Below are 57,671 nucleotides of genomic sequence, written 5' to 3'. Positions count from 1 at the left end.
GTGGAGGTTCATCGCTCAATGCGACGAACGACCCTTTGATCGTTATCGACGGTGTTCCTGTCGATAATTCAGGAGTGACCGGAATGTCCAATTCGCTATCCATGATTTCTCCCGATAATATCGAGTCGTTCACGATATTGAAAGATGCTTCGGCAACGGCCATTTATGGGTCGAGGGCATCGAACGGAGTTATCATTATTACGACGAAACGGGGACAGTCGGGAAAACCGCAAATCAATTTTACGGCCAATATGTATGTGAATACACCTCGTAATAAAGTGGGGGTACTCGACGGAGACCAATTCCGTCAGGTGATAACCGATTATTACGGAGAAGGGAGCCCGGCTTATAATTTATTGGGGACGGCCAATACGAATTGGCAGGACGAAATTTTGCGGACGTCGGTCAGTAGCGATTATAATCTGAGTGTAGGTGGAACGTATAAAATTCTGCCGTATCGGGTTGCGGTGAGCTATACCAATCAGAATGGTATTTTGAAAACCTCTGCTATGGATAGGGTGACGGCTTCGATAACGTTGAATCCCAAATTTTTCGACAATACGTTGAGTGTGACGGCCAATGTGAAGGGCTTTTATATGCACAACCGTTTTGCCGACGAAGGTGCTATCGGTGGCGCGGTATCCTTCGACCCGTCGCAATCGGTACGGGTCGATAACCTGCCCATCGGTAACGGATATTTTACATGGTTGAAACCCGGAACCGACGAATTTATAGGTATCGCACCCGTAAATCCGGTATCGCTTATCGACGAACGGTCCATGAAAGCCGATGTCTATCGCAGCGTGGGTAACTTGCAGCTCGATTATGTAATGCCTTTTTTGCCGGCGTTACATGCCAACTTGAATTTAGGATACGATGTCTCTCATAGTATTCAACATAATCTCATGACTCCCGACTCCCCTCTTACTTACAAGGAGAATAAAAAAACAGGGCTGGGACAAGACGAACGGTTGAGGCAACTCAAACGGAATTTGTTGCTCGACTTCTATCTCAATTATAAACAGGATTTCGAGTCGATACATAGTAGGCTCGACGCTATGGCTGGATATTCGTGGCAACGTTTTTATAAAGATGGAGGAACCCGCACTACATTGATGCCCGATAAGGAACAATGGTTCGTCTCGTCCTATACCGACCATTTACAGTTGATTTCCTTCTTTGGGCGTGTGAATTATACCTATAAGGACACCTATCTGTTTACAGTCACATTACGTGGCGATGCGACATCTCGCTTTTCGAAAGATAACCGTTGGGGCGCATTCCCGGCCGTTGCGTTGGGGTGGAAAATTATCAACGAGCCTTTTATGGAACGGGCGACTTCGTTTATGAGCGAATTGAAGTTGAGGTTGGGCTATGGTATTACGGGACAGCAGGACATTAGCGACAGTTATTTCCCGTATATGCCGTTGTTTACGATCGGTTATCCTACGGCATCCTATCCGTTCGGCGACCAATATTATTATACGATACGTCCTAACGGCTATGACCCCAATATTAAATGGGAGGAGACTACGACGTGGAATGCCGGTATCGATTTCGGATTTTTGAATAATCGCATTACGGGATCGTTGGATTACTATTATCGCGAGACGAACGATTTGATTAGTCGTATTCCTGTTCCGGCAGGGTCCAACCTTACGAACGAGATATACACCAATGTGGGACGTTTGCGCAACGAGGGTATCGAATTCAATATTCAAGCAAAAGTTATCGATAATAAAGATTTTACTTGGGATTTGGGTATGAACGTCGCTTGGAACTCCAATAAAATAACCAAACTGAATAAAAGCGAGAGTGCCGATTATTACATTCCGGTAGGAGGTATAGGCGGAGGTACGGGCAATACCGTACAGGCTCATAAAGTAGGGTATCCGGCATACAGTTATTTATTGTATGAACAAGTATATGATGCCGATGGTAATCCCATCGAGGGATTGTATGCCGACCGTAACGGCGACGGGGTCATAGACGAATCGGACAAATATATTCACCACAGCCGTGACCCGAAAGTCGTTATCGGTATCAACTCGACCATGAATTGGAAAAATTTCGATTTCGGAATCTCTTTGCGGGCCAACTTGGGCAATTATGTTTATGACAACGTATTATCTCAAAATTCGATATATAGCGCGATGTACAACAGCGCAGGTTTCCTGAGCAATATCATGCGGCGTGGGGCGAAATTCGAAACCCAGCAATACATGAGCGATTATTATTTGAAGAATGCCGGATTTCTGCGTTGCGACAACATTTCGCTGGGATATACTTGGAAACACCTGTTGGACGATGCGTTGCGGCTGAGAGTTTACGGTGCGGTACAAAATCCTTTTGTCATTACCAAATACAAGGGGCTCGACCCGGAAGTTTTTTCGGGTATAGACAATAATGTTTATCCTCGGCCCACGACCTATACGTTGGGTGTCGTTTTGACCTATTAACCTCTAAAAATACAAAAATATGAAGTCTTTTATATATAAATGTTTTATAGGCGGGAGCGTCGCTCTTTCGATGACTTTGTCTTCCTGTTTGGGCGATCTCGATTTGAAACCTATCGACGATAACGTGATACAGTTGTCCGACTTTAAGGACAATCCGCAATATTACACGCAGTTGTTAGCCAAAGTATATGCCGGTTTGGCCGTGTCGGGGCAAGAGGGCCCTGCCGGTAATCCCGATATACAAGGGTTCGACGAGGGACAGGCGCAATACCTGCGGGCCTATTGGAATTTGCAGGAACTGCCTACCGACGAAGCCGTGTTAGGTTGGAACGATGCTGGACTACCCGAACTGAGTATGTCCACATGGTCGGCAGCCAACGGTTTTGTATATGTCATGTATAGCCGCGTGTTTTTTCAGATAGCTTTATGTAACGACTTTTTACGCAATACGACCCCGACAGCGCTGGCTGCCAATGATGTCCCCGAAGATGTCGCTGCTCAGATACAGACCTATCGGGCCGAGGCTCGGGTGTTGCGGGCTCTTTCCTATTGGCATGCTATCGATCTGTTCGGTGCGGTCTCTTTTGTGACTGAGGAGAATAAAATCATGGAGGCTCCCAAGCAGAAGTCGAGAGCCGAGATATATCAATTTATATTGGACGAGTTGAATGCCGTAGAAGAGTCTATTCCTTTACAACCTCAGTATGGGAGGGTAGGACGCGATGCCGTCAATATGATTCGGGCGAAACTCTATCTCAATGCTGCGGTTTATACCGGTACGCCGCAATACGGATTGTGTGCCGCCGAGTGTGAAAAAATAATCGCTCGGCACAATACCGGGACGAATCATGGATTGGCCGAAACGTATAAATACTTGTTCGGCGGCGATAACGACCGTTATGCGAGGGGCGGCAATGAAAGCGAAATACTTATGACTGTTCCTTTCGATAGCGATTCGATTCGTTCGTACGGGGGTACGATGTATCTCACCGTAGGCTCGTATGGAGGTAAAATCTCGGCGAGAAATTATGGGGTAAACGATGCTTGGGCCGGCCCCCGTTCTACCTCTACGCTGGTACTCTCATTCTCTCCGCAAGACGAGCGTTATGCCTTTTTCAGCGAAGGAGCGAGTATTAACAATACCAACCTTTCTACCTATCAGGACGGTTATTCGGTCGTGAAGTTTACCAATCTGCTCTCTACCGATTGGGACAATGCAGCAGGCCGTGCCGAATCTTATCCCGATACCGATTTCCCTTTGTTCCGGCTGGCCGATGTCTATCTGATGTATGCCGAATGCGCATATCGGGGAGCTGCCGATCGGGAAACGGGAAGAACCTACATGAACTATTTGAGGGATAGGGCAGGCATGCCGCAATACGATTCGGTAGACGATATCACACTCGACGAAATTTTGCAGGAACGTATGAGAGAGCTTTATTGGGAAGGGCATCGTCGTACCGATTTGATTCGGTTCGAAAAATTCACCTCCGGTAATTATTTGTGGCCGTGGAAAGGAGGCGTATATGCCGGTAAATCGCTGGATACCAAATATAATCTATATCCTATTCCGGCAAAGGAAATCGCTGCCAACCCCGGCATACAACAAAACTATGGCTACTAACGGTAAAAACGACAGAATTATGAAATCTTCTTTTATTAAATTATCCGTTTGGATAGGCTTGTCGGCACTTGTCGCCTGTAACGATGTGGATACTCCCAAATATGACTTGCAGGCTACACCCGAACTGGCGCCTCTTGCACAACCGGCTTTGGTTTTGAACGAAGCCTCGTCGGGGTTTATAGCCGAGACATTCTCATGGTCGTCGGGAGACTATGGTTTCCCCGCTGCTCCCGTTTACACATTGGAGATAGATAACCGGAAAGATTTTCCCGATCCTATACAATTAGCCGAATCGAATGCCGATTATGTATCAGTGACTGTCGCCCGATTGAATATGGCGACTCTTATTCTGGACGGTCAACCGGGAGAGCCTTGTGATTTGTTCGTCAGGGTAGTAGCCAAGTTGACAGCCGACCATACCGTCGCTTCTTCTCCTCGCGACATTACGGTGACGGCCTATGACGAACCTATCGTGTATCCCAAACTGTATGTCCCCGGTAATTATCAAAACTGGGATATTGCGGCAGCACCCGTGCTGCAATCCTATCGAATGAATAATCGGTATGAGGGATATGTCGATTTTGTGGTCGCTGGAAATCCCGATGCTGCGGTAGAATTTAAAATAACCACTCTGCCCGATTGGGCGCAGGGCGACCAGTATGGCGATGGAGGTCCCGGACGATTGAAACTCGATGGGGAAAATATCTCATATACTCCGCAGGGTTATTATCTCATGCAGGTAGATTTGGATAAATTAACCTACAAATTGACTCCGTCCGAACCGGTCCCGTGAACCATTTGCACCGTGAGGTGTTTTCTATATATACTGTGTTATGTGTGTGATGGCGGAGGAAACGTAGCTTTGAACGGCTGCGCTTCCCCCGCTTTTTTGGTGAAGTGAAGATACCCACCCATGACGCAAAGGAAAAGCAAGGGCATGAAGCTATGACTGTTTTATCTCGTTAAAAGCAACTTATCTGTAAAGAGATTTTTCAATATTGTTTTTTGCTCGTTGTAAGAGTGTCGTGCAAATTAAAATATGAAACGGTTTGATTATGGCAAAATAACATTTCCCTAAATTATTATGGAATCTGACTTTTGTGCTGACAGATATGCGTTGATTATCACGTTCCATGCTCTCGGTCATAAACACAATTTCCAAATCAAGATGTTTATCATTTTTGCATACCGTCGCCATATTCTCGGATTCGATATGCACCAAATCCGATAACTTTCTTTCTTTTTTCAATCCGAAAGGTCTCATCACGACATTACGGAACTTCATCAAAAGGGTTATCCATTTGGGGGCAGAAAAGAACAGTTCAGACAGCTCTACCGCACTTATAAATCTTTCAGTATGAATTATATCGCTGAATTCATCTGTATAATCGTAATTCTTATCGCCTTTCATGATTCTTTATTTCAATAACTTACGGCTGTAATTATTACCACTTTCCAATATGCTCATCTGATGAATGGCTATTTGGTTTAGTCTAACAAGACGTTTGCTCTGTGGCATACCTTGTTCGATGAATACAGCATTGAGATTCTCCATATTCGACAAGCAGATAAGTTCATTGATAGTAGCATAATCACGAATATTGCCCGTCAGTTCGGGGTTGGCTTCCCTCCATTGTTTTGCTGTCATACCAAACATCGCCACATTCAGTACGTCAGCTTCGTTTGCATAAATAATATTTGCTTGTACCGGTGTAACTTTCTGCGGGATAAGGTTTTGCTTTATGGCATCAGTATGTATGCGGTAGTTGATTTTAGATAATTCACGTTTGGCCGACCAACCGAGTTGCTGGTGTTCTTCTGCTTTTAGTCGTTGATACTCTTTAACAAGAAGTAATTGAAATTTAGGAGAAATCCACATGCCAAAATGATATGCTATATCCCGATGTGCATATGTGCCACCGTAGCGACCAGCCTTAGAACGAATGCCGATTGCATTGGTCCTTTCTATCCACGTTTTTACAGAAAGCACGAAATTGTTGCTTCCTGCTGCATTTTTAATTGTACCGAATTCGGTACAATTAAAATCGGGGTTATACAACATTTCCCATTCGCCAAGATATTCGATAGTGCTTTTAAGACTAAGCCAACGGAAGATAATATGCTCTTGCAATTGACTTTTTGCCATGTCTGTAAGGCTGATGTAGTCTTCTTCATTGTACTTGACAATGCTAATATCTGTATTTTGAACGGTAATTTTTGCCATTGTATTGTAATTGATGCAATGAGTTTCAATCACAAAAGTCGCTATAATTTGCGAGATTATGTCTTTTTTAATGGACTATTTGCAAAGATGAAATACAACAATTCGATTATTGGTATTGTCTTTCCCGACAATTATTTTAATTCTATATTAGAAAGAATTATTGAATAGTATTGTATTTCAAGTGTCTGAAATTCAACTTGTTAATAAATTATTGTCTTTGATTTTCAAATAATTCGCTAAAAGTTTATTCTTCAAATGGTTGTATCGAGCCGCCGAAAATCTAAAATATATTGAAATAGAGATATTGCCGATTTTTCTTCGATTATTCCGCTGTTTTTCGATAACTTTGCGCCGAAACATAATCAAATAACAAGTGTCATTATTCGAGCTTTTTGTTTTGGCTGTCGGGTTATGCATGGACAGCTTTGCCGTGTCGTTGACATCGGGTGTCCTTTTGAAGCCTTTTACGTTATCCCGTGTTTTGAAGATAGCCGCTTTTATGGCGGTTTTTCAGGGAGCTATGCCGCTTATCGGTTGGTTTTTGGGCATTGGGTTTAAGAATTATATAGAAGCCTACGATCATTGGGTAGCATTCGGCGTTTTACTCTTTTTGGGAATGAAAATGATTTATGAAGGCTGGCTCCGGAAAGGAGAGTCCGAACCCTGTTGCATCGATCCTGCCGATACGCGCACGTTGGTGGGTCTTTCGTTGGCTACGAGTATCGATGCTTTGGCCGTGGGTATTTCGTTTGCGTTTCTCAACATGACGATGATTGCGCCCACGATAGTTATTGCCGGTGTCACATTTGCCTTTTCTTTGGTCGGGGTTTATATCGGTCGTCAGTTCGGTCGCCGTATACATAACTTTGCCGAGGTCGTCGGGGGAGTTATCTTGATAGGGATAGGCGTGAAAATCTTGTTGGAACATTTGTTTTTTTAGGAGGTTATGGATAAAAGATATGCTCGTTCGTGGTGGGCGGTCGTTCTGTTTTTGGTCGTGTTTCTGTCGACAAGTACCATACGTCGTTGTGGCAAGAACACATATCGATATGACGAGGGGCTGATATTCGGCACTTTTTACCACATAACCTATAAATATCCCGAATCGTTGTCCGAAGAAATCAAGAACCGGTTGTTGCAATTCGACGCTTCGCTCTCTCCGTTTAACGATACTTCTATTATTTCGCGGATTAATCGCAACGAACCGGTCGAGACCGACCGGTGGTTCGAGCATGTGTTCAATGCTTCGCAGCGTATATACACACGCACGGGTGGGACGTTCGACCCTACCGTATCTCCGCTTGTCAATGCATGGGGATTCGGTTTTAAAAAAGGGGTTATTCCCGATTCTGTTCAGGTCGATAGCCTGTTGAGGCAAGTGGGTATGAATAAATTGACTCTTGAAAATCATCGGATATTAAAGTCCGATACTTGTGTTACTCTCAATTTTTCGGCCATAGCCAAAGGATATGCCTGCGATGTGATAGGACAGTTGTTGACCGATAAGGGAATCGATGATTTTATGGTCGAAATAGGCGGCGAGGTATTCGCCCGTGGGAAAAATCCGGAAGGAAAAATGTGGCGGGTGGGGGTGAACCGTCCCACTATTGCCGATGGTGAAGCCGGAACGATCGAAGAAATCGTGCAGATAACCGATGTCGGATTGGCTACATCGGGTAATTATCGCAATTATCGTATGGTGGACGGAAAACGGATTGCACATACGATAGATCCCGTAACAGGTTATCCGGTACAACACACGTTGTTGAGTGCGACGGTAATGGCTCCCGACTGTATGACTGCCGATGCATATGCTACCGCTTTTATGGTTATGGGATTGGAACGCAGTAAGGCATTGGTCGATTCTTTGCCGGGGGTCGAGGCTCTGTTTCTCTATCAAAACGGTAGCGATACTACCCGGATAGATTATTGGGCAACGTCCGGAATGCGGGAAAAGATAGAGCGGTAGAATAATCTCTTGAAGCCATGAAAAAGCAGATAAAAGAAATACCCTCGATACTCTTCCTTATGATTTCTTTTGGAGTAGCCATTCGGGTAATGACCGAAGGAAAGGAAGAAGTCCCTCTGCACTGGAATGTCCGGGGCGAGATAGATTCGTGGGGCGACACGTGGACGATCGTTCTTCTTCCTGTCATCGCTTTGGCGTTGTATGGATTACTCACCCTTTTGCAACGTCGGCCTCAATGGTATAACTATCCCTGCAAAATAACCGATAAGGCAGGTGCATACAAACTCATGTCGGGTATGATAGGTCATATCAAGAACCTCGTTATGCTGCTCTTTCTCTATATTACGCTGTCTGTGGCGCAAATCATAGAGCTGAGTACCTGTGTGTTGCTACTTATCGCTCTTGCCATACCGTTCATAATTATTGTTATGTCCAAAAAATTCGAACGGTTTTCTTGAAACCGATTGCCGATGATTGTTGCTTCTTTTTGATTCGGTTGTCTTGTGTCTCGGTGTTTTTTACTTGGCCTAATTATGCAAGGTCAATGTGATTTCCCCGTTTAGCGAGCGATTCATATTTTCTTTTACGACTTTGGCGGAATAGCGGTGACCGAACAGGAACATAAGTTTGGTAAGTACGGCTTCGGTTGTACTGTCATAGCCGCTCACTACGCCCACGTCTTCAAGTTTGCAACCGGTTCCGTATCGGCTCATTTGTACGCTTCCTCCCATACATTGGCTCACATTGACGATAACGATGCCTTTGTCCACGGCCTCTTTCAGTAAGTTGAGGAACCACTCCTTCACGGGAGCGTTTCCCGATCCGAACGTTTCGAGCACGACACCTTTCAATCCCGGAATGTTTAGAATGGAGCGCACGGTTTGTTCCGATATGCCGGGGAACAGTTTCAGTACTACGATGTTGGTATTCATCAAATAGTGCGGACGCAGAGGTTTCGATGTGGTGCGGGCGATTTGGTTTTCGTCGTAGTGAATGTGTACCCCCGCCTGTGCCAACGGAGGATAGTTGGTCGATACGAATGCGCTGAAACTTTCGGCACTTATTTTAGTTGTACGGTTTCCTCTCAGCAGATGGTTGCCGAAAAAGATACACACTTCCGGGACCAGAGGTTCGCCGTTGGTATTTTTGGCGGCAGCTATTTCGATGGCGGTAATCAGGTTTTCTTTGCCGTCGGTTCTCAACATGCCGATGGGAAGTTGCGAGCCGGTGAGAATAACCGGTTTGTTCAGATTTTCGAGCATGAAACTGAGAGCCGATGCTGTGTATGCCATCGTGTCGGTTCCGTGCAAGACGACAAATCCATCGAATAAGTCGTAATTGTCGGCGATGATGTGTACCAGTTTTACCCACGAGTCCGGTTCTATTTCCGACGAGTCGATGGGGGGCTCGAATTGTACCGTCGAGATAGAGAACCCAAGTTGTCGCAATTCGGGAACTTTATCGAGAAGGTGGTGAAAATTAAAAGGTTCGAGGCTTCCGGTTTTGCTGTTTTCTACCATTCCGATAGTTCCGCCGGTGTAAATGATAAGGACCGATGTTATATTTTCAGGCATACATCAATGATTTATTTCTTTACAAAAAGTAGTGAATACGGACTGAAACGAATAGGATTCGGTTGCGTCGGGTATGCCACATTTTTTGTTTGGTTGTACAAAAATAGTCATTTGCGGGGGAAAATATCATTTTGTTTGGCAAAATATTCCCTATTATCGACTACCTCCCTTTTCATGTGGCAAAAAGATATTTTCAAAATGCCGTTTAAAAACGTCTGTAAAATACAAAATTGTAAAAGAAATGATATTTTTATAAATCATTTTGTGCTTGTTTTTATTCAAAAAATAAAAAATAGATTACTTTTGCAATAAAAGAGAAAATAGATGACATCGGGCGGCAGTCGATAGAGTTTGGTTGTATTCCTCGGTTGTTGCATGTTTGAGAGGATTTAAAGATAATAATATTGATGACAAGGTTACGATATAGAACATGTTTTTTCTTCGGGGTTGCGGCTATGGGTACTACCCCTTAGGGGGGGAGGACGTTATTTCATTATTTCGATTTACCGTAATTGGGTATGGCTTTTAACTAAGTTTTGTAACTTTGTGTATGATTCCCCATAGGTTGGGGAAGGTAACACCGATAGAAATTCACTAGATATGAAAGTATTGAAATTCGGAGGCACGTCGGTCGGCTCGGTAGAGAGCATGTCGAGTGTCAAACATATAGTCGAGAGTTGTCGGGAGCCTGTTATTGTAGTGGTTTCGGCGCTGGGGGGAATAACCGATAAACTCATTGGTACGGCCAAAATCGCAGTGGAAGGCGGTAATGCTTATGAACACGGTTTTCGTGAAATCGTAGATAGGCACATTGCCATGATACATGGCGCTGTCGATTCGCATAAGAGAGACGAACTTCTGTCGCTCGTAGAGCCATTGCTCGATGAATTGGGAAATATTTTCAAAGGCGTGTCTCTCATTAAAGATTTGTCGGTAAAGACCCTCGACACGATTGTCAGCTACGGCGAGCGTCTCTCCTCGTTGATTGTCAGCCGGGTTATCGACGGGGCCGAGCATTACGATTCCCGTCGGTTCATCAAGACGCAGATGCAGTGTGGTAAACACATTGTCGATTTCGAGGAGACCAACCGATTGGTGAAAGCCGGTTTTAATCCATTGCCTCGTATAGCCGTCGTTCCGGGATTCATCGCCTCTGACAAGAGCAATGGCGATGTCACCAATCTGGGGCGTGGAGGATCGGATTATACGGCAGCTATCTTGGCTACCGCTCTCGATGCCTCGCAGCTCGAAATCTGGACCGATGTCGATGGCTTCATGACAGCCGACCCCCGGGTAATCAATACGGCTTATGTCATCGAGCGGTTGTCGTTTGTCGAAGCGATGGAATTGTGCAACTTCGGTGCGAAGGTTATTTATCCTCCGACCATTTATCCGGTATTTCACAAAAATATACCTATATTCATTAAGAATACTTTTAATCCTTCGGCTCCCGGAACCCTCATTTCCGAGGACAATTCGCATGCCGAAGGGAAGGCTATCAAGGGTATTTCGTCTATCAACGACACGTGTCTCATTACTTTGTCGGGTATGGGCATGGTGGGTGTCATCGGTATCAATTCACGTATATTCAACCGGCTGGCAAAGTCGGGTATCAGTGTCTTTTTGGTGTCGCAGGCATCGTCCGAAAACAATACGACATTTGCCGTGCGCAATGCCGATGCCGAGTTGGCGGTGAAAGTATTGCGCGAAGAGTTCCGCCACGATATGGCCGTTGGTGAAATTAGTGCGATCGAAGCCGAGAAAGATCTTGCCACCGTAGCTATCGTGGGCGAGAATATGAAGCATACGCCCGGTATTGCCGGAAAACTGTTCAACGTTTTGGGGCGCAACGGTATCAACGTGATAGCTTGTGCGCAGGGGGCTTCTGAAACCAATATATCTTTTGTGATTGCACTTGGCAGCCTGCGTAAAGCGCTCAACGTCATACATGATTCTTTCTTCCTCTCCGAGTCGCAAGTGCTCAATCTTTTTGTCGTAGGTGTGGGTACGGTAGGTAAGGACTTGTTGCAACAAATCAGTAAGCAACAGCAACGGTTGCTCGAAACGAAGGCTTTGCAGCTCCGGTTAGTGGGTATTGCCAACTCGCGTAAGTGCCTTTTCGATAGGGAGGGTATTGACGTCGAGCATTGTCAAGAGCTGCTCGATCGTTCCGAAATGGTTGCTTCGCCCGAAAAAATCAAGGACGAAATTATCAAAATGAATATCTTCAATTCGGTGTTTGTCGACTGTACGGCAAGTCCCGATATAGCCGCGCTTTATAAGACTTTGCTCGACCACAACGTGTCGGTAGTGGCATCCAATAAGATAGCCGCTTCGGGATCGTACGATTCTTATCGGGAATTGAAGCAGACTGCTCGCAAGCGTGATGTGAAGTACCTTTTCGAGACGAACGTTGGGGCGGGGTTACCCATTATCAACACGATTAACAACCTCATCAACAGTGGCGATAAGATCTTGAAAATCGAGGCAGTGGTTTCCGGTACGCTCAATTATATTTTCAATGTGGTGGGAGCCGATGTCCCGTTGAGCCGGGCTGTGCGTATGGCGCAGGAAGCCGGATACAGCGAGCCCGATCCTCGTATCGATTTATGCGGACAGGACGTTATCCGCAAGTTGGTGATTTTGGCGCGCGAGGCCGGATACAGGGTAGAGCAGAGCGATGTGAAAAAAAAGCTCTTTATCCCCGACGACTATTTCAAAGGTTCCCTTGCTGATTTTTGGAAAGCGATACCGCAATACGATGCCGAGTTCGAACAGTATCGTAGACAAGTCGCCGATCGGGGTAAAGTTCTCCGTTTCGTCGCCACGCTCGACCACGGCGATGTTGAGGTGGGGTTGCGTGAAATCGATTCGGCTCATCCGTTCTTCCATCTCGAAGGGAGTAACAATGTCATATTGCTGACTACCGAGCGTTATCGGGAATATCCTATGGTCATCAAAGGATATGGTGCGGGAGCCGAAGTTACAGCCGCCGGTGTCTTTGCCGATATTATCGGTATTGCCAACATTCGATAAGGGTTATAACGAGTGCGAAGCATGGAAATAAGTAATGAGTTGAATGTCGGTTCCAGAGAGCAGCTGCGGGCTTGGCTGAGCGAGAATCACGACTCTTGCGATGAAGTCTGGATAGTGTGTTGCCGTTCCGATCGGGTGCACACTTGCGGGTTACCCTATTTGGACGTTGTCTATGAGGCGCTATGTTTCGGCTGGATCGATTCTACCTGCAAGCGGGTCGGCGACAAGATGTTGCAACGGCTCACTCCCCGTAAAAAAGGAAGCAATTGGACCGAGCTCAACAAGGCTCGTTTCAGGTATCTCGAACGGGAAGGGACGATGACCGATGCGGGAAGGGCGGTTTTTCCCTATTTGCTTGAAACGGAATTTACGATAGACGATATTATCGTCGAAGAGCTGCGGAAACACCCTGTGGCGATGGACAATTTCTCTCGGTTTCCGGAGCTTTATAAGCGGGTGAAAATAGGAAATATACAAATGAAAAGAAATAATTCGGATTTGTATTGGCGACGTTTGGACAAATTTATCCGGTTTACTTGTCGAAACAAAATGTACGGCGAGTGGAACGACAATGGGAGACTGTCGCAGATATATGAGAATAAATAAAAAACAAAGAGCCTATGAAATATATCATTGTTTTGGGCGACGGTATGGCCGACGAACCCATCGGGGAATTGGGTGGGCGAACGCCTTTGCAGGCGGCCGATACTCCGGCTATGGACTGGTTGGCAGCTCATGGTCGTTGCGGTTTGTTGAAGACAGTCCCCGATGGTTATCATCCCGGTAGCGAAATCGCCAATTTGTCGGTATTGGGTTACGACCTCGACCGGGTGTTCGAGGGTCGAGGCTCGTTGGAAGCGGCGAGTATGGGAGTCGATATAGAGTCGGGCGAGATGGCGATGCGCTGTAATCTCGTCTGTATCGAAAACGGTCGTATCAAGAATCATTCGGCCGGACATATCTCTACGGCCGAAGCTGCCGAATTAATTGATTTTTTACAAAAAGAATTGGGAGGTGAGGATGCCAACTTCTTTCGAGGCGTTTCGTATCGGCATCTGTTGAAGTTGAAAGGCGGAGACAAGCGAGTCGACTGTACCCCTCCGCACGATGTTCCCGGTACGCTTTTTCGTGAGGTAATGGTTCGTCCCCTCGTTCCCGAAGCCGTTCCGACAGCCGATCGTCTGAACGAGTTGATATTGCGTTCGCAACAGATTCTGCCGTTGCATCCAGTCAATCGGAAGCGTGTCGCCAAGGGTAAAGACCCGGCGAACAGCATCTGGCCGTGGTCACCCGGTTATAAGCCCCGCATGGAGACACTGGCCGAGCGTTATGGGATAAAGAGCGGCGTTGTCATTTCGGCGGTAGACCTCATTCGGGGTATCGGGGTATATGCCGGTCTGCGGCCTGTCGAAGTCGAGGGAGCGACCGGTTTGTATGATACCAATTACGAGGGTAAAGTTCAAGCGGCGATCGAGGCATTACATACGCACGATTTTGTATATTTGCATATTGAAGCCAGTGATGAGGCCGGGCATGAAGGCGATGTCGATTTGAAAGTTCGCACGGTTGAATATCTCGATCATCGGGTTTTAAAACCGCTCATCGATGCCGTATCTCGAATGAGCGATTCGGTGACGATAGCCTTGTTGCCGGATCATCCCACCCCTTGCCGGTTGCGCACTCACACGGCCGAGCCTGTCCCGTTTGTGATTTACAAATCTGGGGTGGAGCCCGACGGAGTCGCCCGGTACAGCGAGTCCGATGTAGCCGGCGGCGCTTATGGGGTGCTGGTAGGAGAGCAGTTTATAAAAGAGTTCTTTCGGAAAAATTAAAATAGAAAAGAGCGATGCAATTTTACAGTACGAATAGAAAAACTTCGCCGGTTTCCCTCTGCGAAGCAGTGGTGAGAGGATTGGCAGCAGATAGGGGGCTTTTCATGCCTGAGGTGATTCGCCGGTTTCCCCCGGCATTTTACCAAAATATGAAAGAGATGACCCTGCGCGAAATTTCTTTTGTCGTGGCCGAGGCCTTTTTCGGGGAAGATGTGGAAGCCGGTAAATTGAAAGAGATTGTCGACGAGACGCTCAACTTCGATATTCCGTTGGTGCAGGTGGCCGATAACCGGTATAGTTTGGAACTTTTTCACGGACCCACGTTGGCATTTAAAGATGTGGGGGCGCGCTTCATGGCTCGGTTACTCGCCTATTTCAATAAACAGGAGGGCGAGCGGCAGGTCAATGTGTTGGTAGCTACATCTGGCGATACGGGCAGTGCCGTGGCAAATGGATTTTTAGATGTTCCGGGTGTAAAAGTATTCGTGCTTTACCCGCAAGGGAAAGTCAGCGAGATACAGGAAAAGCAGTTTACCACACTCGGTCGCAACATTACGGCATTGGAAGTGAGCGGTACATTCGATGACTGTCAGGCATTGGTGAAGAATGCCTTTATGGATAAGGAGCTGAACGAGAAACTCTATCTTACCTCTGCCAATTCCATCAACGTGGCCCGTTTCCTGCCCCAGTCGTTCTATTATTTTTACGCCTATGCGCAGTTGTGCGGGTTAGTCGGGAAGCCCGAAGAAGTCGTGTTCAGTGTGCCCAGCGGAAATTTCGGCAATATTACTGCCGGTTTGATGGCTAAACGCATGGGACTGCCTGTGAAACGGTTCATTGCGGCCAACAACCGCAACGATGTATTTTTGCAATACCTGCATACGGGAGTTTATACGCCGCGGCCTTCGGTCGCCACTATCGCTAATGCGATGGACGTAGGTGATCCCAGTAATTTCGCGCGAATACTCGATTTGTACGGAGGCTCGCACGATGCGATTTGTGCCGAGGTAAGCGGGGTAAGTTACACCGATGAACAGATTCGTCGAACGATGAGCGAAACTTTCCGTAACGAACGATACTTGCTCGATCCTCATGGAGCTTGTGGCTATCAGGCGTTAGTCGACGGATTACAGCCCGGTGAGACTGGGATCTGTCTCGAAACGGCACATCCGGCTAAATTTCTCGAAACGGTCGAATCCGCTATTGGCGGGACGATTTCGGTTCCCGAAAAACTGCAAGTCTTTATGCGGGGAGAAAAACAAAGTATCCTTATGCCGGTCGGCTTCAACGCTTTCAAGCACTTTTTGCTCAATCAGCAATAAAGGTTCTGTTACGTAAATCAAACAGCCGGGAAATTTTCCCCGGCTGTTTGATTTATACGATTGTATTATTTATTGTTTCTGAAATTCTTTTTCTAACAGGATTTTTCCGTCTTCCTGTTTTACTTGAACTTTCAATGAATGGTTCGAGGCAAACAAGGTCAATACCGAGTTGTTCGAGTTCACGATGATGGGGAAGGAGGCCGCATTTCCTTTGTCGGAGAATCCGAATGCGTGCTCGTGACCGCTCAACATTAAATCTATTTGTGCTTGCTCCAATAAGGGCAGTAGTTGTTCCCGCAGCCGTTCGGAACCGTACCAACCGCCTTTCGTGAAAGGCATATGTGAGATAACCACACGGTAGGAGGCGTTCTTGAACTCTGGGTTGTCTATCTCCCGAGACAGCCAATCCTTTTGTTCGAGCATATAACTGTCGAAGTCTATCAGTCCAGAGTATTCCACATCGGTGTCAGGTTTGTCTTCACCGCAGTCCAACACGATGAAGCGAACGGGTCCATAGGTGAAAGCATAATAGAATTTACCGTTGGAGCCGGCGAAGTATCGGGAGAAGTTGCGGGCATATGCTCCGCGGGTTTCGTGATTGCCTCTTGCGTACACGAATGGCTTTTGGGCGGCGAACAACTCGATGGAGGTGTTGAGGAAGCTGGTGAATATGTCGCTTTGCCGGTTGATGTGGCTACACATGTCTCCGCAGAAAAGTACCATGTCGAAGTCCTGTGGCGGAGCTATACCCAGTAGTTTCTTTTGCAATTCGTTATTCCCATGTATGTCGTTGACCATAACCATTGACAGGGTTTCTCGATGGTTGTCGAGAGTTGTGAAGGTCAACGGTTTTTTCCAGATGTCGGTGGATACTACGGAACCCATAACAGGACGGTAGGCCCGCAATTCTTTCACTTCTTGCGACAATACTCTGTAAAAATAGGTCGTATTTTTTTCGAGTCCTTTGACCGTCACCCGGTGCAGCGTGTCGACACAATATAACCCGTCTTGTGAGGCATAGGCTTTTCGTGGCGGTTGGGAGTAGAAACTTTTCCCGGCTTCCTTTTTACTAAATTCCACCCACGATTTGCAAGGCTTATCGGTGGTCCACACGACTGTTACTTCATCTTCGGACAGATTCTGTAAATAGGGGCCGTGAGTAATTTGGGCTGAGGGTTGTCCGGCTATGGCGTAAAGGGGAAAGACTATCCCTGCGACTATTGCAATGATTGATTTCTTTGTCATATCGGTAAATTCTAAAATAAATTATTTTTAAACTGTGTTTTGTGATAACTATATAAAGCGGGCATAACTCGAAAAGAGGATATGTTTGTGAAGAATCGATTACGGTATTTGTGTTTTCAAAAACTTAAAGCGACATTTTTATCCCCTTTTGTATGGGATAGAATATTTTTGCTTTTCCACAAAGATAACATATTTATTGCTTGTGTGATGCTTCTCGTAAAAAAATAAGAACGGTTTTTAAGTGAAGGTGTGTGATTGATTCCCGTGAAAAGGGGCAATATAAAACTTGAAACGTCCCTATCCGTATATCGGGCAGGGACGTTTCGGCGCGTTATGATTTTGATTTATAATTATACTTTTTCCAACGCTTGTTTCAAATCGTCGATGAGGTCGTCGATATGTTCGGTTCCTATGGAGAGGCGCACCGTGCCGGGGAAAATTTCCTGTTCTTCTTTTTCTTGGTCGGTAAGTTGAGAATGGGTAGTCGAAGCCGGGTGAATGACCAACGATTTCACGTCGGCGACATTGGCGAGCAGTGAAAAGATTTTCAGGTTGTCGATGAAACGATGGGCTTCTTCTGTACCCCCTTTTATCTCGAAAGTGAAAATCGAACCGGCTCCCTGTGGGAAATACCGTTCGTACAATGCATGGTCGGGGTGGTCGGGCAAAGCTGGGTGGTTTACCCGTTTTACTTTCGGGTGTCGGGACAAAAAGTCCACTACTTTCAAGGCGTTTTCTACATGACGTTCCACGCGCAGGGAGAGGGTCTCCAATCCCTGTAAAAGCAGGAATGCGTTGAAGGGGCTGATGGCTGCTCCGGTGTCGCGTAGGATAACGGCGCGTATGCGGGTGACGTATGCGGCTGCTCCGGCGGCTTGGGTGAATCGGATACCGTGATAACTGGGGGCGGGGTCGCTCAACTGGGGAAATTTACCCGAAGCCGTCCAGTCGAATTTGCCCGAATCGACGATTATACCTCCCAACGATGTGCCGTGGCCTCCGATAAATTTCGTCGCCGAGTGTACGACGATGTCTGCTCCATGTTCGATAGGGCGTATCAGATAGGGCGTACCGAACGTGTTGTCGATAATGAGCGGTATGTTGTGGCGGTGGGCTATCTCGGCGACGGCATCGATGTCGATGATGTTCGAGTTGGGGTTACCCAGAGTCTCGATAAAAACAGCTTTCGTGTTCGGACGTATGGCTTTCTCGAAATTCGACAAGTCGGCAGGATCGACAAACGTTGCCGTCACGCCGTAAGCAGGTAGGGTATGATCCAGCAAATTATAGGTCCCGCCATAGATCGTCTTGGCAGCGACAATATGGTCGCCGGCACAAGTAATGTTTTGAAAAGCGTAAGTGACGGCGGCTGCGCCCGAAGCGACGGCAAGGGCGGCCACTCCGCCTTCCAGTGCGGCGAGACGTTCTTCCAGTACATTTTGGGTCGGGTTGGTTAATCTGCCATAGATATTGCCGGCATCTTTCAATTCGAATCGGGCGGCGGCATGAGCCGAATTATGGAATACATAAGAAGTCGTTTGATAAATAGGGACGGCTCTTGCATCGGTTGTGGGGTCGGGTTGTTCCTGTCCTACATGAAGCTGCAAGGTCTCGAAATGCAATTTTTTCTGTGCCATTATCGTTCGTTTTTTTATTGAAATATCTATTTGTTTATCCTGTGCAAAGCTATATATTGTAGATATATCGAACAAGAATTTTTATAAATATGGAAAATATAACTATATTTGCTGTTATTATTAGAGCAAATATATTGTTTGGAATCTTGGGGGCTTCCCCGAAAGAATACTATTCTATGGAAATATTGGATAAAACCGATTTGCAGATATTGCGAGTCTTACAAAACAATTCTCGCTTGACAACCAAAGAATTGGCAGCAAAAGTTAATTTGTCGCCTACACCTGTCTTTGAACGGGTGAAACGTTTGGAGGCCAACGGATATATCAAAAAATATGTGGCAGTGCTCGATCCTGAGAAACTCAATCGGGGTTTCGTCGTCTTTTGTAGCGTCAAGCTCCGTAGGCTCAATCGGGACATAGCCGCCGAGTTTACCCGCATTGTCCGGGAAATCCCGGAAGTGACCGAGTGTTACAACATTTCGGGCGATTACGATTATCTGCTCAAAATCCATGCTCCCGATATGAAATATTATCAGGAGTTTATTATCAATGTATTAGGTACGATAGAGAGCATGGGGTCGCTCATGAGTACCTTTGTCATGGACGAGGTGAAGCATGAGTATGGCATTCCACTTTAATTTTTCCATGAGTTGTCCCGCTGCCTTTTTCTTTCCTTTCCGTATCTTTTGCTCGTAAACGGTCAAGCGATTTCGAGGTCGAATGTGTCGTACAGGTTTTTTATATCGGGATTCTTTTCGATCATCTTCATCAGTACATCTTTCGGACTGAAAATAATTTCTTTCTCTCCCGGTTGGTTGATACGTAATTGCATGGAGAACTGGTTGTTCTTCAAGGCATTTTGTAGGAAAGACATCAATTCGTGGAAATGCTCGTTGATGTGGTCCACTTGAATTTGGGAATCGACCGACACTACGAAATTCTTGGGATTGACGAGCTGTGGGCGGCAACTCTGCATCGTATTGACGAGCACGACTTCCGTCGGTATGGTTTTGGCGTATTCCAGCCAAGCTGTGGTAAGGGCTTCGGCTGTGAATGGTGTATCGAGTACGGTTTGTACGGTCGATGTGTTTTCCTCTGCGACAAATTCTGCCGGTTTCTGATGTATAGAGATACGAGTCGGGGGAGCCGCTTTTCTTGTTTGCGTCGAAGCTGCCGGAATATCCCGTTTAAAAGTTGTAGGCCGTATGGTTGCGGCTCGGTATGCAGCCTGAGGTTCGGCAGTCTGGGTAACTCCCGAGGTGGTTCCTGCCGTTTGTTGAGAGGTCGTGGTGTTTGGTGTCTGGGGCGTTGGGCTTACCGTTTGTCCGGCGTTGGGAGCCGGCGTTATCTTCTGCAACGGTGGATTTTCGGGAGCGCTAGTAACAGGATTTGTGATTTGGCAAATCTGTATTAAAGTCAACTCCACCAAAAATTGTTTGTTGTTGCTTATGCGATAGTCGAGATCACAACGATTGCTTAGTTCCATCGCACGGTATAAGAAAGGTAAGGTACATTTTTCCGCTTGTTCGCCATAGCGTTTGGCCACCGATTCGCTCACTTCGAGCAAGGGGAGGGTTACCGGGTCTTTACTGACCAGCAGATCGCGGAAATGACGGCTCAGTCCGCCGATGAAAAATTGGGCTTCGAAACCGTTGTCCCGTATTTCTTTGAATATCATCAACGCCTGCGGTACGTTGTTTTGCAAAAAAGCATCCACTAATCTGAAATAGTACTCGTAATCCAGTACGTTGAGGTTTTCGATAACCGATTTATAGGTGATGTGTCCGCCCGAAAAACTGACGACTTGGTCGAATACCGAGAGAGCATCTCGCATACCGCCGTCGGCTTTTTGGGCGATGATGTTCAGGGCCTCCGGTTCAGCGGTGATACCCTCTTGTGAAGCCACGTATTGTAGATGTTCGGCTATGTCGGTAGTGGTAATCCGTTGGAAGTCGTACACTTGGCATCTCGACAGAATCGTGGGCAATATTTTATGCTTCTCGGTAGTTGCCAGAATGAAAATAGCATGGTGCGGCGGTTCTTCCAGCGTTTTCAAGAAAGCGTTGAAAGCGGCAGCCGACAGCATGTGCACCTCGTCGATGATAAATACTTTGTATTTGCCTATTTGAGGCGGTATCCTCACTTGGTCGATGAGCGTGCGTATATCGTCCACCGAGTTGTTCGAGGCGGCATCGAGCTCGATGATGTTGTAGGAACGTTGTTCGTTGAAAGCTCGGCACGATTCGCATTCGTTGCAGGCTTCTCCCGATTCGGTCGGGTGGAAACAGTTGATTGTTTTAGCGAAAATACGGGCACACGAAGTTTTCCCTACGCCGCGAGGGCCGCAAAACAAATAAGCATGAGCGAGTTTGTTCGAGTCGATCGCATTTTTCAGAGTTTGTGTCAATGCTTTTTGTCCTACGACCGAACGGAACGTCGATGGTCTGTATTTTCGTGCCGAAACGATATAATTGTCCATATAGATTTTCTAAGTTCTTTTGCAAATATAGTGAAAGGTGAGTGCAGAGGCAAACGAAAATTTCATTTTCGGTTTGACTATGCCGAGCCGCATCCGATATTCTACAAATATAGGAAAAGAAGAAGGCAAGATAAAATGAACAAATCTATTTTTCATACCTAATTGCCCTCTATATTTTGAAATATACAAAATTTTTCCGTACCCTATTCCGGCAAATCGCTTTTCTCGAAGCAGAGAGGCAGCAGACTCCGTATGGACTCTACGATATAAATTTCTTTTTTGCCGTAGAGATAAATGCGCATCGGCTGGTTGTAGCGTTCCTCTGTTTCGAGAATTACCTGCCGGCAAGCTCCACAGGGTGCTGTGGGGTGGTCGATGAAATCCCCGCCGGTTTGAGCGGCGATCGCCAACGCCTCTACGGGCAAATCGGGATATTGAGAGTTGGCATAGAATAGAGTAGTCCGTTCCGCGCAAATCCCTGACGGGTAAGCGGCATTTTCCTGATTGCTTCCCGTGATGACGGTTCCTCCCGATAATAAGGCGGCAGCACCTACTTGAAAGCGAGAGTAGGGCGAATAAGACCGGTTTGTTGCCTCTTTGGCGGCGTCGATCAACTTTTTCTCCTTTTCGTTTAGCTCATCATACGAACAAACGATTATCTTTGTGGTGATGTTCCGGTTTTCCATAACTGTAATTAAGTCGGTTCTATATTGTGTTTACAAATATAGCGAAAGGTGAGTGCAGAGGCAAATAAAAAACAAATTTTGAGAGAACCGGATTTCTTGTCGTTTATTTTTAAGTATTGAGCGAATTATGAAACTACGATTCATCATATCCTTGCTTGCGTTGACTCTCTCGTTTTCGCAACTCTCGGCACAACGTAAAAATAAGGCCTATCTCGATTATATCGAGAAATACAGTTCATTAGCGGTAAAACATCAAAAGCAGTATGGCATACCGGCCAGTATTACACTGGCGCAAGGATTGCTCGAATCGGGAGCCGGTCGTAGCGAATTGGCCCGTATGTCCAACAACCATTTCGGTATCAAATGTCATAGCGATTGGAAGGGGAAGAGGGTTTATTACGACGATGATAAGAAAGACGATTGTTTCCGTAAATATAATAAACCGGAAGATTCGTTTGAAGATCATGCCCGTTTCTTAAAAAGAGCTCGTTATGCTTCTCTTTTCGAATTGAAAGTGACCGATTACCGGGGGTGGGCGAAAGGTTTGAAGCGCTGCGGGTATGCCACCGATAAGTCGTATGCCAATAAGTTGATTCAGACCATCGAGCTTTATGAACTTTATAAATACGACCGCCGTAGTTTCAAGCCTATTCGGGCGAAAGACCTTTTACCCGTTATCGTAGCCAATCCGCATCCCGTTTATCGTTCGTGGGGATTGCTTTATGTCGAGGCTCGCGACGGCGACTCGCTCGAATCCATAGCGAAGGAATTCGGTTTCTCGGTGAAAAAACTGGCGAAGTACAACGAAGTTCCCAAAGACTATCCGTTGGAGGCCGGCGACATTGTCTATCTCGAAAAGAAAAAGAAGAAAGCCGAGAAAGGCTATGACTTCTGTATCGTCCGTTCAGGTGACTCTATGCACACCATTGCGCAACGATACGGTATCCGGTTGAAAAATCTCTATAAGATGAACAAACTCCCGGACGATTATACCCCTTCGGTGGGCGATACTCTGCGACTGCGGTAGATAGTAAATTCGGTATTCACTATCGTTTGAGAAGTCGTTTAGAGGTATATGTATGATTATAAGTCAACTTCCAGCTCTACGGGACAATGGTCCGAGCCGAAAATTTCCGTGTGTATTTTCGCGCTGCACAATTTCTCGTTGAGCGATGCAGAGGCAAGAAAATAATCGATACGCCAGCCGGCGTTTTTTTCTCTCGCTTTGAAACGGTAAGACCACCACGAATAGATGTCCTTTTGGTCAGGATAAAAATAGCGGAATGTATCGGTGAATCCGGCAGACAGTAGTTGGGTGAATTTATAGCGCTCTTCATCGGTAAATCCGGCGTTTTTTCGGTTCGTTTTGGGATTTTTCAAATCGATTTCTTGGTGAGCCACGTTCAGGTCGCCGCATACGATGACCGGCTTTTGGGTTTCCAGTTGTTTCAAGAAGTGCAGAAAATCATCTTCCCATGTCATACGGTATTCAAGTCGTTTTAATCCTTCTTGCGAGTTGGGAGTATAGACATTGACCAAGAAGAAATCTTCCATTTCGAGAGTAATGATACGGCCCTCACGGTCGTGTTCTGTTCTATCCATGCCGTAACTGACACTGATGGGTTGAAGTCGGGTAAAGACAGCTGTTCCCGAATATCCTTTCTTTTCGGCATAGTTCCAATAAGACTGGTAACCGTCGAATTGCAAATCCAGTTGTCCCGCCTGCATTTTCGTCTCTTGCAGACAGAAGAAGTCGGCATCCAATTGTCTGAATATATCGGTGAATCCTTTGTCGTAACAAGCACGTAGCCCGTTGACATTCCAAGATATGAGTTTCAGCATAGTGGTTTTTCTATTGTGATTGAGAACAAAAATACAATTTAATTGCTATTCATACGAAATCGACCGTAAAAATTATTGTAGTCCGATAAAAGAATAGTGTCCCTCGTTCGGTTTGTTACCATATATTTTCGGGAGCATGGCTAATAAATGTCTGTTGAAATCTTTCCTTTGTCATTTTTCCTGTTGGATAACAAGGATTGCAAATTCGTATAGAGGGAGAATGACTTTCGATAGGTTCCGTTTCTGCAAGGGGGAATATAGGGGGAACCCCACGAAGCAAAGAGGAACCCCCAAAAGGCCGTTCAAAACGACTCTTTTACCCTCCTCCCTGCCGTGTCCCGTGGCATTACGGGGTGTCGTGCAACAATAGAAGAGAAATGCACAAAACTATCCTTATGCCAAAACATAAAATGCCTCTTTCAATCCTCTCCCCCTGTGTTTCCGTAAGGGAATATAGGGGGAGTGCCCGCAGGGCGAGGGGGTTAAACACAATAGTAGAACAAAAGTATGAAACTCCACCCCCTGTCGTGTCCCGTAATATTACGGGGTATCGCCCAGCAATGGGGGGAGAAGAACAAACACGATACACAGGAAAGTATTATCCTCCTCCCCTGTGTTTTGCAACGCAAAATATAGGGGAGGTGTCACGGAAGTGACGGAGGGGTTAAAACAGTATAGCAGTGTTTTTGAATGGTTTCTATACTCTTTTCTTGCCGTTTCTCGTAGCATTACGAGGTATTTCAGTTCTCATTATCGAAGATATTTAAACCTCCTCCCCTGTGTTTTGCAGCGCAAAATATAGGGGAGGTGTCACGAAGAGACGGAGGGGTTACATTTTATCGAAAATCTATTTGATTGTTTTTTCAACCTCTTGCCGAAGAGACCGGAATGTATTTGTCGACAAGCACATTCATCGCTAAAATACATGGTTTACCCCACGGATTTTCTGCTGAACTTAAAGAGGACTGTGAAATTAAGAAGCTGTTTTAAATTTATTCCGAGACAGGGGCTCAATATGGCCGGAACATACCTGCTTGCAATGATAATATTATTTCTCAATAAATTTAAAACAGCTTCTAATATAAGTTCCACGTAATAGAGAGGACTTGAAACTCAGTACGCCGATTTATCTGGTTGGCTATTTCTTGGTCTTCGGGAGAGAGCCCGTTGATATATTTTTCATCGAGTACATCGCCCTCTTTAAATTGCGGATATTGTGTGGCGAGTTTTTTAGTGATGATTTTGGGACGGCTTTCCCCATAGCCTTTCGGTTGCAGACGGTCGGGATTAATGCCCGATTTGATAAGGTAGTCTACTACCGAGCGGGCACGGCGGTCCGACAATCGCAGGTTGTACTGCTCCGACCCTTTTAAATCGGTGTGTGCTCCCAATTCGATAGATACGTTAGGATTGTCGTTCAACATCTTTACCAATTCGTTTAGCGAAGTTTCCGATTCGGGACGTAAAGTCGCTCGGTCGAAGTCATAAAATATGTTTTCGATGAGAATAGGTTTACTGATAGATGCCAGTACGAAGTTAACACCGTATTCGGCATCGGCCTCTTCGTTGTCCGAGATAAATTCTTGTTTTGAATTCAGATAGCCTCGGCAGCTGGCCAGCATGACATAGTGCACTCCCCGGTCGAGCTTGAAGCGGAAACTACCGTCTTTTCGGGCAAATTCTTTTTGGTTCGATCCGTCGTTACCCACGATACGGATAATTGCATCGGGCACGGGTTCATCGTCCTTGTCGATGACTGTGCCGCTTATCCATACGCTTATCGACGGAAGCTCGAAACTGTATATGTTGTCATATCCGCGTCCGTCTCCGCGGTTCGATGAAAAAAATCCGCTTTCTTCTTCCCCGAAGGTAATGCCGAAATCGTCGGCCTGCGAATTGATGGGAGCCTTCATATTCTCGATTTGCCAGAAGCCCGAGTCGTTCATTCTCGCTTTGAAAATATCCAGCCCTCCCATACCGGGGTGACCGTCCGATGAAAAATAAAGGTCGCCGTTCGACCGGATATAGGGGAACATTTCGTCGCCCGGTGTATTGATTTGTACACCTAAATTTTCGAGAGTACCCTCTTTCTCGGTTAACGATATGCGCCAGATGTCCTTCCCTCCGTAACCGCCCGGCATGTCCGACACGAAATAAAGAAATTCTCCGTCGGGTGATACCGCCGGGTGGCCGAATGCCGATAGGGTGTCGGCCGTTATTTCGTATTTTTGCGGGGCGCTCCATTGTGCGCCGGTGCGGGTGGAAGTATAGATTTCTACCGATGTGTCGGCGTTAGGCTCGCGACGAGCTTTGGTCAGATACATGGTCGTACCGTCGGGACTGAAACTGATTACTCCCTCGTCGTCTTCTGTGTTTACGTCACCCTCTATGGGTTCGGGCTTTTGCCAAGCTCCCCGCTCGTTTTTTTTAGAGAAAAACAGATCGCAGTTTTTGGTTCCGGTGATACCGCTTTTATTCTTGCCCAATGCCTTTTCGGTAGACGAGGAGAAATAAACTTGGTCGAAATCTTCTCCTAAAAACATCGGTGCGAAATCGCTCCGTCGAGAGTTGAACATGGTCGCTTTTTTCACGACATACCGTGTAGGTGTTTTTTCCCATTGCTGGGCTAAGTTGCAACCCCGTATTCCGTTTTTGGCGAGACTGCTTTGCGGATTTGTTTCCAAATAGGCTTGGTAATTCTTGATAGCTTCTTTGTATTTCCCTTCGTACTGTTGGCTGCGTGCTAAATAAAACAGAGCCATGCTGTCGGGGTAGTCATATCGGATTGCATTCTGGTAGGCGGCAGAACTTCGCGGAGCCATGTTGATGCGACGGTAACACTCGGCCATTTTGAAGGCGATTTCTCCTCGCAGTTTCCGCTCTTTACGGGGATTCGTCTTGCTGTATACTTTACGGTAAGTCTGGGCGGCATCATAAAATTCACCCCGGGCATACTGTTCGTTGGCGACACTTAGTTTCGCCCCCGAACATGACACCAGCAATGCGGCTGTCGCCAATCCCCAAAGTACCGTTTTTATCTTCATGTATCTTATTGAATACAACCGACGATAAGCGGACGGCCTTTCGTCCGTTTTTATCCTGTACCGATCTATTATAGATACGTTTTTTCCTCCGTTTTATTGTGTTTGCACTCTATGGAGAACTGGCTTATGGCAGTAATAGCGAACTGTCTCCGTAGCTGAGAAACCTGAAATCGTGACTCAGTGCATAGTCGTATATTTCTCTCCATCGTCCGTTTACGAATGCCGAGACTAACAGTAGTAAAGTGCTCTGCGGTTGATGGAAATTGGTGATCATTCCCTGCACGATGTGATAGCGGTATCCCGGCGCAATGATAATCTGAGTGGCGGTTACCAATCGGTCCATATTCCGGCGGTCGAGATATTCGACGATGTTGCGGAGCGATTGTCGCGAGTCTATTTCTTCGCTTCCGTCGTATGGTTGCCATTGCCCCACAGTGAGAGATTCCGGTAAAATGTTCGGGTCATATTCCAACATTTTCCCTATGTAGTAGAGGCTTTCGAGCGTTCGTACCGAAGTGGTTCCCACAGCGATCACCCGGCGGTCGGTACGGCTCAGCTCATCGATGAGGTTGCGGCTCACCGAGATATATTCGGTGTGCATCTCGTGCCCTTCGAGAGTTTCGCTTTTTACCGGTTTGAATGTACCGGCTCCCACGTGTAAAGTCAGTTCGAGAGTGGGTATGTTCTTTTCTTTCAGTTTGTTCAGTACTTCCGGAGTAAAATGTAGTCCGGCGGTCGGTGCGGCCACCGAACCCTCTATTTTCGAATAAACGGTTTGGTAGGTCGTTTTGTCGCTCTCTTCCGTTTCCCGGTTCAGATAGGGGGGAATGGGCAATTCTCCCGCATGGTCGAGCAGTGTGGCGAAGGTTACATCGGAGTCGTCCCACGAAAAATGCACCTCGTGCGCATTACCGTGCGGCAATCCTCGTTCGGCACGGAAGTTTACGGTTTTACCATCGATGTTCACCGATTGGGTCAGCACGCCGTTTTTCCATTTTTTCAGGTTTCCCACGAGGCACAGCCACGAGCACGAGCCGGTCGATTGGAACGAGAGGGAATATTCGTGCGGTTCGAGTGGTTCGAGGCAGAACACCTCGATGAGCGCACCCGTCTCTTTTCTGAAATGCAAGCGGGCTTGTATCACCCGGGTATTGTTGAATACCAGCAGACTATCCGCCGGCAATACCTTCGGTAGTTCGTGAAATCGGTGTTCCTCGATTTCTCCTTTTCGGTAAACCAGCAATTTCGAGTCGTCTCGCTTGGACAGAGGAAATTTAGCGATACGTTCGTCGGGTAGCGGATAATTGAAATCTTCGATACGAATATTCTGAGTTTTTTGCATAATCTGTTTTGAATATCGTGCAAAAATAAGCAACTTTGCCGAATATAGCACGGTTTGCCACAGCGAAATCGCATGTCGGTACAACGGTGCGGTCGATATTAAAATGATGAAATTATGGTAAAAGTTGGCGATAGAGTCCGTTACCTCAATGCTGTTGGGGGCGGAGTCGTGGTAAGAATAGCGAAAGATATAGCTTATGTCGATGAGGACGGGTTTGAGACTCCCGTACTGGCACGGGAGTGCGTCGTTGTGGAACCGGCGGAACCTGTGAAAAAAGCCGCTTCTGTTCCAGCCTCGAAAGTCGTGACGGTTCCTTCGGTAGAAAAGGCATACGCTCCCGAGGAAGACGATGAAGATTCGTTCGCTGTGGAGGAACGACCCGAAGGAGAAAAGTTGAATATAGCTCTTGCCTATATCCCCGACGAAAGCAAACATCTCAATACGACCCGCTTTTCCTGTTATTTGGTAAATGACAGTAATTACTACCTCTATTTCTCGTACCTCAGTCGGGACGATGAGGGGTGGCGTACCCGTTATGCCGGTATGGTAGAGCCGAATATACAAGTTATGCTCGAAGAGTTCGGACAGGAAGATGTCAATTCGCTCGAACGCATCTGTATTCAATACATCGCTTTCAAAAAGGATAAACATTTCTCGTTGAAAAGTCCTGTCGCTGTGGAGTATCGTTTGGATACCACCAAATTTTACAAGCTGCACACGTTCCGCGAGAGTCTCTATTTCGATGAGCCTTCGTGGACGCTCGATATCGTGAAGAACGATATGCCCGTGCGTCCTGCGGTGTTCGATGCTTCTGATCTCGAAAGAGCCATGAAGATGAAAAAGAGTGCCGATATGCCCCTTCGTAAACCGGTTGTCAAACATGCCGAAAAAACGGCTATTGTGGAGGTAGATCTCCACGCCTCCGCGCTTCTTGATACGACAGCGGGGCTTACCAATTCCGAAATACTCGACTACCAGTTGGGGAAAGTCAGAGAGACCCTCGATCAATATCGCCATGCAAAGGGGCGTAAAATCGTTTTCATTCACGGCAAGGGTGAAGGCGTATTACGCAATGCTCTCTTGAAAGAGATTCGCGACAAGTACAAGAACTGCTCTTGTCAAGATGCCTCGTTCCGGGAATATGGTTTCGGAGCGACTATGGTTACTGTGCATTAGGCAATCGGTTGTGTAATTGATTTTGTAAGAAGTATATATGAAAAAGTTACCTTTCACATATACCCTCCTCCCTGCCGTGTCCCGTAGTATTACGGGGTGTTTTGCATGTCAAAATATAGGGAGAGGTGACAGAAGAGTCGGAAAACAGAAAGGCATTAACCTTCTGCCCTGCGCACGTATGTGCGATAGGGCAGAAGGTTAATCCTTACAGCCAAAATCTTATGAAATTCTTTCAACCCCTCTCCTAAGAAATTACCGTATCTTCGGTGTCTCCCTTATATTACTGACGTAACTCCCCGTAATACTATGGGACACAGCTGGGGAGAAGGACAAACATGATATATAGGAAAGTATTACCCTCCTCCTCTGTGTTTTGCACAGCAAAATATAGGGGAGGTGGCACGAAGTGACGGAGGGGTTAAATAAATATCCACAACAGAGAAAACGCATCAAGATATCGACACTCTCCCTCTGCTCATTGTAGATGAAATAGGGGGAGTGCCCGCAGGACGAGGGGGGTAAATTCTACGATCAAAGATTTCTATCTTTTTTAGCCCTTCTCCTAAGAGACCTGAACATGGTTATCGACAAAGATTTCATCGCTAAAATTTATGTTTATCCTTACCGATTTTCTACTGAGCCGTTTTACCAACGTCTCCCTCCCGGACGACCCGGGTGTCCCGGCGGTGGCCCATATCCGCGAGGCCCTCGGTCGAAACGATCCATATCGGGTTTCTTATCGCCGAATGTATTGAATCGATAGGTGAAGGTTATCAATCCATAAGTATCGAGTGTGTTATATTCCACATCTTGGATATAGTTACCCGTGACGGTTCGTCGTATGCTGTTCCTTTGTCCCAAGATGTCGTACACCTTCAAAGCGATGGTAGCATTTTTCCCTTTCAGGAATTGATAAGAAGCCTGTGCGTTCCACAACCAGCTCTCTGTATTGTATCCGGCAGAATATCCGGCAGATCCGCTGTAAGTTATATCGGTTCCTAATGTTATCGACCACGGCAGATAGCCGTTTACATTGAATGTGCCTCCGTAATTATGGGTGCTTTGATCGTTCCGACTTTGCATACTGTTGGTTGCCAAAGCATAACGATAGTTTCCCCGAAGTTCGGCATCGAAATAATCCGATCGGAATGCCAATCCTAAATTTTCTACGGCATTGAACGAACCGGCATCGTTACGGACACCGTTATTATAACCTACGCTGTTACTGTAACTGACTCTGCTGAAACTGTTTAATTGCCAGTGCTTGTTTCGAAAAGGGGTGCTATACATAAACATTCCGGCGGCATTCCATACCCCGTTTACGTTGCGATAGGTTGTCCGTTGTCCTCCGGTTTGGGAATCATACGTAGTCTCCGAGATGATGCTGTTGGTCGTGAATCCTCCGTTGACCATAGCCATGATAGCTCTCTGGGTCTTCTCGTCATAGTCGTTGAAACGGGCGCGGAACCAGTTTTGAAAAGCCGGTTTCAGTTCGGGATTACCCACGACGATACGCAAGGGATCCGAACGGTCTTCGACCGGTTGCAACTGGTTCATCGACGGTTGGGACGAGTAGCCCCGGTAGTCGATACGCAAGGAGCGTTGTTTTCCCATTTTGTAGCGGTAACGCAGATAGGGTGCTACGTTGAATACCGTGCGCTTGGATATATTACGGTCGCTGTTTATCAAGTCGATAGATTGAGAACTCGAAGGGACGGCAGCCACCCCGATATCGTAGGTATAATTGGCCGTCACTTGCTTGAATCCGATTTGTGCTCGGTGTGAATAGTAATCGTTACGGAAACTGTTGCTCAGCTCATCGTTTCGCACCGTGTCGTAAGGTATGGCGAAAGGATCGTTCAAGATGTCATAAGTATATTTGTCGGCATTATTGAAACTGGCTTGAAACCGATAGGAAAATGTTAGGAAACGTCCTTTCTTCACGTCGCCCAACGGTTCTGTCCAAGTAAACCGTGCACCGTAGCCATTGCTCCACGTGTGATTGTCGTCCATTTGGTCGAGCGTACTGTCTTTGTCGAGCATGTAATATTTATAGAGGGCTTTGGTCCACCCGTCCTCTTTTGTGTCGCTATAACTATATTGCGCTTGTATACTGAACGAGCGTCCCGGACGGTTACGGAATTTATGATTATAAATCAATTCGCCCGATAAATCATACCCTGTACCCTTATTGTGGTTGTCGCTTTCGCTGAAATTTACTTTACTGCGGGCTATGTCGCCGGCAGTAGTAAGAGCCGAATCATAGCTGTCCGATTTGGAAAGAGCCACGGAAAATCTCGGACGGAATTCGAGTGTATTCAGAGAGTCTATTTCCCAATGTAGTCTGAAATTTCCTCTGATGTTTTGCCCGTTGTCTTTCATTTTGTTATACCCGCTGTAATACGAGGTACTGTCTTCGAACATGTTTTGCCGTTCGGTGCGTTGCAAAACGTCTCGATTACTGTTGTTGTAACTGACATCTCCGCCGACTCGGAACGCATCTCCCTTACCGACATTGAAGTTTACCCCTACATTGTGACTGGTGTTGATACCGTTCATGCCCCCGAATCGGCGAAACCGGCTTCCGCCCATATCGGTGAATCCCATATTGTTCGTGTTGTTCGAACCTGCAAGGATAGTCACTTGGTTGTCACCGAAGAAATGGTTGAGCATAGCCCCGGCCTCATATCGTCCGTCCAGACCGTATCCGCCTGTTACATTACCGAACCAACCGTGTTTCATACCCTCTTTTATAGTCAGGTTGATAACAGTTTCCTCCTCCCCGTCATCGACTCCGGTCAAGCGGGCTAGGTCCGATTTTCGGTCTACGACTTGCAGCTTTTCGATGATGTCCACGGGCAGGTTTTTGGTAGCCACTTTGGGGTCGTCCGAGAAGAACTCTTTACCGTCCACTAATATTTTGGTAATTTCCTTTCCCGCATGGGTTATTTTTCCCTCGCTATCCACCTCGACGCCCGGCAGTTTTTTCAACAAATCCTCGACGACAGAATTGGGCTGTGTTTTATAAGAGTCGGCATTAAACTCCACAGTGTCTTCTTTAACTACCACTTCGGGAGCTTTACCCACCACTACGGCTTCCTGCAACAATACATCGTTGCTACCCAATAGAACATCTCCCAAATTTCTTCGGGGCTGCCCTTTCGATAGCTGCACGGGTTCGTATGCGGTTCTATATCCCAAGAACGAAAATGCGGCAATATAACTCCCCGCTTTCGGGACTTTCAGAGAAAATGTTCCGTTGTCTTTGCTGGAAATCCCAGTAACGAATGTGCTGTCTTTCGCCGATAACAACCGGATACTCACCTGTGGTAATGGCAGATTGTCGTTTTTGTCTTTAACGATACCCGAAATTGTAAATTGTGCCGCTACGCTCTGCGCGATGGACGATAAAAAAATACACAGAAATAGGGCAATAAAACCTCTCTTATTCATCTTAAAAAAAATCAATCTATTGATCACAACGTTTATAAGACCTTGACACCCCGCCAAAGTTTAAATGCCCACTCGCTTTTTTACATTTTTTAGGCTAATATTTAGAAGATGTTTTAAATTTATTCCGAGACAGATTGAGACCTATGTTTGAAGCAGATTGGAGTCCGAGATATGCAGTCAATAGCGGGCTATTGACAAAAATCAAGGGATTCAAGATGCGAGACAGGGGCTCAATATGGCCGGAACATACCTGCTTGCAATGATAATATTATTCTCAATAAATTTAAAACAGCTTCTTAAATCCGTGTCTTATTTTAGCGATAGAAATCGCTCTATGTATTCCGAACCTTTTCGGGCTATTTGTGTGGTGGCAGCGAAATACCAGCACATCGGTACGAAGCAGAAAAAGAATCGTTTTGCCGAATAGGCCAATACGTTTTGTATGGAATCCCATACGTAGTCCACGTGGTAAACGACGAGTCCGTAGAATACGATGCTCAGTACAATCATTCCCAATAAAGCGAGGTTGTCTTTCCTTTTAATCATGAACCAGCTGTTCCCGAGAATAAAAATGGCGAATACCGAGAATGTCCAGCCATAATATATGGGATTGGTAAACAGAGCCCAAAAGCCGTTTACGATCAATCCCGCTTTCTCCCCGTCCCAGAACAGGCGGGTAATAGCCATGCCTTCGGTATATAAGCCACCGATTTTCATGTAAATAAACCAGATAATGGCCGGGAGCAGGGACAATCCGGTAAAGTACAATCCTTTTCGATAACTCTTGCGGCGTATGCAATCGATCAGCAATATCACACAAGCTGCGCCGATGAATACGATACCCTCGTTTCGACACCACATATTGGCACCCAACAATAACGCGCCTGCATACAATTCATCGTCGTTGCGGCTGCGTAGCCAACTGGCGGTATAAGCGATACCCAGCCCTGCGAAAATGGCTTGCATGACGTTGGTGGTCGATAACGACGAGAATGCGAGCATTTCGGGAGCCATCATCATAAACAGAGTAGACAGTGCGGCGACGGTTTTCCCGGTATTTCGTCTCAAAATTCCGTAGAAAGCAATGACAAAGAACAAATACATCAACGCCGGTATCGACTTCGATGTTTCGGCTCCTAATATATAGACGTATGCATAGCTCATTTGTACGAAAGGAGCGTATGCTATGCTACCTCCGGCGCGGTGTATCGAGGGATTGTAATCGGCATCGAACAAGCTCATGCGCATATACGTGTGGTCTTGTGCCGCCACGAAACCTAAGGTGTCGAATGCCGCGAGGCTGTCCCGGTCGCTGGGAGGGAAAAACATGCATTTCGAGAAATTCATGTATTCGCAATAACCGATGAGTATGATGAGCAATACCCATACCAAGTTGGCTTGTTTCCAGTCATCGAGCATAGCCGAGGTGATACGGAAACTTTCGAATCCTCGGTAACGGGCTACGATAAACATCAATAGGGCGAATGTTACGGCTCCTGCTGATAAAACCGAAAAACTGGTCAGGGGAATATGCATTAAGTCGAGCAAAGCCATCACGACGGTTTGCAGCGTCATACCCAGAGGGAAAGACAATCCTATGCGTTCGGTCCACGAAAAACGCGTCCCGATGACTCCTGTTAATAAAAGACCCGACAGGCAAGTCAATATGATTCCTGATACTACTAACATGATGGTTACGGTTTTAGGTGCATGGGCAATACGGCATGAGGCGCTTTTTGTTCAACCTCGTAGTCGAGATATTCGTATCCGCGACCGTTGACGATAGCTACATGGGTGATTTTCTCGCTCCAAGGAGTTTTACCCAACTCCGATGGGATAATGACTCGGCGCGGATATAAGAACCGGATAGCCCATAGTTTGTTATAAGGTTCGCCCGAGAATATACGTTCTTCTCCTTCGGGGTAAAAAGCCTCTTTCCCCGGTAACAAGATAACGGCGTTTTCGGGAGTGCTCTCTTTCACGTACCGCAGATACACATGAGAAAGTCCCAGCTTCATTTCAAATCGGTTGTCTGTCGTCGTACGGGAGTAATGACGTATAGTCTCCAAGTTTTTTTGAAGCATGTTGTATGCCCAGTTGTAACCCGGTTGTACGTCGAGGACGAATTTGTTTAGCAGAAACAGGACGATGACAACGGCAAAAATGTTCTTTGCTACCCATGAAAAAGAGATTCCCTCTTTTTGAGGCGTTGCAGTACCCTTCTTGGTGGAAGGTGTGTTTTTTTTGCTTGTGATGCTATTTTTCATGATTCGGGTATTTTCCAGAAACGATATTTCAACAGCGTGCCTATCGCTTTCAAGCCGTCGCTCAGACGCAGTTTTTTCCCCTCTTCGATAGAGCGGGGATAATAACGAATGGGTACTTCTTTGATTTTGTAACCCAATCTCGAAACTTTTGCCGTCACTTCGGGACAAAATTCGAATCCCTCGCAGTCGAGAGGAATCGATTTCAGCAAATCGGCGGTGAACATTTTGTAACAAGTGGGCTCGTCGGTGATGTGCTGACGATAAAGAATGTTGGTCATTACCGATAAAAATTTCCCGCCCAGTTGATAACTGAAATAAGTATGTGAATTTTCCTCTGCTAAAAATCGGGAGCCATATACCACATGGTATTCGCCCGATAAAAGAAAAGGAAGCATTTTCTTGAAATCGTTCGGATCGAGTTCGAGGTCGGCATCCTGCATGACGATATAATCGCCCGTTACGGCTCGTATGCCCGTGCGGACGGCCATGCCTTTCCCATAATTCCTTTCGTGCTTCAAGTAAACGATAGGAGCGTCGGCATGGCGGGCGATAAAATCTTCGACGATTTGTTCTGTCGAATCGGTCGAGCAGTCGTTCACCACGATCAACTCCCTTTCGATGCCGGTCCCTAGATCGGCATCGAGTACCCGTTGCAGCAGTTTTGCAATAGTCTTTTCCTCGTTATATGCGGGAATGATAATCGATAAAGTGTGCACGGCTTCGCCCATAATTCGCTATCGGTAAAAATAAGATAAACGAAAATGACGGCTTGGCCGTCTTTTGATGTGACGATAAGCCTATTTTCGCAATCCGTGCAAAAATATTATAATAATTTTGCCTGTGCAAGATTTTATTTCGAAAGGAGTGAGAAAAGATAGTAATCTCGTTGCTGGGTATGTATAGATGGGAAACCATGTCAAATCTTGTTTTGACATGGTTTCCTGAGTGTGATTGTTGAACTATGGCCTATTCCCGTTCGTCGCGATTCTGGTTTATGACTCCTCCGAATGGGGAATGAAAGTTATTCGTCCAATGCTGTGAGGTTGACAGGGAAAAACCATGTAGCTTCATAAAGTTTGCCGGTCAATGTCATCTTTTTTCCATTACGCTTGATTTCAAAAGAGTCGTTTTTATTTGCTTTGTGGATAAAATCGGGAAATGAAATTTCAGAATAATCGATATAGGGGTTATTCTCTACTTTTTGATAGGTCGGACTCTCTTGAAACGCGTGAGGAAATACATCGGTTTTCTCGGTGAGAAGTTTTCCCAAGCAATATTTCTTGAATCGAACCGACATCGATGTTTTATCCCATACTAATTTCCCGTTGAGCCACATTCGATTGCGTATCCCGATTTTTGATTTTCCGTTTATTTTCAGGATTTCGTCACCCGGTTGCAATCCCAATTTTTCGGCGGGACTGTGCTTGTACACGTCTGTGACTATCGGCCGGTTTTCGTCCCAGCAGATACCCGACCAAGCCCTGCAAGGTTGAATGACTGTGCTTGTGCCCGGAAAAGTACGGCAATATTTAAGCACGTTATCGCTGACCGAACGGAGGCTTTGACTGTAATCCAATCGTTTGGAATAGCGTAATTGCCACAAGATGGGAGGCACGTTTTGTGCCGGATCTAACATTTTCTTTGCGTCGAGTATCGTTATCTCCAAAAAATGGGTGTTCGATACGTCTTCATGGGTATAACCGCCTTCGGTTATTCTTTTAGGGGCGCGTTTGAAAGAATTTACATAGATTCCATATTTCCCTTGTGTGACATACGTGTTGCTGCCTTGGTCTATGTAGGTATTTGTCTGTGGAACATAGGTCGAAGTCACCGATTCTTCTTCGTTGAAAGACACTTTGAGTATCAAGTCGGGGTTCTCGTTGTCGATGGTTAATGGGAATCCGCTGTTGGTTAAATGGTCGAGGGCTTTTTGGGCGAATTCTTTTTCCAAAAGAGGATCGGACGAAGATAATACGATGGATATTGTTCTGTATTTGCCCCAATCGGGTACATCGCGATCGGCTCTGATTTCCACGCCGCTATTTTTAAAAGCGTCTATTGTTGCTTGATTGAAGATAAACAGTCCGTCTAAGTTTTCAAAGGTTTCGTCAAAACCTTCCATGTTCAGGTTTATGGGAGCATATCCCAATTCATAATCGACATCGTGAGCGATGGAGTGCATGAGCAGTTCCACCCGGCCATCGCGCCCGTTGAGTATGGGATATATATCTTCGGTCGCTATGGAATCTGTCTTTTTTCCGTTTATGGCAATGATGTAGTCCAAACTGGCGGGAATGATCTCTTCTTTATCGCAGGTTATATCTTCCATGTAAATGAAGTTGTGGAAACTGATAACCGAGAGTTTGTCCGGATTGTATTTTTTCAGCCAATTAACCCGTATGGCATTGGGCGATCCGTTACTGGCTGCAAAGAGAGGCAATGATAGTATACATATCATCGCTTGGAGAAAAAACTTTTTTAGTTTCATGGTGTTGGTGTTTTGCTGCTGCCGATGCCCCTTCGGACGGCGTTTTAAAATAAGAAAAGCGTAGGGCAATTATTTTCTGTATACATTCATTGAGGCATCGGCAAACACCTTTGTGCGATATACAGTCTACCCCACGCCGTGCCGTTATATCGGTTCCCCATAGGGGGTGGAATATAACACACGCATGAAGCATCTTTCGACTGCTTTTTCCCGCACTTAAAATTTTGCCGATTTTCAATGAAAGGATAAAGCAAAAAACGCTTTTTTAATATGTCTTTTTCTCTATAAGTAATAGAATGTTTTTATATAATCATAGGCAGTAATTTTTTAATAGTCGAGGGCGAAGACAGGATAAGCCGAGGTAGCGAGTTTATCTGGTTATACAAAGGCGTTAGCCTATTTTCGCATTTGTGGCAAATATAACGATATTTTTGAAATGTAAAAATAGTTCGTTGGTTTGCCTTTGTGTTTTGCCATGTAAAATATAGGGGTGGTGTCACGTAGCGACGGAAGGGTTGGAAAATACCGGCAGTGGAGGTGGCGGAAGTCAGGACTCCTCTCCCTCTGTTCATCGTAGATGAGATAGGGGGAGTGCCCGTAGGGCGAGGGGGTTAGATTCTTTCAGGCAAAGTACCAGATATTGAACGTTGAACTGGCCGATAATTTTAGTAAGGTTAGATTCTACAATTAGAAAAACTATGTAATTTTTTCAACCTCTCTCCTCGGAACTGTCATTTCTTCGGTGTCTCCCCTATATTACTAACGTAACTCCCCGTAATACTACGGGGCACGGCAGGGGAGAAGGTTGTATTGCTTTATCTCGTTGTATAAAAACTCGTCTGATTGTAGAAATAAGAAATGTGTCCCCTTCCTCCTCCCCTGTGTTTTGCCATGCAAAATATAGGGGAGGTGTCACGCAGTGACGGAGGGGTTGGAAAATACTGGCAGTGGAGGTGGCAGAAGTCAGGACTCCTCTCCCTCTGCTCATCGTAGATGAGATAGGGGGAGTGCCCGCAGGTCGAGAGGGTTAAAGAAATACCCGCAGTAGAAACAGAGACAGGCATTAACCTCTTCCCCTTTCGAGGTGTCTCCGAAAGAAAAGTGCAATAGCTATTCCCCGGAAAAATGCTCTTTATCGGGTCGGTTGGAAACTTTTTAAGCTCCTGTTTCTGCTATCTTTGTATTTGTGTTATCTTTGCAGCCGTAAACTGCTCGGTTCTGTCCGGGCTCAATATGTGAAGCATGAAAGATTTTTTTTCCATACTCCGGCGATTTGTGCCCCCCTATAAATATTACCTTGCCCTCAATATCTTTTTCAATATTTTGGCGTCGGTCTTGACGCTTTTCTCGTTTGCCCTTATCATTCCTATATTGGAAATATTGTTCAAGCTCAAACAGGCTTCTTATACTTTTATGGAATGGGGGTCGGGTTCCATTAAAGATGTGGTGATAAATAATTTCTATTATTACATTACAACGATAATCGATGAAAAAGGAGCCGGTTTCGCCCTGTTGATATTGGGCGTTTTTTTAATGGTGATGACCTTTTTCAAGACGGCCGCTACCTATTTGAGCTCCTATTTCATGATACCGCTTCGGTCGGGAATCGTGCGCGATATTCGCAATTATGTGTATGAAAAAGTAGTAAGTTTGCCTATCGGTTTTTTCACCAGTGAGAAGAAAGGCGATGTCATGGCCCGTATGTCGGGAGATGTAGGGGAGATAGAAAATTCGATAATGGCATCGCTCGATATGATGTTCAAGAATCCCATTATGATTATTGTCTGTTTGGCGACCATGTTCGCCATTAGTTGGCAGCTTACTCTTTTTGTCTTGATTCTGCTTCCTACGGCAGGATACATTATGGGACAAGTGGGTAAGAAACTGAAACGTCGTTCTCTCGAAGGGCAGAATCAATGGGGATTGTTGATGTCTATCATAGAGGAGACTTTGGGCGGGTTGCGCATTGTCAAGGCCTTCAATGCCGAGGATAAAATGATAAAATGGTTTCACGACGATAACAATCGTTTTTATCGCATATCCAATCGAATCAACCGCCGGCAGTCGTTGGCGCATCCCATGAGCGAATTTTTAGGCACGTGTACCATTTGTATCGTCCTTTGGTATGGCGGCTCGCTCATCTTGTCGGGAACGAGCAGTATCGATGCCGCTTCGTTCATTTACTATCTGGTTATTTTTTACAGCATTATCAATCCGGCGAAAGATTTGTCCAAAGCTGCTTACTCCATACAGAAAGGGTTAGCCTCTATGGTGAGGGTCGATCTCATTCTGTCGGCGGTGAATCCCATACAAGACCCGAAGAATCCGGTAGAATTGAAGGAAATGAAAGAGGGGATAGAATATCGGGGAGTCTCTTTCCGGTATAGTACCGAAAATGTCGTGAAGCACGTCGACCTTTCCATTAAAAAGGGACAGACGGTCGCTCTCGTAGGGCAGTCCGGTTCCGGAAAATCTACGATGGCCGACCTTTTACCACGCTTTTACGACGTGAATGAAGGGGGAATTTATATCGACGGAATCAATATCAAAGATTTCAGAGTGCACGATTTGCGGGGATTGATGGGAAATGTCAATCAAGAAGCCATTCTCTTTAACGATTCTTTCTACAACAATATAACCTTCGGGGTGGAAAACGCAACGATGGAGCAAGTCATCGAAGCGGCAAAAATCGCCAATGCGCACGATTTCATCATGGCGACCGAACAAGGATACGATACCTGCATTGGCGACCGGGGAAGCCGTCTTTCGGGCGGGCAGCGACAACGTGTGAGTATAGCCCGTGCAATCCTGAAAAACCCTCCTATTCTTATTCTCGACGAGGCGACCTCGGCTCTCGATACCGAGTCGGAACGGTTGGTACAGGAGGCTTTGGAGAACCTTATGCGTAATCGCACTACGCTGGTAATAGCTCACCGTCTTTCCACGATAAAAGATGCCGATTTAATTTGCGTCATGCACGAAGGCGAAATTGTGGAACGGGGTCGTCATGACGAATTGATAAAACTCGACCGCTATTATAAACGTTTGGTCGATATGCAGAAATTCTGAGACGTTCCGGAAAAGATACGCCGAAGAGCCTCCTCTCGGTAACCTCTTCGGCATCACTCATTTCGATGATTAATCGATTACCTTTTTGTATGTCCCTTCCGGTAAAGCCGTTTTATCCATAATATTCTGTTGTGGAGTGTCTTGTCGTTTTGTAATACAGGGCAAGTAGAAATTGTGCGTGGGTTGATTGGAACTCGTATGGCTTGTCGTTGATAAAATAAATTCCACAGAAAACTTTTTTGATTTTTATTCAAAGTATTTATTAAGATTGGCTTTTGAAAAATAAAAGCAATATTTATATATTGTTATAATGATAAAACTTTCGTTTTCTTTCTTGTCTATTAATATTATTTTATATAACTTGCCTCCTCTTATAAAAATAAGATCGGTCTGGCTTTATTCCATAATTTGATATAGGCCGATAAAGTTGTTGGAAATTCGAATATAAAATATTGATATTCAAATTGATATTGTCTAAAACGCTGGTTAAAAATCGAATAGTTTGTTGAGCTATATTTTTACAATTATTATACATAAACAAAATTTAGATTATGATGAAAAATTTCTACAAAAAGCTATCGTTTGTAATGGTCATGGGCATCTCTCTTTCAAGTTATGCCGCATGGAACGGTGATGCAACTGCTTGGACTCAGGGCGATGGTTCGGAACAAAATCCGTTCTTGATAGAGAACGAGGCGCAACTGTCGCATTTGCAGCAAACGGTGACAACCGGTGAGACCTATCAAGGAAAATTCTTCCGCCTGACCGTCGATTTAGACATGGGTGGCAAGCAAATGCCTTCGATTGGTCACTATAATGACTATACGACACAAGAGAATCCTGAGTTGGTCAGAGAGTCGAAAGTGTTTCGTGGAACTTTCGATGGTGATTTCCATACCATCGACAATCTCACGATCGTAAGTAATAATGCCGAAGCTACTCTCGGTGGAGTAGGGCTTTTTGCAATCTCTTACCCCGAAACTCACATCTGTAATCTCACTCTCGGGCAGGGTGTTACTGTTGAAGGTAGTGAATTCGACAATGTAGGCGGTTTTATCGGTTATAGTTCGGGTGGCAAGGTGGAAAATTGTCGCTTCATGGGTTTGGTGAACGGGGGCAGTATGAACGCTGGGGGCATCGTGGGTGTTGCCGAGGTGGCTATGACGATCTCCGGTTGTGTAAATACCGGTAAGTTGGTAGGACATTCGTTTGCCGGTGGTATTGCTGGGTCTGTCAGTATGTCGAATGTTCAAAACTGTTATTCTTCGGCTACAATCTCATGTCCATTGGCCTATTGGGTAGCCGGTATTGTTGGTTGGGCCGAGCAATCCACAGTCTACAACTGTTATGCTATCGGTTCTGTCGAGGCGGAAGTTGGTTCTTCTTTCTTGCCCGGTAAAAGCCCCATTTGTGCAGAATTGGAAAAATCTTCGGCTTCCGATTGTTACTATGTCGAAGCGCTCACCGGCTGTAAGCCTTTGAGCGAGCAGGCCGGTGTGACCGCTGTTACGGAGGAAGAAATGAAAGCTGCCGATATGATTGCTAAACTTAATGCCAATCTGTCTGCTAATGCGTGGGGTGTAGGGGCCGACGGCTTCCCGGCTCTTCTGTGGGAAATCGATGGAACGGGCAGTATCGAGTCTGTCGGTGCGACAGCCGGAATTGAGATTGTTAAAGAGGGCGACCGTTTGGTGATTGTATCGGCAACAGGTGAAAAAGCTCGCCTTAGTGTTTACGATATTACCGGTAAAATGATCGTGACGGCTGTTGTCACCGATGGCGATTGCATTACGGTGCACGATAAAGGAGTATGTATAGCCTCGCTTGTTACAGACGATGGCAATCGCACGACCCATAAATTTTTGTTCTAAAAAGTAACGAGAAAGTGAAGGGGAATCGCATGCTGTCGGTTCCCCTCGTTTTCTTTGCATTATAATATCATCGACTTATGATAATGCGAAAAAAAATTACATGTATGGTTGCGGCTGCGTTGGCCTTTATGGCTTCGGCGCAGCCGTTTCAATCGGTATATTATCCTTCGAAACTCACCGCTTCCACGATTACCCGTGTTCATCAGAGAGCATCGGCCTTGCGGTCTGCCGATGAGAATATACATGCCATAGTGAGACTTTGCGACGAGGCCGACCTCGATAGGCTTGCTGCGGATTATGGAGTGGCGTTCAATGTGGTGACGGGTAACCTAGCCACAGCGGTAATCCCGATGAGATCGTTGGTGGCTTTTGCGGAAGATGCTGACGTCGAGAATGTTGATGTCGGAAATACGGTGAGAGCTATGACCGACCTCGCGCGTGAGTATTCGCAAGTGGATGCTCTTCACGGAGGTCTTCCCGATTTCCCTCGCAGTTTCACGGGAAAGGGCGTGCTGATAGGGGTGATTGATACGGGTTTTGATTTCATGCACCCTGCATTTCGCGATGCCGAGGGCAATAGTCGCATTGTTCATGTATGGGATCAGAGCGGTAGGAACGGAAACACTCCTTCTATGGGATACGGTGTGGTATTCGATACCCCGGAACTGATTCGCTCTGCGGCTCATGATGTTTCGAGAGACACTCATGGCACTCATGTGGCTGCGATTGCAGCCTCCTCGGCCGATGTGTATAAAGGTATGGCGCCGGAGTCCGACATTGTGGTAGTGGCGACCGACAAGAGCGAATCCGGAATTATAGATGCCCTTGCCTATCTGCTCGATTATGCCGAGAAAGAGAAGAAACCGATAGCTATAAATCTTAGTATGGGTACGGTCATAGGCTTCAAAGATGGGACTGATCCTATCGCGTCGATGATTGACGAGCTGCTCGACAAAAGCGGCAAAAAATGCCTTATGGCGATTGCGGCCGGTAACGAGGGGCATCGCAACTCCACGATTGTGACCGAGGCCACGGGGCAGGGTGAGGTGATTAACACATCGTTTACTCCGCCATCGCACATGCGTGAAAATATCTTTATCGGGTGTTCGACCACATCTGCATTTCAAGTGACCCTCTCGTTGGTAGGTAGCGATGGAGTCGCTTTTGAAACTTCGATTAGCTCCGATGTTTCCGAATCGGTAAGTCACGAGAATATAACCGGTGAAAAAGACTATTCGCTCGTCACGCTTTCCCCTATGAAAGATGCCGATGGTTTGCAGCGCGGTGTGAGCATCAACCTCTATGCCCCGTTGAAAGACGGGCAGAAATGGAACCTCTCAGTGACGGGCGCTGCCGGAAAATACATTGCATGTTGCGATTACGGGGAACTTGATAATGGCTCCAACGCGAGCACGATGGCGGCGACCGCTTGTGGGCAAATTCCCATATCGGTGGGTGCTTATGTGTCGCGAGACAAGTTTACCAATTTACAAGGTACGGAACGAAGTTCCGATTGGACTGTGGGCGAGAGGTATCCCCTTTCCGGTATGGGACCCACATTTGATGGACGCGATAAACCCGATGTGCTTGCACCGGGTGCACACATAATTTCGGCGATCAATAATTATGCGGCATCTTACAATGTAAATCGCGAAGACTTGGCTTATACCGAGGTCGATGCCCTGATTCCCGGGCGTACCAATTATTGGGGGGCAATGTGCGGGACATCGATGGCGACGCCGGTAGTCACCGGCATTATGGCATTGTGGTTGCAAGCCAATCCTCGGCTCGACTTCGATCTCGTGCGAAAGCTCATCGGCTCCCCCGGATCTCACATCGATGCCAAAACCGGTATGGAGTCGCTGTTGGCAGGGGTAGAGCTACCGAAAAGCAAAAACACCGTGCCCTATATTTACAATCCCTTCACACGCAGTATCGCTATTATCGGTGAAGGAGTCGTTTGTGTAGAGGTGTTTGCTGTCGACGGTACTTTTTTAAAGAGGAAAAATCGGCCCGTGGAGCCTGTTCATATCCCCGAAGGAGCTATGCGCATTGTGCGTATAACCACTTCGACAGGCTCGCATATCTTGAAAATATGATGCTGCACGGTGTTGCTCTCTGTCGAGAAGTCTGCTTGCGAGGATATATCGCATGATTATGGGAGAAAATATTCATTGGAGAGGCGAGAAAAGGATATCCTTGCAATGGGGTGAAATTCAATTTTGAAAAGATAACCTTTCGGTTGGGATTTGGGGAGCAGTCTCAAAGTCAATAGAAAGAGCCGTATTAAACTCCGTTTTCTTCCTTTTCGACCATACCGATCGCCCGTTTAGTCATGTCATTTGATTACACGTGCGTTAATGTAAATATATATCATAGAACCGATTCTTGTGAATCTCGAAGATTTTTTATATGTTTGCTGCATGAAAGGTTTCATGAGAAAAATAGTAGTTTTCCTATTTGCCACTATATTCGGGCTTACTTCTGCCATCTTTTTGTCCGCAGGAGGCGAAAATGAGCTTGTGAAACCGCAAGACCCCTCTTATCCTTATAGTCTTATCGATGTTCGGGCACAATCCCTGCCTATACAGAATTTTACAGCGATTATTCCGGTAGAAAGAGGGCTATGCGTGAATGTTTCACGCTTTCCGTCTTCCCCGATAACCGAGGAAGCGAGTGGAAACGCTGCATTTTTGTATGAGCAGCAATTATGTTGTCAGTTAGTAGATCTTCGGGAGAAGATCGTCGGTGATTGTTATGATAAATATAAGGCACAGTTGTGCTACGACGGACATTATCTCTATTCCCTTTGTAAAATGTTGATTTAGTGGAATGACGGTGGGTAGCCGTTATTCACGGGTAGCCGGGAGCCTCGCCCGGTTTTCTTGCTGCATGTATGTGTGTGGCAGGAAAGGACTTGCATATATTGAATAGTTTGGTATTCCCGATGCATGATTCTTTGGCTGTATGGAGTGTGCGTATATTCGTATTCCTGTCTTGCTGTAATGCGATAGAAAAGAGATAGCTCGCAGATTCAGAGACATGGAAATTCGGCAGAGATATCGTCTTTTCGGTTTGATTACATATGCTATCTGGGGCTCGGCACTTAGGACCTATTTTGAGATTTGTAGATTTAAGCAATCAAAATAGTTTCGTGGAATTTTAATTATTAATTATTTTATTACGATTCAATTAGTTTTATCATCAAATGGAAAATATAGAAAAGGAAACTGTTTCTTCTAAATTTATGGAAAATCCTTATATTGAAATGAAAAAGAAAATTTCTGTAAATGGTATTATTGCACTGGTAATTGCTATACTCGCTTTTGTAGGTTCATCTGCTGTTTCCGATCCTCAGTCCTCCCTCAAACTTTTTTTGATTGTGTTGGGTGCGGGACTCCTTATATATGGATTGATAAGAGTTGCAGTGGGGAATAAGATAGCTGTTTGTCGGGCTACTGGAAAAGTGTTGAAAAAATATGAACTACTTTTCGAAAGCGCCGAAGTTTCACGGTTAAAACAAATGGTAGAGTCGGGTAATTTTCAATCTATCGATACGTTACAGCGGGCGGTAGGCCACAAGGCTGGGGCAAAATTGACTTTATTCATCGATGCGGATCATAATTTTGCGACAGCACAAGTTTCTGAATTTATACCGTTTGACTATGAGCCGGTTATGTCTCCGATGAGTTATGAAGGCGAGGTCGTAAAGACAATCGCAACGTTAGTGACTTCTGGGACATAACGGATTTTTTACTACTTATACTACTACTTTGTTATTAGAAATGATCGTAAGATAGACTCTTTGTTTCAAGTTATTTAGAATAATAACCAAGAGACATGCTACTGAATTAATGTATTTTTTAGGCTCCCTCTGTTCGGCTTTCATAATTTTCGAATAGAGGGAGTTTTTATGATTTGGTTGAGTAGACTAGGTTTTGGGTCAGTAGAAAATCCGTGGGGTAGACCTGAATTTTAGCGATGAAGTCTTTGTCGATAACTATATTCCAGCCTTTTCGGAGAGTTTGATTTACAGTTCTGTTACTGTTATCGGGGGCTCCCTTTTTCCCTGCCGTGTCCCATAGTATTACGGGGAGTTGTGTTAGCAATATAGGGGAGATACAGAGGAGCGAAAGCGACGAAGAGAGGGGTTAAAAAAAAGACAGCGTATAGGATTTTTTATTGTAAAATCTAACCCCTTAGCCCTGTGGGTACTCTGGCTATTTGCTCCGAAAAATTATTCTGGGAAAGAAATTTGCGATAGAATGTCGTTAATTATTGTCGAATTGGTTTCCTTTACGTATCTTTGCGCAAGAAGCAAAATAGACAGTATTCGGTATGGCCGGATAAATTGGTCACTGTCCATCTTTGCGTTATCTTTGCATAGTGTAACAATATAAAAAATAATTCTCATGAATCAAGTATCCGATCGTTTGGCAGCTCTTGCTCCTTCGCAAACGCTTGCGATGTCACAAAAAAGTAGTGAACTGAAAGCACAAGGAGTAGATGTGATTAATCTGAGTGTGGGAGAACCCGATTTTAATACACCCCAGCATATTAAAGATGCCGCGAAAAAAGCGATAGACGATAATTTCTCGCACTATTCGCCGGTTCCGGGATATATGGATTTGCGGCAAGCCATTTGTGCGAAGCTCAAAAACGAAAACGGACTCGATTTTACTCCTGAACAGATTGTCGTTTCGAATGGAGCCAAACAATCCATTTGTAACACGATTCTTGCCCTTGTCAATCCGGGAGACGAAGTAATCCTCCCCGCCCCGTATTGGGTAAGTTATGTAGAGATGGTTAAACTCGCCGAAGGAAAGAATGTGATTATCGAGACGGGCATCGAACAAGATTTCAAGATGACGCCTGCCCAACTCGAAGCCGCTATCACGCCCAAGACCAAGCTGCTCATTCTCTGTTCGCCCTCCAACCCTACCGGCAGCGTCTATTCTCGTGAAGAGTTGGAAGCGTTGGCCTCCGTTTTGGAACGCCACCCGCAGGTATTTGTCATTTCCGATGAAATATACGAACACATCAATTATGTGGGAGCCCATCAAAGTCTCGCGCAATTCCCCTCTGTTCGGGAGCGGATAGTCATTATCAACGGGGTTTCCAAAGGCTATGCGATGACCGGTTGGCGTATCGGGTTCATCGCTGCTCCGTTGTGGATTGCCAAAGCCTGCAACAAATTGCAAGGACAATACACATCGGGAGCATCATCTATCGCACAGAAAGCCGCGGCTGCCGCTTTTGCCGGAGAGCAAGGTTGCGTAGAAACCATGAGACGAGCATTTCAACACCGTCGCGATTTGGTCGTACGTTTGGCAAAAGAAATACCCGGACTAAAAGTAAACGATCCGCAGGGAGCATTCTATCTCTTCCCCGAGGTTAGCCACTATTTGGGGAAGTCCGACGGCGAACGCAAGATAAACACCTCTTCCGATTTGGCGATGTATATCCTCGAAGTAGGTCATGTCGCAACGGTGGCGGGCGATGCTTTCGGGGCTCCCGATTATCTTCGTCTGTCTTATGCCACTTCTGAGGAGAATATCACCGAAGCCATGCGCCGTATGAAAGAAGTCCTCGCCCGTTTGAAGTAAGATCCGCCGAATCCGGTTCAGTAGAAAAATAAAAGGGTTAGCGATGAATTTCTTGTCGATAACCACATTCCAGTCTTTCCGGAGAGTTTGTTTACAGTTCTGTTACTGTTGTCGGGGGCTCCCTTCGCCCTTCGGGCACTCCCCCTATATCGCTGTGTGACACCCCGCAATGCTGCGGGACACGGTAGGGGAGAAGAACAAACACAATACACAGGAAAGTATTAACCTCCTCCTCTGTGTTTTGCATAGCAAAATATAGGGGAGGTGTCCGCAGGACGGAGGGGTTAGAAAATACCGACCGTGGAGATGACAGATTCAGGTCTCCTCTCCCTCTGCTCGTCGTAAATGAGATAGGGGGAAGTGCCCGTAGGGCGAGGGAGTTGAAAAAAATACTGGCAGAAAAGGAAACAGAAGCGGATATCAACCTCTCTCCGGCTGTGTCTCGTAGCGTTACGGGGAGTTACGTTAGTAATATAGGGGAGACACCGAAGATACGGTAGTTTCTTCGGAGAGGGGTTGGAGGTGTATAAAAAGAAAATTTCCTCTGATGTCCTCCTGAGACCTGAATCCCTTTTTAGGAAGATACAGATACCTATTCGATAAAAACAGAGAACACCGCTCCTCACGGGGCGGTGTTTCTTTACTAACTAAAAACAAACTCCAATGTTTTGGATTTTTCTTTCCCCGCGAATTAGATCTGGCTTTTGGGGGATTTTATAATTATTTCATTTGGCTTTGCGCTTGCAATAGCGGAGACATTGTCCGCAAATATCGTAACCCAGCATGGCTCCCAATATGAAATCCTCCTCTGGTGTCAGTTCGTTCAAAGGTCGGGAAGTCATGGATTGAATCACTTCGATACACTCCCTGCGGCCGAAAAACAGATTGATTTTATTACAGCCGATCGGTTGAATGCAATAATCTATGTTTTGGCTGTTCAATCGACTGACGGCAAACTCTTCATATTTTTTGTTCGTCGTATAAAGAACCATGTTGCGAACACCCTTCTTGTATTCATACACGTGGTTCAGAAACACTTTCAATTCGGCCGGATAGGCATTGCACGTAATCATGGGATGCCGGTTGTAAAAGGTTAATCTTTCAAACTTTTTACCCAGTTATCGATGCGACCTTCGGTCTTGTCCGATTCATTCATTTCGTCGAGGGGAAGCCCCGCGAATTCACCGTCTACAACTGCCGTAGAAGAGGAAAAGTTGTAATCGCCCGTCGGTACGTGATTACCGATAAACTTACAGCCCGTCCCTTTCAGCTCCTCATACAGTACGCCTATTCCGTCACAGAACGTATCGCAGTACGACTCCGAGTCCCCGCACCCGAAGAGTGCGACCTCTTTCGAACTCAGGCCAGCCTTTTTCAACACCTTCACAGCGTCGTACCAATCGTCTTGCAACTCTCCGCAGCCCCAAGTCGATGTACCCAATACCAATACGTCGTATTCCTTTACCATTTCTCCGGTCAGTTTGGAAGCATCGTGTACGTCGTTCGAGGCGACACCCAACTTTTGTGCGATTGTATGGGCTACACTCTCGGTAGTACCTGTGGAAGAACCATAAAATATTCCAATTTTTTTCATCGTTTTATTCTTTAATTTTTCACGATGTAAAGTAACGACTTTCGGCGAGCTTTCGAAATACCTAGTTATAGGGATTTTATGGTCGTCCAATACTCAATTTGTGTGGAATAATAAGGAAAAAGAGGCTAATTTTTATAAAAATACTGGCTCGATAGGAAATCAGATAGGATTGTCATACCCCCAACCCCTCTCCTCGAAACCACTGTTTCTGAGGTGTCTCCTTTATATTGCTAACGTAACTTCCCGCAATACTACGGGACTCGGCAGGGGAGAAGAACAAACACAATACACAGGAAAGTATTACCCTCCTCCTCTGTGTTTTGCATAGCAAAATATAGGGGAGGTGTCCGCAGGACGGAGGGGTTAAAAAATATCCATAGCAGAGGAAGCATATAAAAACATCACTCTCTCCCTATGTTTCTGTAAAGGAATAGAAAGTACTCACAAAGCAAAAAGAAAGCACAAAAGGCCGATCGAAGTGTCGCTTTTAATCCTCTCCCCCTGCTCATCGTAGATGAGATAGGGGGAGTGCCCGAAGGGCGAGGGGGTTAAATTCTACAATCTCCCCACTATTTTTCGATAGTAGGATAAACCAAGTTCTTTTCTTCTATAACATCGAGAACCTCGCGCAGATATTTGTCTGCCTCCCATCGAGCCATAGGCAGGTCGTGCAGCGGATAATTTCCGCAGTCGCGTGGAGCGGCTCCCGGCACTTCGCCGTCGAAGTCGCGGATAAATCGGAATGTCTCCCGCATTAGTTCTACAATGTCTTTCGATTCGAGGTCACCCTGCATTAGGAAATAATTTCCTGTACAGCACCCCATCGGGCCCCAGAATACGATTTTGTCGCCCCATACCGGGTGGTTACGCAAAAATGTGGCGGCTAAGTGTTCGATCGTGTGCAACGCACCGTAACCGATGGCCGGTTCCCGGTTGGGTTCTTTCATTCGAATATCGAAAGTCGTTACGACGTGGTCGCCCAAATAATCTTTACGGGAAACGTAAATGCCACGTAATAAATGGATATGGTCGATGGTAAAGCTCGGTATCTTTTTCATATCGATTGTTTTTTGTTTTACAACACATTGATGAGTTGGGTTAAAATCTCGAAAGAACGATGAGGCGCATTTTCCCAGAAATTGTTATACTGGTCTATATGGCCGTCGACACCCGGTGTATCGCTAATGATACGGAAACTCAGGAAAGGAACGTGACGTAAGTAACATACTTGTGCGATAGACCCCGATTCCATATCTACGGCCATGCCCTCGGGGAAAAGCCCTTTGATTTGCGAAAGTTCCGCCGGATCGGTGATAAAACGGTCGCCGCTGCAAACCAATCCCTTATAGAGAGACAAGTCGGTCGATACTTTCAAAGCCTTTTCCACCAATGCCGGGTCGCTGTGGAACCGGGCGGGAAGTCCGTCTATCTGCCCCCATGCACAGTCTTCTCCGCACCAAACGTCGTGGTAAACGATTTCGCTGCCCACCACTATATCCATGACATGCATCGACCGGTCTATACCTCCGGCGACACCGGTGTTCAGTATGCAGTCGGGAGCATATCGGTCTATCAGTTCGTAAGTCCGTATGGCCGACGATACTTTCCCTATTCCGCTTTGTGTCAGAATCAGTTCATGTTTCCCATTCGTGCCGATAATGAACAGAGACGAACCGTGCTGCTCTTCCCGAGGATTTTCGAGTAAACAGCGAACGCATTCCAATTCGCTTTGCATGGCTACGATAATACCTATTTTCATATTCGTTTTTCTTAAATTAGGGAGTAGGAATAGGGCAAATCCGTTTCCTGCTTCAAAGGTAGGTCATATCTCATGCATGACAAAATTTGCAGGAAGAAATTTCGATAATGCGATAATCTTGTTTTTTCCGTATCTTTACCCGAAGAATAATCGCATGAAAAATTTTGTCGCCATAGATTTCGAAACCGCCAATTACGAGCCTACGAGTATTTGTTCCGTGGGGCTTGTGGTCGTTCGTGGCGGGGAAATAACGCAACGCATGCATCGGTTGGTTTGTCCCGAACCCGATTACTATATCCGCCGTTTTTCCGAACAAGTACACGGCATCTATCCGGCCGATACCTGCGGGGCTCCCACGTTCGACGCGGTATGGAGCGAAATCGTTCCGTGGGTCGAGGGGCTACCTTTCGTCGCCCATAACAAGGCTTTCGACGAACGGGTGCTTCGGGCTGCCTGTCGCATGTATGGCATCGATTATACCTACGGGACATTTCTCTGTACCCTCCGACAGGCGCGTCGGGTTATTCCCCGCACGTCCATTGCCAATTACCGGCTACCCACGGTTTGTGCCTATTTGGGTATTCCCTTCGACCGCCATCACTATGCACTTGCCGATGCCGAAGGCTGTGCGCGCATTGCCCTCCGTTTGTGGGTAGACGAAGAATAAGAAACGTTCGCTATGTCGTTTTTGATACGTTCGCTTATTTTTTACCTATATATCTCCGAATGGTGGAAAATACTTTTCTTCTCTTTCTCGTATCTATGTAGCATTGCCGGATATTCATACACTTCTCTTAAAACAGAGATGGATCGGTGTGACACTATTGGAATGGTATTTTGAACCTCCTCCCTGCCGAGTCCCGTAGTATTACGGGGTGTCGCCCAGCAATAGGGGGGAGAAGAACAAACACGATACACAGGAAAGTATTACCTTCCTCCTCTGTGTTTTGCATAGCAAAATATAGGGGAGGTGTCCTCTGGACGGAGGGGTTAAAAAATATCCTTAGCAGAGGAAGCATATCAAAACATCACACACTCTCTCCCTATGTTTCTGTAAAGGAATAGAAAGTACTCACAAAGCAAAAAGAAAGCACAGAAAGGCCATTCAAAGTGACATTTTAATACTCTCCCTCTGCTCATCGCAGATAAGATAGGGGGAGGTGCAGGACGAGGGGGTATGAAGCGAAGATAAGACCTCTCTTTATCCTTAGTTTTTATAAGACAAAAAAGAATAAAATTTACAGTGATTTCTTATAGTGAGGGATTATTTATAAGAAGGCTGTTTGGCCATTCTTTATAGCTGTGTTGAACGTCAATAATGGTATTTGTGTTTAACAGTGTGACTTCTATCATCGAAATATTTTCGATGGCCTCCTTTATCTTTACTATTATCCAATCGTTAGAGTTGTCATAAGGTAAATAGAACCATCTGGCCAATCCTATAAAACCAATCCGATATTGTCTATTTTCTTTATCATCTACAACTTGCGTCGGGATCCATTCCATAACGCTAAATTGAGGAAGTGATGCTCCCCTCTTGTCTATATAGAACCATTTATCACTTTCCCAATAATGATATTCTCCTTTTGAATTTGGTACTACTTTTTTTTCTCCTCTATTTGTAACCTTTGCACGTCCGTCTTTAAAAGGAAAACCAAAAGCAAATTGAGGTTTAATGATAATTGCACCCTTTTCATTTACATACCCTATACGCCCTTGCCTGTCTGCAATGCGGCGCATTCCGTCTTGTAGATAGTCTTCACCGTTATCGATTTGATAGATTGTATAGCATCTATTTGGTATACATCCGACAAATAACAATAAGGTAAAAAGTTCAATGTAATATTTCATATAAGATATATTCTATCGTTTTCTCTTAACTGTATTTGGCTATAAATATAATAAAAGTTTCATTCATAACTCTTTACGAATGAAACTTTTTTGTTGGAATGTAATGAGGCGCGGTATTTCTCACTTGATATTCTCTCTTTGTGCGATATGGGTTGTTGTATGTTCGGCTTTTTTATCCTACCGAACCGCTCGTGTGTATTTTTTACTGAACTTTGTGAACTTTATTCGTCCCGAATGAGGTCAGTGAAATTCGATAGGGGAGATGTTATGCGGAGCCGGAATGGGTGAAACCACTCAAAGTAACGTTTCAATCCTCTCCCCCTGCCGTGTCCCGTGGCATTACGGGGTGTTTCCGTAAGGGAATATAGGGGGAGTGCCCGTAGGGCGAGGGGGTTAAATTCTACAATCAAAAATCTTATATGCTATCTTCCTCAACCCCTCTCCTCAGAAACTATTGTTTCTTCGGTCTCTCCCCTATATTCTGCGTTGCAAAACACAGGGGAGAAGTGTAAAATCTATCTCTCCACCCAAAAAGGAGAATGCTTTTTAACCCCCTCACCTATACCCTGCGGTATTGTAGGGTATTCACACACTCCTCCTCTGCGCACGTATGTGCGATTGGGCGAGAAGGCTCGTAGAGCCGGAAGATTAAAACAACGGTGGAGCGATGTATTGAAAGATTTCTACTCTCCTCCCTGCCGTGTCCCGTGGTATTACGGGGTGTCGCCCAGTAATAGGGGGAGAAGAACAAACACGATACACAGGAAAGTATTACCCTCCTCCCCTGTGTTTTGCATAGCAAAATATAGGGGAGGTGTCCTCTGGACGGAGGGGTTAAAGAAATATCCTTAGCAGAGGAAACATATCAAAACATCACTCTCCACTAAGACAAAACGTAGAGTGTGATGTCACGTAGAGCCGGTGAGTTGAATATCGATAACTTTCGGCGTGTTGTTATTTTACGAGCAGTACCTCTTTGATAGCCTTCTGTAAGGTAGCTTTATCCATGAATCCGGCGGCGATTTGCGGTTGATTCTTCATCGGACAAAATAGTAATGTAGGGATACTCTGTACACCGAAGGCGGCGGCAAGCTCAGGTTCTTTATCCACATCTATTTTATAGACATCGATTTTCCCGGCATATTCTCCGGCAATCTCCTCCAATATCGGAGCCAACTTTCGGCAAGGACCGCACCATGTAGCGTAAAAATCGATAATACAAGGCTTCGAGCCCAAGTACTCCCACTTGTCGGGCGTTTTCTCATAGTTCGCCACTTTCGAGAGGAATTCCGCTTTGGTCAAGTGGCGGGGCTTGATTTTCTGTTCTTGCTTGTTTTTTCCTGCATGACTCTCGGTGGAGCTTTGGGCTTGGCACGAAAAGATGAACACCATGCAGGTGAAGGCTATTCCTATTACATGTTTTATTCTCATATCTTTATGGTTTTATAAATTGGAAATAAATGAAAATCGTGGCTGCATCATACTGACAAGAGAGCGAATATCGCCGATTCTTTTTTCCCTCTTGCCACACCTTGCGACATCACAGGCTGTATACTTCATCATAGGAAAGGGCCGGCCTGTGGGCGAGGAAGCAGAAATAGATACAGTCTATTCCACGATAGGCTACAAAGATACTCGCTTTACAGCATGAATCTGTTTCTCGGGGTGCTATTTTTCAGATTATTAGAAATTCTTATCATACAAAAATTCCGTGAAAGGCGGCATCCCTTCACGGAATCTTCGTATGGCAATCGAACGGTCTTACAGTAAAATGAACGCCAGAGGAATGAGTATGCCTGCGGCAAATTCTATACCGCCCCGTCCCCAGAAGCCTTTACGCCCTTTAAGCATGACAAGCCCCGTGAGGGTGATGACGATGAGCGACACGGCAAAAATGTCCGAGAAGATCGTCCAGTTCCGGTTCGGGTTGTAGTGCAATCGATTGAGACTGCTCAATATAGGGCGTTTTTTCACCGATTCGTAATAAGCCTCCCCCGTCTCGGTGTTCACCGTCAGCGACGAGCCGCCTTTGATAAACACCTTCATGGTGTTCTCTTTCGGGAAATAATGTTGGGTATAGTTGTTACGCTCACCCAAGTCATCGAGCAAATCGAGCACGTACGCTTTGGAAAAGTCTGCTTTCGCTTTCGGAAAATTCCCTGCGATTCGGTATTCTTTCTGTGTGATACTGTAATCGGAGTTAAAGTCGCGTTTGTGGTTCAGCATGATGCCAGAGAAAGCATAAATGAGAATGACCCCTGCAAAAAAGAACGAAAGATCCCTATGCAGAATGTGACACCATTTTCTGAATTTCCCCGATATACGTTTTTCTTTCGACATGTTCGGTTTCTATGAGTTAATTTTTAATTTCGTAACTGGTCGTGTTGATGTGATACGACATCACGAAATAGTCTTTACCGGCTTCTTTGGCTTTGGCAAGGCGTTCGCGGAAGTTCTGTATGCGACCTTCGAATGTATTGATGTCGGCTTGTCCGGCAGCTTTCTTTTCACTTTCGCATCCGGCTTCTCCGTCACCGTGTTTCTCTCCGCTTTGATTTTTGTACTGTTCTTCCATTCTCTGTATGGTAGCTTCATCGATACGGTCTTCTTCGAGAGTTCCCGTCACCGATACGAGGCTGTTCACAACCTCAGCGGGGAAGCTGCCCAGTTCGCAAGCCTCTGCACGCAACATTTTGGTGTCGTCGGTTCCCATCATGAAGAGTTTCTTGCCGCCGTGTTTGCAGATATGGGTGCACACACCTTCTACGGTAACGGTTTTTCCTACGAGGCTGTCCCCTTTGGCTAAAATGTCGTCTACGCTCAGAGCCACTGTTGCGGCGCTTTCTTGATTCTGATTCTCCTTAGCTTTGTTGTTGCAGCTCACCATAGCAAGCAAGGCGACGGCTGCAAGGATAAAAATGGATTTTTTCATATTGTTGTAGTTTAAATGTTTGTAAATCTTTTCTTTATTTTTGTTATGACAAAGATAGCAAATATTTTATAAACGAATCGTCGGGTTATGCCCGTTTGCAAACCAGTAGCGGAATAAACAGATATATGCCCAATATCATTGTCGCTACGGTCGTTATGAATTTTTGACGGCGGCTACATGTGCTACCTTTACATGCTGTAAAATAAAGCAAAGCGGCCAAAACGAAGTTCAAAATCAGTACCCAGCACGATCCCATGCTCACACGCGGTTTTACCCATTGGTCGTCGTAAGATGTGAACGACAGTTCGAACGGGAAAATATATTTCGACCATTTGTCGAGAGCGGTCTCCGGGTAGTCATAGCGCAGGCTGTCGGCGAAAGCATAACTGTCAGCGTCGACGGCGTATGTGGTCACGCCTCTTTCGTCGCTTATTTTTAGGGTCCAGTAGAAGATATCGCCCATGATGGTCAGGGTGTTGGTCTTGGGGTCGTATTTGTCTATCGGCAATTTGTGCAACGTGTAATCCCGATTCAATACATATAGGTTGTTATCTTTGTCCGTTAACAATCCCAGTGTTTTGCGGTTGCTGAATTCGGTGATGGCTACATGCTCGATACCCAATTCGGGAGCCACACCCGTTTCACGCACGTAGGGCAGTCCTTTGGTTTGTTTCACATGGAATACTCGGTGGTTGTTGTCTACCATCAGATAACCCTCGTCATACTCTTTCCGGTTCGTCGGGTTTCCCGACAAGGTTCGCACGGGAAATTCAAACCCTTTTTGTTTCATGACTTTGTCGAATAAAGCCGATTTTTTTTCGTTGACCGTGTTGTCCCGCATATCGATGAAAGTGATACGATCGGTCGTGCGGAAAGCTTCGATGGGGTTTTCGAGGTCGATCCGGTCCGGCATCGATTCCATAATCATGTTCAATGCGGGCTTCGTCACATTCACGTCTCGGCCCGACTGCTTGAATGTGAAATTTCCGTGAGCGATGATTTTCGGGGTCACCTCTTTCCCGTTGATTGTGTCGGGCAGCCGGTCTTTCGAGAACAGCTGTCTGTAATAAAAGGTAGGCAATATGGAGTCGAATTGTGCTACCGTATATTCCGTTCCGTTCGCGTCGTAGCGTTTTACCCCGTTATCCTTGCTCGATTGTATGTATGCGAACCGTTTGGTTACGCAACTGTACAACGTGAAAGGATCGTTTCCCGGTTTGGAGGCTGCGAATTGCAAAAGCCACGGCAATAACCACGACAATAGGACGACAGCCGTCAGGTAGAAAAATA

The 57,671-nt window shown here is 45.9% G+C and carries 44 protein-coding genes (2 of these 44 running past the window's edge); 20 read left to right on the top strand and 24 right to left on the bottom strand.

From position 1 onward, the window contains the following. The 3 genes in view from NBH06_RS03145 to NBH06_RS03135 are tightly spaced (at most 19 nt apart) and all read left to right on the top strand, a layout consistent with a single transcriptional unit that may run on beyond the window. Positions 1-2,459 carry the 3' portion of a SusC/RagA family TonB-linked outer membrane protein gene (locus NBH06_RS03145; protein WP_040295873.1) on the top strand. Its footprint begins 520 nt before the window's first position, so 2,459 of the gene's 2,979 nt are visible here — the last part of the coding sequence; the start codon falls outside the window, past its left edge; its stop codon occupies positions 2,457-2,459. A 19-nt stretch (positions 2,460-2,478) separates the two neighbouring features. Continuing rightward, positions 2,479-4,083 (top strand): RagB/SusD family nutrient uptake outer membrane protein, encoded by a 1,605-nt coding sequence (locus tag NBH06_RS03140; RefSeq protein ID WP_008861322.1) that lies wholly within the window; start codon positions 2,479-2,481, stop codon positions 4,081-4,083. 19 nt (positions 4,084-4,102) lie between these two features. Next, a complete protein-coding gene (locus tag NBH06_RS03135) occupies positions 4,103-4,876 on the top strand; it encodes a SusE domain-containing protein (protein ID WP_155012037.1) in 774 nt (257 codons plus the stop codon). Positions 4,877-5,056: 180 nt separating this feature from the next. Here the strand turns inward: NBH06_RS03135 and NBH06_RS03130 are convergent, their stop codons facing one another. Beyond that, entirely contained in the window at positions 5,057-5,494 is a 438-nt protein-coding gene (locus tag NBH06_RS03130) for a DUF2867 domain-containing protein (protein ID WP_046411813.1), read from the bottom strand. A gap of 6 nt (positions 5,495-5,500) precedes the next feature. Beyond that, positions 5,501-6,307 carry a KilA-N domain-containing protein gene (locus NBH06_RS03125; RefSeq protein WP_155012038.1) on the bottom strand — a complete coding sequence of 269 codons (807 nt, stop codon included), beginning with the start codon at positions 6,305-6,307 and terminating at the stop codon, positions 5,501-5,503. Positions 6,308-6,680: 373 nt separating this feature from the next. On the opposite strand from NBH06_RS03125, the gene NBH06_RS03120 reads away from it, so the two are divergent. The 3 genes from NBH06_RS03120 to NBH06_RS03110 are packed head-to-tail and all read left to right on the top strand — an operon-like array spanning position 6,681 to position 8,734. Continuing rightward, positions 6,681-7,247: a manganese efflux pump MntP gene (locus NBH06_RS03120; RefSeq protein WP_155012039.1), complete on the top strand. Its 567-nt coding sequence runs from the start codon at positions 6,681-6,683 to the stop codon at positions 7,245-7,247. A gap of 6 nt (positions 7,248-7,253) precedes the next feature. Then, on the top strand, positions 7,254-8,276 hold the full coding sequence (locus NBH06_RS03115; RefSeq protein ID WP_250792751.1) for an FAD:protein FMN transferase: 1,023 nt from the start codon (positions 7,254-7,256) through the stop codon (positions 8,274-8,276). Between the two features lie 17 nt (positions 8,277-8,293). Further along, complete coding sequence (locus NBH06_RS03110; protein ID WP_250792750.1) at positions 8,294-8,734, top strand: DUF1648 domain-containing protein; 441 nt, start codon at positions 8,294-8,296, stop codon at positions 8,732-8,734. A gap of 69 nt (positions 8,735-8,803) precedes the next feature. Here NBH06_RS03110 and NBH06_RS03105 read toward each other — a convergent pair whose 3' ends face one another. Beyond that, positions 8,804-9,850 (bottom strand): asparaginase, encoded by a 1,047-nt coding sequence (locus tag NBH06_RS03105; protein ID WP_250792748.1) that lies wholly within the window; start codon positions 9,848-9,850, stop codon positions 8,804-8,806. A gap of 600 nt (positions 9,851-10,450) precedes the next feature. Here NBH06_RS03105 and thrA point away from each other — a divergent pair. The 4 genes from thrA to thrC are packed head-to-tail and all read left to right on the top strand — an operon-like array spanning position 10,451 to position 16,040. After that, a complete protein-coding gene (gene thrA / locus NBH06_RS03100) occupies positions 10,451-12,886 on the top strand; it encodes a bifunctional aspartate kinase/homoserine dehydrogenase I (protein WP_046411821.1) in 2,436 nt (811 codons plus the stop codon). Positions 12,887-12,907: 21 nt separating this feature from the next. Beyond that, a complete protein-coding gene (locus tag NBH06_RS03095; protein ID WP_250792746.1) occupies positions 12,908-13,492 on the top strand; it encodes a YdeI/OmpD-associated family protein in 585 nt (194 codons plus the stop codon). A gap of 14 nt (positions 13,493-13,506) precedes the next feature. Beyond that, the gene (locus tag NBH06_RS03090; protein WP_250792744.1) at positions 13,507-14,718 is read left to right on the top strand and encodes a cofactor-independent phosphoglycerate mutase; all 1,212 of its coding nucleotides are present in this window, start codon (positions 13,507-13,509) and stop codon (positions 14,716-14,718) included. Between the two features lie 14 nt (positions 14,719-14,732). Continuing rightward, a complete protein-coding gene (thrC, locus tag NBH06_RS03085) occupies positions 14,733-16,040 on the top strand; it encodes a threonine synthase (RefSeq protein ID WP_250792742.1) in 1,308 nt (435 codons plus the stop codon). Positions 16,041-16,109: 69 nt separating this feature from the next. Here thrC and NBH06_RS03080 read toward each other — a convergent pair whose 3' ends face one another. Next, a complete protein-coding gene (locus NBH06_RS03080; RefSeq protein WP_250792740.1) occupies positions 16,110-17,285 on the bottom strand; it encodes a purple acid phosphatase family protein in 1,176 nt (391 codons plus the stop codon). Between the two features lie 350 nt (positions 17,286-17,635). Beyond that, positions 17,636-18,922: an O-acetylhomoserine aminocarboxypropyltransferase/cysteine synthase family protein gene (locus tag NBH06_RS03075; RefSeq protein ID WP_250792738.1), complete on the bottom strand. Its 1,287-nt coding sequence runs from the start codon at positions 18,920-18,922 to the stop codon at positions 17,636-17,638. 176 nt (positions 18,923-19,098) lie between these two features. Between NBH06_RS03075 and NBH06_RS03070 the strand changes: the two genes are divergently transcribed. After that, positions 19,099-19,560, top strand: a complete 462-nt coding sequence (locus tag NBH06_RS03070) for an Lrp/AsnC family transcriptional regulator (protein WP_250792735.1) — start codon at positions 19,099-19,101, stop codon at positions 19,558-19,560. 62 nt (positions 19,561-19,622) lie between these two features. Here NBH06_RS03070 and NBH06_RS03065 read toward each other — a convergent pair whose 3' ends face one another. Both NBH06_RS03065 and cdd read right to left on the bottom strand, forming a co-directional pair. Then, positions 19,623-21,401, bottom strand: a complete 1,779-nt coding sequence (locus NBH06_RS03065) for a DNA polymerase III subunit gamma/tau (RefSeq protein ID WP_250792733.1) — start codon at positions 21,399-21,401, stop codon at positions 19,623-19,625. A 203-nt stretch (positions 21,402-21,604) separates the two neighbouring features. Then, positions 21,605-22,087: a cytidine deaminase gene (gene cdd, locus NBH06_RS03060; protein ID WP_250792731.1), complete on the bottom strand. Its 483-nt coding sequence runs from the start codon at positions 22,085-22,087 to the stop codon at positions 21,605-21,607. A gap of 127 nt (positions 22,088-22,214) precedes the next feature. Between cdd and NBH06_RS03055 the strand changes: the two genes are divergently transcribed. Continuing rightward, positions 22,215-23,114, top strand: a complete 900-nt coding sequence (locus NBH06_RS03055; RefSeq protein ID WP_021891784.1) for a glucosaminidase domain-containing protein — start codon at positions 22,215-22,217, stop codon at positions 23,112-23,114. 56 nt (positions 23,115-23,170) lie between these two features. On the opposite strand, the gene NBH06_RS03050 is transcribed toward NBH06_RS03055, so the two are convergent. From NBH06_RS03050 to NBH06_RS03040, 3 genes are all read right to left on the bottom strand, one after another. Then, entirely contained in the window at positions 23,171-23,929 is a 759-nt protein-coding gene (locus NBH06_RS03050) for an exodeoxyribonuclease III (RefSeq protein ID WP_021891783.1), read from the bottom strand. 1,076 nt (positions 23,930-25,005) lie between these two features. Further along, the gene (gene porE, locus NBH06_RS03045) at positions 25,006-26,973 is read right to left on the bottom strand and encodes a PorE family type IX secretion system protein (protein WP_250792728.1); all 1,968 of its coding nucleotides are present in this window, start codon (positions 26,971-26,973) and stop codon (positions 25,006-25,008) included. A gap of 124 nt (positions 26,974-27,097) precedes the next feature. After that, the gene (locus tag NBH06_RS03040) at positions 27,098-28,315 is read right to left on the bottom strand and encodes an S-adenosylmethionine:tRNA ribosyltransferase-isomerase (protein ID WP_250792726.1); all 1,218 of its coding nucleotides are present in this window, start codon (positions 28,313-28,315) and stop codon (positions 27,098-27,100) included. Positions 28,316-28,429: 114 nt separating this feature from the next. Here NBH06_RS03040 and NBH06_RS03035 point away from each other — a divergent pair, with 114 nt between their 5' ends. Continuing rightward, positions 28,430-29,491 (top strand): DUF2027 domain-containing protein, encoded by a 1,062-nt coding sequence (locus NBH06_RS03035; RefSeq protein WP_250792723.1) that lies wholly within the window; start codon positions 28,430-28,432, stop codon positions 29,489-29,491. Between the two features lie 645 nt (positions 29,492-30,136). On the opposite strand, the gene NBH06_RS03030 is transcribed toward NBH06_RS03035, so the two are convergent. The 5 genes from NBH06_RS03030 to NBH06_RS03010 all read right to left on the bottom strand — a co-directional run bounded on the left by NBH06_RS03030 (position 30,137) and on the right by NBH06_RS03010 (position 37,699). Further along, positions 30,137-32,944 carry a TonB-dependent receptor gene (locus NBH06_RS03030; RefSeq protein ID WP_040295872.1) on the bottom strand — a complete coding sequence of 936 codons (2,808 nt, stop codon included), beginning with the start codon at positions 32,942-32,944 and terminating at the stop codon, positions 30,137-30,139. 309 nt (positions 32,945-33,253) lie between these two features. Further along, positions 33,254-34,633: a glycosyltransferase family 39 protein gene (locus NBH06_RS03025; RefSeq protein ID WP_250792721.1), complete on the bottom strand. Its 1,380-nt coding sequence runs from the start codon at positions 34,631-34,633 to the stop codon at positions 33,254-33,256. A gap of 5 nt (positions 34,634-34,638) precedes the next feature. Next, a complete protein-coding gene (locus NBH06_RS03020; RefSeq protein WP_250792719.1) occupies positions 34,639-35,211 on the bottom strand; it encodes a hypothetical protein in 573 nt (190 codons plus the stop codon). Continuing rightward, on the bottom strand, positions 35,208-35,939 hold the full coding sequence (locus tag NBH06_RS03015) for a glycosyltransferase family 2 protein (RefSeq protein ID WP_008861295.1): 732 nt from the start codon (positions 35,937-35,939) through the stop codon (positions 35,208-35,210). The genes NBH06_RS03020 and NBH06_RS03015 overlap by 4 nt, the downstream gene beginning before the upstream one ends. 293 nt (positions 35,940-36,232) lie before the next feature. Next, positions 36,233-37,699 carry a PDZ domain-containing protein gene (locus tag NBH06_RS03010; RefSeq protein WP_195342761.1) on the bottom strand — a complete coding sequence of 489 codons (1,467 nt, stop codon included), beginning with the start codon at positions 37,697-37,699 and terminating at the stop codon, positions 36,233-36,235. A 1,242-nt stretch (positions 37,700-38,941) separates the two neighbouring features. Here NBH06_RS03010 and NBH06_RS03005 point away from each other — a divergent pair. From NBH06_RS03005 to NBH06_RS02980, 6 genes are all read left to right on the top strand, one after another. Beyond that, a complete protein-coding gene (locus NBH06_RS03005) occupies positions 38,942-40,768 on the top strand; it encodes an ABC transporter ATP-binding protein (RefSeq protein ID WP_046411858.1) in 1,827 nt (608 codons plus the stop codon). Between the two features lie 551 nt (positions 40,769-41,319). Next, positions 41,320-42,639 (top strand): hypothetical protein, encoded by a 1,320-nt coding sequence (locus NBH06_RS03000; protein WP_250792717.1) that lies wholly within the window; start codon positions 41,320-41,322, stop codon positions 42,637-42,639. 104 nt (positions 42,640-42,743) lie between these two features. Continuing rightward, positions 42,744-44,738, top strand: a complete 1,995-nt coding sequence (locus NBH06_RS02995; RefSeq protein WP_021891086.1) for a S8 family serine peptidase — start codon at positions 42,744-42,746, stop codon at positions 44,736-44,738. Positions 44,739-45,074: 336 nt separating this feature from the next. Then, complete coding sequence (locus NBH06_RS02990) at positions 45,075-45,467, top strand: hypothetical protein (protein WP_155012057.1); 393 nt, start codon at positions 45,075-45,077, stop codon at positions 45,465-45,467. Positions 45,468-45,907: 440 nt separating this feature from the next. Further along, complete coding sequence (locus tag NBH06_RS02985) at positions 45,908-46,384, top strand: hypothetical protein (RefSeq protein WP_250792715.1); 477 nt, start codon at positions 45,908-45,910, stop codon at positions 46,382-46,384. Between the two features lie 667 nt (positions 46,385-47,051). Continuing rightward, positions 47,052-48,245 carry a pyridoxal phosphate-dependent aminotransferase gene (locus NBH06_RS02980; RefSeq protein ID WP_250792712.1) on the top strand — a complete coding sequence of 398 codons (1,194 nt, stop codon included), beginning with the start codon at positions 47,052-47,054 and terminating at the stop codon, positions 48,243-48,245. A 725-nt stretch (positions 48,246-48,970) separates the two neighbouring features. On the opposite strand, the gene NBH06_RS02975 is transcribed toward NBH06_RS02980, so the two are convergent. The 4 genes from NBH06_RS02975 to NBH06_RS02960 all read right to left on the bottom strand — a co-directional run bounded on the left by NBH06_RS02975 (position 48,971) and on the right by NBH06_RS02960 (position 51,598). Beyond that, positions 48,971-49,318, bottom strand: coding sequence for a DUF2023 family protein (locus NBH06_RS02975; RefSeq protein WP_008861285.1), 348 nt, complete (start codon positions 49,316-49,318; stop codon positions 48,971-48,973). Positions 49,319-49,338: 20 nt separating this feature from the next. Then, positions 49,339-49,839 (bottom strand): flavodoxin FldA, encoded by a 501-nt coding sequence (gene fldA, locus NBH06_RS02970; protein WP_008861284.1) that lies wholly within the window; start codon positions 49,837-49,839, stop codon positions 49,339-49,341. 569 nt (positions 49,840-50,408) lie between these two features. After that, on the bottom strand, positions 50,409-50,897 hold the full coding sequence (locus NBH06_RS02965) for an S-ribosylhomocysteine lyase (RefSeq protein WP_250792709.1): 489 nt from the start codon (positions 50,895-50,897) through the stop codon (positions 50,409-50,411). Between the two features lie 17 nt (positions 50,898-50,914). Next, positions 50,915-51,598, bottom strand: coding sequence for a 5'-methylthioadenosine/adenosylhomocysteine nucleosidase (locus tag NBH06_RS02960; RefSeq protein ID WP_021891626.1), 684 nt, complete (start codon positions 51,596-51,598; stop codon positions 50,915-50,917). 154 nt (positions 51,599-51,752) lie between these two features. Here NBH06_RS02960 and NBH06_RS02955 point away from each other — a divergent pair, with 154 nt between their 5' ends. Next, positions 51,753-52,265 (top strand): 3'-5' exonuclease, encoded by a 513-nt coding sequence (locus NBH06_RS02955; RefSeq protein ID WP_155012063.1) that lies wholly within the window; start codon positions 51,753-51,755, stop codon positions 52,263-52,265. 584 nt (positions 52,266-52,849) lie between these two features. Here NBH06_RS02955 and NBH06_RS02950 read toward each other — a convergent pair. The 5 genes from NBH06_RS02950 to NBH06_RS02930 all read right to left on the bottom strand — a co-directional run. Then, a complete protein-coding gene (locus NBH06_RS02950) occupies positions 52,850-53,449 on the bottom strand; it encodes a WG repeat-containing protein (protein ID WP_155012064.1) in 600 nt (199 codons plus the stop codon). A 954-nt stretch (positions 53,450-54,403) separates the two neighbouring features. Beyond that, complete coding sequence (gene trxA / locus NBH06_RS02945; RefSeq protein ID WP_008861278.1) at positions 54,404-54,880, bottom strand: thioredoxin; 477 nt, start codon at positions 54,878-54,880, stop codon at positions 54,404-54,406. Between the two features lie 330 nt (positions 54,881-55,210). Beyond that, positions 55,211-55,789, bottom strand: coding sequence for a PepSY-associated TM helix domain-containing protein (locus tag NBH06_RS02940; protein ID WP_008861277.1), 579 nt, complete (start codon positions 55,787-55,789; stop codon positions 55,211-55,213). A 16-nt stretch (positions 55,790-55,805) separates the two neighbouring features. After that, positions 55,806-56,381, bottom strand: a complete 576-nt coding sequence (locus NBH06_RS02935; RefSeq protein WP_046412694.1) for a hypothetical protein — start codon at positions 56,379-56,381, stop codon at positions 55,806-55,808. Between the two features lie 85 nt (positions 56,382-56,466). Further along, a protein-coding gene (locus NBH06_RS02930; protein WP_250792707.1) for a DUF4857 domain-containing protein crosses the window boundary here: on the bottom strand, positions 56,467-57,671 show its 3' portion. 19 nt of this gene lie beyond the right edge of the window; 1,205 of the gene's 1,224 nt are visible here — the last part of the coding sequence; its start codon lies beyond the right edge, outside the window; its stop codon occupies positions 56,467-56,469.

Source organism: Barnesiella sp. B2-R-119 (assembly GCF_023656675.1).
Classification (GTDB): Bacteria; Bacteroidota; Bacteroidia; order Bacteroidales; family Barnesiellaceae; genus Barnesiella; species Barnesiella intestinihominis.
This window is presented reverse-complemented; position numbering and strand designations above follow the sequence as displayed.

Bases quoted from the DNA above. Each gene is read 5' to 3' on its own strand.
- NBH06_RS03010 (WP_195342761.1), bottom strand. From the start codon at position 37,699: ATGAAACTAAAAAAGTTTTTTCTCCAAGCGATGATATGTATACTATCA.
- thrA (WP_046411821.1), top strand. From the start codon at position 10,451: ATGAAAGTATTGAAATTCGGAGGCACGTCGGTCGGCTCGGTAGAGAGC.
- NBH06_RS03055 (WP_021891784.1), top strand. From the start codon at position 22,215: ATGAAACTACGATTCATCATATCCTTGCTTGCGTTGACTCTCTCGTTT.
- NBH06_RS02995 (WP_021891086.1), top strand. From the start codon at position 42,744: ATGGTTGCGGCTGCGTTGGCCTTTATGGCTTCGGCGCAGCCGTTTCAA.
- NBH06_RS03020 (WP_250792719.1), bottom strand. From the start codon at position 35,211: ATGAAAAATAGCATCACAAGCAAAAAAAACACACCTTCCACCAAGAAG.
- NBH06_RS03125 (WP_155012038.1), bottom strand. From the start codon at position 6,307: ATGGCAAAAATTACCGTTCAAAATACAGATATTAGCATTGTCAAGTAC.
- NBH06_RS03065 (WP_250792733.1), bottom strand. From the start codon at position 21,401: ATGGACAATTATATCGTTTCGGCACGAAAATACAGACCATCGACGTTC.
- NBH06_RS03115 (WP_250792751.1), top strand. From the start codon at position 7,254: ATGGATAAAAGATATGCTCGTTCGTGGTGGGCGGTCGTTCTGTTTTTG.
- NBH06_RS03000 (WP_250792717.1), top strand. From the start codon at position 41,320: ATGATGAAAAATTTCTACAAAAAGCTATCGTTTGTAATGGTCATGGGC.
- NBH06_RS02955 (WP_155012063.1), top strand. From the start codon at position 51,753: ATGAAAAATTTTGTCGCCATAGATTTCGAAACCGCCAATTACGAGCCT.
- NBH06_RS03080 (WP_250792740.1), bottom strand. From the start codon at position 17,285: ATGACAAAGAAATCAATCATTGCAATAGTCGCAGGGATAGTCTTTCCC.
- NBH06_RS03130 (WP_046411813.1), bottom strand. From the start codon at position 5,494: ATGAAAGGCGATAAGAATTACGATTATACAGATGAATTCAGCGATATA.
- NBH06_RS03095 (WP_250792746.1), top strand. From the start codon at position 12,908: ATGGAAATAAGTAATGAGTTGAATGTCGGTTCCAGAGAGCAGCTGCGG.
- thrC (WP_250792742.1), top strand. From the start codon at position 14,733: ATGCAATTTTACAGTACGAATAGAAAAACTTCGCCGGTTTCCCTCTGC.
- NBH06_RS02975 (WP_008861285.1), bottom strand. From the start codon at position 49,318: ATGATTACGTGCAATGCCTATCCGGCCGAATTGAAAGTGTTTCTGAAC.
- NBH06_RS03025 (WP_250792721.1), bottom strand. From the start codon at position 34,633: ATGTTAGTAGTATCAGGAATCATATTGACTTGCCTGTCGGGTCTTTTA.
- NBH06_RS03030 (WP_040295872.1), bottom strand. From the start codon at position 32,944: ATGAATAAGAGAGGTTTTATTGCCCTATTTCTGTGTATTTTTTTATCG.
- NBH06_RS02960 (WP_021891626.1), bottom strand. From the start codon at position 51,598: ATGAAAATAGGTATTATCGTAGCCATGCAAAGCGAATTGGAATGCGTT.
- NBH06_RS02940 (WP_008861277.1), bottom strand. From the start codon at position 55,789: ATGTCGAAAGAAAAACGTATATCGGGGAAATTCAGAAAATGGTGTCAC.
- NBH06_RS02950 (WP_155012064.1), bottom strand. From the start codon at position 53,449: ATGAAATATTACATTGAACTTTTTACCTTATTGTTATTTGTCGGATGT.
- NBH06_RS03105 (WP_250792748.1), bottom strand. From the start codon at position 9,850: ATGCCTGAAAATATAACATCGGTCCTTATCATTTACACCGGCGGAACT.
- NBH06_RS03050 (WP_021891783.1), bottom strand. From the start codon at position 23,929: ATGCTGAAACTCATATCTTGGAATGTCAACGGGCTACGTGCTTGTTAC.
- NBH06_RS02985 (WP_250792715.1), top strand. From the start codon at position 45,908: ATGAAAAAGAAAATTTCTGTAAATGGTATTATTGCACTGGTAATTGCT.
- trxA (WP_008861278.1), bottom strand. From the start codon at position 54,880: ATGAGAATAAAACATGTAATAGGAATAGCCTTCACCTGCATGGTGTTC.
- NBH06_RS03140 (WP_008861322.1), top strand. From the start codon at position 2,479: ATGAAGTCTTTTATATATAAATGTTTTATAGGCGGGAGCGTCGCTCTT.
- NBH06_RS03040 (WP_250792726.1), bottom strand. From the start codon at position 28,315: ATGCAAAAAACTCAGAATATTCGTATCGAAGATTTCAATTATCCGCTA.
- NBH06_RS03015 (WP_008861295.1), bottom strand. From the start codon at position 35,939: ATGGGCGAAGCCGTGCACACTTTATCGATTATCATTCCCGCATATAAC.
- NBH06_RS03075 (WP_250792738.1), bottom strand. From the start codon at position 18,922: ATGGCACAGAAAAAATTGCATTTCGAGACCTTGCAGCTTCATGTAGGA.
- NBH06_RS03090 (WP_250792744.1), top strand. From the start codon at position 13,507: ATGAAATATATCATTGTTTTGGGCGACGGTATGGCCGACGAACCCATC.
- NBH06_RS03005 (WP_046411858.1), top strand. From the start codon at position 38,942: ATGAAAGATTTTTTTTCCATACTCCGGCGATTTGTGCCCCCCTATAAA.
- NBH06_RS03070 (WP_250792735.1), top strand. From the start codon at position 19,099: ATGGAAATATTGGATAAAACCGATTTGCAGATATTGCGAGTCTTACAA.
- NBH06_RS02980 (WP_250792712.1), top strand. From the start codon at position 47,052: ATGAATCAAGTATCCGATCGTTTGGCAGCTCTTGCTCCTTCGCAAACG.
- NBH06_RS02935 (WP_046412694.1), bottom strand. From the start codon at position 56,381: ATGAAAAAATCCATTTTTATCCTTGCAGCCGTCGCCTTGCTTGCTATG.
- NBH06_RS02990 (WP_155012057.1), top strand. From the start codon at position 45,075: ATGAGAAAAATAGTAGTTTTCCTATTTGCCACTATATTCGGGCTTACT.
- fldA (WP_008861284.1), bottom strand. From the start codon at position 49,839: ATGAAAAAAATTGGAATATTTTATGGTTCTTCCACAGGTACTACCGAG.
- NBH06_RS03035 (WP_250792723.1), top strand. From the start codon at position 28,430: ATGGTAAAAGTTGGCGATAGAGTCCGTTACCTCAATGCTGTTGGGGGC.
- NBH06_RS03110 (WP_250792750.1), top strand. From the start codon at position 8,294: ATGAAAAAGCAGATAAAAGAAATACCCTCGATACTCTTCCTTATGATT.
- cdd (WP_250792731.1), bottom strand. From the start codon at position 22,087: ATGGAAAACCGGAACATCACCACAAAGATAATCGTTTGTTCGTATGAT.
- porE (WP_250792728.1), bottom strand. From the start codon at position 26,973: ATGAAGATAAAAACGGTACTTTGGGGATTGGCGACAGCCGCATTGCTG.
- NBH06_RS03135 (WP_155012037.1), top strand. From the start codon at position 4,103: ATGAAATCTTCTTTTATTAAATTATCCGTTTGGATAGGCTTGTCGGCA.
- NBH06_RS02965 (WP_250792709.1), bottom strand. From the start codon at position 50,897: ATGAAAAAGATACCGAGCTTTACCATCGACCATATCCATTTATTACGT.